Consider the following 57,671-nt stretch of genomic DNA (forward strand, 5'->3'; position numbering starts at 1 on the left):
TTCACCTAATCCTGATACAACGATGGGCGTTTCTACTACAGGTTCATCTGAAGCTTGTATGCTTGGCGGGCTAGCGTTAAAAAGACGCTGGCAAAAACTGCGTAAAAGTAAAGGGCTATCAACAGACCGGCCGAACATTGTATTTAGTTCATCCGTTCAAGTAGTGTGGGAAAAGTTCGCAAACTATTGGGACGTAGAGCCTCGTTATGTGAGCATTAATGCAGATCATCCTTATTTAGATGCAGAAGGCGTCATTAATGCGGTTGACGAAAATACAATTGGTGTTGTACCGATTCTTGGAGTGACGTATACAGGAGTTTACGAACCAATTGCCGCTATCGCAAAAGCATTAGATGAGTTACAAGAAAAAACAGGGTTGGATATTCCTATCCATGTAGATGCCGCTTCTGGAGGTTTTATCGCTCCATTTCTTCAACCAGACCTTATCTGGGATTTCCGCTTGCCGCGAGTAAAGTCCATTAACGTGTCAGGACACAAGTATGGTTTAGTTTATCCTGGTTTAGGTTGGGTGATTTGGAGAGAAAAAGAGGACTTGCCTGAAGATCTTATTTTCCGCGTTTCTTATTTAGGAGGCAACATGCCAACTTTTGCGCTCAACTTTTCTAGACCAGGAGCACAAGTTCTTTTACAGTACTACAATTTCTTACGTTTAGGGAAAGACGGCTATTATGCCGTACAAAAAACTTCACAAGAAAACGCCTTGTTTCTAAGCAAAGAAATTGGAGAAATGGAAGCATTCGAAATTATCGCCGATGGTTCAGACATCCCCGTCCTTGCTTGGAAACTAAAAGAAGGATACACACCAAACTGGACTCTTTATGACTTGTCTAGACAACTGCGTACGTATGGATGGCAAGTGCCTGCTTATCCACTACCAGCAGACATGGAAGAAATAACAATCATGCGTATTGTCGTTAGAAATGGATTTTCAAGAGACCTTGCTCATTTATTTATGGTTAATTTCAAACAAGCCGTTGAATTTCTTAACTCGTTGGATAGACCTGTTCTTAAAGACACGAAGTACGACAATGGATTTCATCATTAACATTTGTTACGAAAACACAAAGCCGTGTTCTGAAAAAGGTATATGGCTTTGTGTTTTTTTATGCATAAAAAGATAATTTTTCAAAAAATTCCATAAATAAAACAAGAAAATATTCTTATATTTTCTTAATTTTGGTATAATAATCCCTAAGGTTTTATAGTCCTTTAGAATTATGTAAAACCTAAAAAAAGATAAAAAAAGGGGATAATAGTCTATGAAAATGTTGAAAGTTGCTTTTGGTGTTCCATTATTAGCTATATTGCTAGCAGCCTGTAGCGATGAGTCCAGTGAAACTGTATCTCAAAAAGAAGAGCCTATAGAGAAATCAACAGCGGTTCATACGAAAGAAAATGGCAATAAAACGGCTGTAAAAAAATCATCGCCGAATACATTACAAACAAAAGCATCAACCATTAAAAAAGCAGTTAATTCCAAAGAAGCTGATCGCGATTACTTATTAAACGTAATGAATGGTTATCAGTATATCCAAGTAGGTGACAATCAGTATATTTACTATGGCATTAATCAAGAGCAAAATGTTTTTTGTATGATGGAAGTTAATTTTGACGCCAGTGGTGATTATGTAGAAAACATCAATTTTGTTGATAATGCTTCAGAAAAACAAATTGCTTTGCTTCAAAACCAAATACAAGAACAACAAAAGCAATTATCAGACCTTGAACAGCAGCAAATGGAAAAGGAATTAGATGATTACTATGCGCAGCTAGAAGAAGACCGACAAAAAGAGGAAGAGGCGCAGGCCAAGGCTGATGCAGAAGCTGAAGCTCAGGCAGAAGCTGATCGTAAAGCGGAAGAAGAACGTTTAGCAGAAGAAGAAAAGAAACAGCAGGAGGAAGAGGAAGCTCGGGCCAAAGCGGATGAGGAAGAAGCTGATGCTGATGCTTCTTTAGAAGATGAGGCGCAAACAGAATCGGAATCAGAGCGAGAAGAAGATACAGAAGCTCTTGAGGAAGAAGAACCAGCCGAACAAACAGTTTCCCAAGAGCAAGCTATCCAGCTAGTTCGTGATCAGCAAGGCATATCTGAAGATTCACCTCTCTTTGTAACATATGATCACGTTGACGATTCAGGAAACTATATTATCCATGTTTATGAAAATGTTGTGGATAATGAAGAAACAGGAGAGGAGCATACAGCTACACAAGGTTGGTATCAAGTAAGTCCTAGTGATGGGTCCATTACTGATGTTACGGTAGATGGTTACTAATAAAATAATCTGTTTATTAAACATAAAAAGATCGATACAAAACCTCAAAAGTAGCTATTATATATACTTTTGGGATTTTAATTCCTGCTGATTATAAATTGTGATAAAATGGATTTTTCAAAAATTAAAACGTAGTAACTAACGTATAGAAAAGTTTTTTCTCTATCTTTCAAAAGAACAAAAAATGTTAGATACTGACACTCTTAAATACAATCGATATATTATTTATCTATGCTTCATTTTATAGTTCATTTCACTTTCGTAAAGAGAAAGTACATTATAAAACTAAACATCTTTTCCTCCACAGATATAAAAATAGTAAAAGATTTAGAGGAAGACAGCCCCATTAAAAATGGCTGTCTTTTTTTGTCGGAATTTGAATATAGAATTATATGGTTATGTTAAAAATTAAGTAGTATCATAGTCGTAGTTATAAAGTAATCACATATGGTTAAGGGAGAGATCAAATGAAGAAAAAGGGTATCATCTCATTATTATCTGTAGGTTTACTAGCTTCCTCATTATCAGTAAGCACAACTCAAGCAGCTGAAAATAACTATGAGTCTTCAAAGAAAACAATTGAAAGCCGATTGAAATCTGATAAGCCGTTAAATCATAATGTTATTAATCCCTATGCGCTAAGAGAAATTAAAGAACAAACTTTAATTACATTAGAAACACCTAAAGGTTTTTCTACGAAAAAATTTAATGCACCAAGTGCAAGTATTAAGGGCAGTAGTGGTCAGCCAATGTATGAAAGTGAGCCTAATGATGATTTCAAAATAGCAGATACACTACTAAACGAGAGAGTAACATTTGGACAATTCGACGATACTCTTGATATAGATTTTTATAAGGTGAACGTATCTGGAAAAGGGACTTTACTAGTAGCGGGTGGAACAGATACTACTTCCAATATCGATTTACTATTTTTAGCAACTGAATATGAATATCAAGATCATGGTTATTTAGAATACTTAGGTTCTGAATATGATGATGGAGTGGAAGTGCAAGGATATAAAGTTAATAAAGCGGGCGCGTATTACATACCTGTTTTAGATCTAAACGGAAATGATTATGATGCTATATATGGAATCTCTACTCAATTTGAAGCTGACAAAGATACTGTTGCGCCAAATAAACCTACTGTTAATAAAGTAGACAATAACGATAAAGTTATAACTGGTAAAGCGGAAGCAGGTTCAACTGTAACTGTTAATGTAGGTAAAAAACGAATTGGGTATGCAAAGGCAAGTTCAAAGGGATCATTCTCTGTTAGTATTCCAGTTCAAAAAGCAGGCACTACGCTGAATGTAACTGCTAAAGATAGTGCGGGAAATGTAAGTAAACTTACCTATATCACAGTTGTAAAGGCTGATGTTACTCCACCAAACAAGCCGGCAGTTAATAAAGTAGATGATAATGATAAGGTTGTGACAGGAAAAGCAGAAGCTAACTCTACCGTAACTGTTAATATAGGGAAGAATAGAATTGGGTATGCAAAAGCAAATTCAAAGGGATCATTCTCTGTTAGTATCCCTATACAGAAAAAAGGAACTAAATTAAACGTAACTGCTAAAGATGCTTTGAATAATGTAAGTAAAGTTACATATGTAACTGTTGTGAAACATTAAAATTGATAAACCGTTTAGATTATCTGCAATGTATTAAGTGGTAAAAAAATCCAATAATAATCACAAAAGCTAAAATCAGACTGTTAGGATAGCAGGATAGCTAGTATTATAAGCAGACCAATTGCGTCTGCTTTTTAATTAGTTTAAAATACATAATTCCGTAGTAGGTACACTTATTTAGACCTAATTAAGGCCTAAAACTTTATTATTAATAATGGAAGATTATAATGATGATTACGTTCCTGAGAGTTTAAGGAATGAACAGGAACAAGGGGATAAGGAAACAGCTAAATTATGTACCAAAGAGAACGGATTTTCATCCTCTCTTTAAAGAAAGCTGGTTTAAAGGGTGTAGAGTGCTCTCATCTAAAATGATAATTTTCGATGAATATTCGAGATGTTCATTATAACAAAGCAACAAATTATGATAAAAATCCAGTAAAAGACCGACATAAAAACTATTTTCCTCTGAAAACATACCAGAGCGATTGATAAGAATATTTTCGTATTTTTTAACGATTCTTTGAGTTCTCTTTATAATTTTTACCGCATCTTTCATTTTATACATTTCATTTAACTCTTCCGCAAATATGTGGAGGTCTTTTTGTATGGTAGTTCTAAGCGCTGCATTCATTTCTTTAATGTTCTGCGGTACTTCTTCCAGAATAAATTGCTTTATCATAATGAAATCAGACTGCACTGGTTCGTTCAAAAAGCTTAGGTATATACGAAGAGTGTTATACGCATCATACATCGGATTGTGCTTTTTACCCTCAAACTGCAAATTATATAAAGCTAACCCATTTTCTACTGATACGTTATTTTTAGAAACACGCTTTGTAAAAATTGCTTGAAAATCAACATAACGCTGTTCTATTTTCTTTATAGTAGCAAGAGAGATTTCGTGCTTCGCCGCATCTATTTTTAAACGTGATAAATCGCTGGTAGACCAGGAGAAAAAACGGGATTTTTTAATTCCACCAATCCAGGTTAAAAAGTCTTCAAAAACATTTTTAAAATTACTTGCACCGACTAAATCAGTATCTTTAATACCGGTTAACTCTTTACAAAAGCGGCTTAAGGACACTCTTTTTGTAGGTTGAATATAACGATCAAAAAACTCAATGTCTTCTGTCTCGATATTGTACTTCACCGCGCCGAGCCGAATTGCTTCCATATCTTCAAACGGCATTCCTTTGTTTGAACACAGCATTTCAAAATCAAAAAAGATAAATTGTTTTACATCTGCCATATTCTATGCTCCTCTCTCTAACAGGTTATTATAAGGGAATAGGTGTGAAAGAGGAAGAACCAATAAATCCCAAATGTCGAGGGTAACAATGGATTATTTCAAAAGGCAAGGGGACGCTTATCAGTTTCTAGTTAGCGGAAAAGTTTTTGAAGCTCTTCGAAGGACATATAAACAGGAAGCTCTTTGTCTGATTTTGGCGCTTGGATATTAGCAGTGAAGTCTGACTTCATATAATTTTCTTTTAAGCAATATTGCCTAAGTGGCTTGATATACGACGTTGTAACGTTTCGATGATTAATTACTTAATTCTATACAAAACGATGTACACTTGAAGATGTAAGGTCATCCAAATCAAGTGAGCGATTATTTTCTTATAGGAATTCTTGATAAAGCCTTAAAGCAAGCAAACGAGTAACCAAGACAAAGCGCAATAGGTGATATGTATTCCAAGGATCTAAGAGCAAGGGAGAACCAAACGATTTTATTTCTTTTTCTAGTTTACATAATATATATTCTAGGAACCAATAAGTAAAATACAAATTTCGTCTCAATATAAAAGTATACTTATGATAGTGAGATGAAATTTAAAAATGAGATAGGATTTATGTTTATCTCAATCGACTCACTAAACTAATTATCCATAAGATTTGTTCTAATTGAACAATTGTAGATATGATTTTATAGAAATACATATGAATTTTGCCAGTTTATTTTTAGGATTGATCAGTTCGGTTTATGTTTAGATTATATTTAGAGATTTTGGGAAATGAATGAGTTTACTTATAGAAAATAAATTTTACACTCATTTATTTTTTCTCATCGTATTCTCAATGAACTCTTTGCAAAACGATGAAATTTGTTTGCGTTTAATATCTTAAGGATTTATTTGCTACCGAACGTATATTTTTCATTTAGTACATATGTTTGCATTAAATGGATTTTTATTCATTTAGAAAAGTTAAAACCTCGTATTTTTTGTAATAAAATACGATTATAGGTATATTTATTCTGTCGGATTCTTTATTAAAATCGCAGTAAACCCCTTTCCTATCAGCTTTTTAGTGATTTTAGTTGTAGTTTCCTTTTTCATCGGGTATAATATTAAACAAATAGATGACGGTATAAATTGGATGTCATTATCCAGTTTTAAAGGAGCGATACTCATGAACATTACAATTTATTATGGAAATCATGAAGATAAAACAATTCACACAATGGATTGTCACGTAGATATCGATTTAGATGATGAAGATATGGTAGCTTTAACAGAAGCTCGTTAATGAATATATAAAAGGCTGTGGATGCTTTTCATCTGCAGCCTTTTATTTTTTTGCTCCCTCTCTCCTCTCCAATATCTAACGACCGCTACGTTTTACAATTATTAGTTACTTTTATTATAAAATTAAAAATTCTCCGTTAACTTCTCTTTACTTTTCGACACATTTTTTGTATCATTAGATAAGAACGTATGTTCGTTTTGTTTTTTATCGTATTGATGATCACAAGGAGTGTTTTTGAATGACGGTACGAAAAAGAAAAAGAAAGAAGCTCCCTCCTACCCTATCCAATACAGGCTTTATTGGAGCAACGTTTGCTGATACAGATGAATTAGCACGCAACGAATATCATTTTCCTCGTAAGCAAATGAAAATTACCCATCATGTCTTAGATGCCTTGCTGCAAGGGGCAACGCACTTATTTCAACAGCATAAAGTTGAAGCCGCTATCTCATGCGTGTATCTGCCTAAGTACAAAAAGATCGGTTTGGTTCTTTCTAAACAATCTTTTGGCCGCGATGAAGGCATTGGGTATTTTATTAATTACTTAAAGGAAATCGGACATATTGAATGGGATGAAAAAACGAAGGATTACGAAATACATAATACGAGTTTTATCGGCGTGGTATTTGCAGATCTAGAAAAAATTGCTAAGTTCACCTTCGACTTTGAGCTAGAATTACTGTCAAAGTTCGTCAAAGATTTAATTATTCCCGCTAAAGAGCTGTTCTTGCAGCATAATGTAAAAGCGTATCTCTCAGGCGTTGAAAATGAAGATCAGCATAAAGTAGGGTTTGTTTTATCGATTAAGCCTTATGATGAACGTAAGGAAGCAGACTTATATTTTGTGGAGTATTTAAAAGAACGTGGTTTATACGAAGAGGACGAGTCTGAAGAAGAGCTAGTACCTATTCATACAAAATGGAGCTTATTTAAATAACATACGTTATACCCGCTGTCGTAATAAGACAAGCGGGTCTTTTTTTGCTTTTTTACTAAAACCCAAAACAAATTAGTAGCAAGTACTAATAGTTAGTAATATAATAATAGTAATGATAAAAATCATTGATATCTATAATATAAGGAGTCGTTTTTATGATTCAACTAAAAGATTTAGTTCCAAGTGAACATTACAACTTAACAGAGGAAATTGAAAAACATGCATCCGATCAGCTTGCGCTAAAGTGGCAGGACACTGACGGTGTGCGTGAGGAAATTACATATAACCAGCTGTTAGCAAAAGCAAACAAAGTAGCAAACGGGTTAACGGATCTAGGCTTAACAAAAGGCGATCATGTGTTGGTTATTGCGCCTCGCCTTATTGAATCGTATGCTATTTACTTAGCATGTTTAAAAGCAGGTATTATTGTAATTCCTTCTTCAGAACTATTACGCGCAAAAGATATCCAATATCGTTTACATCACGCTGAAGCAAAAGCGATTATTTCTTACCATCCTTTCTGCAATGAGATCGATAAGATTGAAAACTTCCCTACTTCTCTACAACATAAAATTACGTTTGGCGCTGATGAGACGTCATGGACTCGTTTAGAAGCACTGACTCAGAATGCATCAGAACAGTTCCAAGCAGCTAAAACAACTAAGGATGATACGGCATTTCTTCCTTATACGTCTGGTACAACAGGACAGCCAAAAGGCGTTGTTCATACTCATGGATGGGCTTATGCTCACCTTCGTATCGCTGCTGCTGAATGGTTAGACATTAAAAAAGGCGATACAGTCTGGGCAACAGCAGGTCCTGGTTGGCAGAAATGGATTTGGACTCCGTTTTTATCTGTACTTGGACAAGGTGCAACAGGCATTATCTATAACGGACGTTTTGAACCTAAAAAGTTTTTAGAAATTTTACAGGATGAAAAAGTAAATGTATTGTGCTGCACGCCAACAGAGTATCGCTTTATGGCTAAAATTGATGAGCTTGAACGTTTTGACCTGTCTCACCTTCATAGCGCTGTATCTGCCGGAGAACCGCTAAACGAAGAAGTAATTAATGTGTTTAAAAAATATTTTAATATCCAAGTACGTGATGGATACGGTCAAACGGAAAATACCCTTTTGATTGGTACCTTAAAAGGTGTAAAAACGAAGATTGGTTCAATGGGTAAACCGATGCTTGAAGGGTTTGTAGAAATCATTAATGAAGATGGCGAACCTTGTAAGCCTGGAGAAGTTGGAGACATTGCCGTTCGTAGGGACCTCCCTTCTCTTTTCAAGCACTACTATAAAGACATGGAACGCACTGAGAAAACGTATAAAGGAAACTACTATTTAACAGGTGACCGAGCTTCTAAAGATGAAGAGAACTATTACTGGTTCCAAGGACGCGGAGATGATATTATTATCAGTTCCGGCTATACAATTGGACCGTTTGAAGTTGAAGATGCGTTAATTAAGCATCCAGCGGTTAAAGAATGTGCCGTTGTAGCTAGCCCAGATGCTGATCGCGGCCATGTTGTAAAAGCGTATGTGGTTCTTGTTGATCATGTAAAAGCAACAGATGCAGGGTTTATTAAAGAGCTGCAAAATCACGTAAAAACTCTTACTGCACCTTATAAGTATCCTCGCGTAATTGAATTTATTGATGAATTACCAAAAACTAATTCAGGTAAAATTCGACGTGTGGAACTTCGTGAACGCGAGCAACAACAAGCATAATAAATGAAAAAAAGACGTATCCTAACAGATACGTCTTTTTTTATTAGATGGAACGCTGTGAAGTACGAACATCTACCGTTAAAACACCGGTATTTACATTTGCGTATGCTTTAATGATGACAGGATAATCTTTGTTGTTTGTGAACTTAAAATCAGGTCCTCCCCACGATACGGTTGCATCTCTTCCTGCCGGTACATAACCTACATGTTTTGAATGGTGGGACCTAGCTGTCACTTGAAGACCAGCGCCGTCAATAGCATTAAATAACGTAGAAGATGTTTGACAAATACCTCCGCCAATTCCCATCACCAGCTGTTTATTGATAATTTCAGGAGCAGGCTGATAGCCTCTTTCTGCTGTGCGCTCCCCAACTGTTTGATTATAAGAAAATGAATCTCCTGGTCCTAACACAACGTTGTTAATTGCTTCTGCTGATAGCTGAACATTTCTGTTTCTGCTTGTATCACTTGGACGAAAACGTGTAGAATACGAAGCTAGCGATACATCAGCGATTCCCTGAGCAGATGCTGCCGTTACATTTGGAGCGGTTTCGTAAATCGGAACCTTTACATTCAGTTGTTTCGTATTTAAGTTCTGCAGATTTTTAACAAGTTCTGCTTCTTTTAAGATGATTTGCTTGGACCCGCCAGTCAACGATCCATTTTCATCTATTTTTATGTTTTGCATAGGTGTATCAATCCCTTTTGCCAGCTCAGAAGCTAACTGTTTAATTTCTTGATCATATACACCTTTATCCTTGTAATGAACCGGCTTGAATTCTTTCATTACTTCTCCTGTACGGGAATCTTTTAACTGATACGTCAGTTCTTCAACTTTAAGGACTGGCTTTTTCTTTTTCTCAACCTTTTTTTCTGGTTTTTTAGCCGCTTGTTTTTGTTCTATCGCAGCTGTTTGCTTTGCAGAATGATTTGTGTACATCCCGTACGCAATAAACGCACTAACAATTGTCGCGCCAAGCAAAAGCGCCCCTAAGACTTTCTTCATGTAATTGAATCCCCCCATATCTCGGCTTTACCTCAATATGTTTTTTCTATAAAAATATGTATACATTCATTTTATACAAACATCGTCTAAAAGACGATACGTCAAAGTGAATAATCACCATTTTTTATATTTTTTTCTTTGTTCAACACATGAGATAAAGCGGATTGATGTTCATAGACCCCATTTTCCAGAAAACATATGTTGTATACGTTTCCTAATATTACTATTCTTATATATAATAGCACGAAAACAAGGATTTTTTAACGAATTATGGTAACTATTTTTAAATTTTTCTGACAATTTTCGCGATGTTGTTCATTTTTCTATGGGCATTATACATGGTATAATGGTAAAAATGGAATTTGTTTTATGAGGAGGATTTACGCTTGACTGAACGTTATAGCAAAGAAGAGATTAGTCATCAGCTAGAAAGTATAGATCATGTAAAAGAAGCTCTTTTAAAATATAAAAACACCGTAATCGGTGAGAAATATGATTTGCTTCCCTACCATTTAACTTCAACAAAAGAGGCAATCTTAAAGACTATTCACGATAAAAAAAGCTGTATTGTTAGCGATATCACAAAAGTACTTGGGCTCTCACCCGGTGCTATCACCATTGTATTAAATCAATTAGAAGATGATGAGCTTGTGAATCGTATTTATAAAAAGCAAAACCGCCGAAGCGTATGGGTAGAGTTGACAGAAAAAGGGGAAAAAGTTGTCGAAATATTGCAAGCTACTCGTGTCGATTTTTGGTCAGATTTACTTTCACACTTATCAGAAGAAGAAAGAGATCAATACTTTCACATTATGAAAAAAATATCTCAAAAATTACAGCAATAAATATAAAAAAAAGCGGCTATAAAGGCCGCTTTTTTTATTATGCGTGTGCTAAGGCTTGTTTTTTTACTTCGTTTTTTAACACTTTTCCTACGCTGTTTTTAGGAAGTGATGAAACAAATACAACAGTTGGTACTTTATAAGGTGCTAATCGTTCTTTACAGAAGTTCACTACATCTTCTTCAGTTAAAGCGGATGCTGCTTGTTTAACAACAAATGCATATGGAACTTCGCCGTACACATCATCAGGCATGCCGACAACTGTCGCTTCTAACACCCCATCTGCTGCTAAGACAACTTCTTCTACTTGATCTGGGTAGATGTTATCTCCTCCATATACAATTACATCTTTATAGCGTCCTTCAATGTAGAGAAATCCGTCTTCATCTAATCGACCTGCATCGCCCATCGCTAACCAGCCATCTTGTAAGACAGCGTTTGTTGCTTCTTCGTTTTGCCAGTAGCCTTTAAACAGATAAGGGCTTCGTACGAGTACTTCACCTTTTTCTCCAGTTGGTACTTCTTGACGTGTCTCTGGGTCTACAATTTTAACTTCTACATGCGGAGCAGGTTTTCCAGCAGAGCTTACTTTCTTCCATCCCATTTGAGGATGCCATGAACTGATAATCCACGCTTCTGTGCTTCCGTATCCTTGAGCTAAAATCATACCGTTGCGATCATATTGTTCGATTAAAGACTCAGATACTTTTGTTCCGCCTGACACAGCAAGTTTTAGAGGGAAATCATAGTGATCTCCTTTTTCAAGCTCTTCTACGATATATTTTAATGCCGGTGGTAGTGCAAACAGCATTTTAATGTTCTCTTTTTCAATTACCTCAATTACTTTAGCTGGATCTGTTTCTTCAGAACATACCATTGTGTTTCCTGTGTTAATGCACATAAATAAGATGCTCATCGAACTCATGTGGAAGAATGGATGAACAAATAAATAACGCATGCTTTTATCAATATTTGCACGTTCTTCCTGTCCGCCAGAGTTTAAAAAGGCACTTACCGATCCATGTGCAATCATACATCCTTTTGATTTGCCTGTTGTACCTGATGTGAACATCATTAATGCTAAATCTTCAGGAAGTACTTCAGGAAGGGCTTCTGGTGTATTTGTATTGTACGCTGAGAATTGAGTTGTAAATTCTTTTGCATCCTCAATTTTTAACGTAAAGCTAAGTCCATTCGTTTGTTCCGCTTTTTCTAATACAGACGTAAATTCATTGTGGTGAATAATCGCTTTTAACTGTCCGCTCGTAATAATGCTATCAAGCTCATAAGGTGTCATGCTCTTACTTAATGGAACAACGACTGCTCCCACTTGTAAAATCCCCATTGTAACGACTGGGTAAGCAATGCTTGTATGAGCTAAAATACCAATACGATCTCCTTTTTGAATTCCTTTCTCTAAGAAGTAATGAGACAATTGATTTACTTTTTCATGAAATTCATTAAATGTATAACGTTCATTATGTTCAACTAGTGCTTCATGTTGAGGAGAAATCTCTGCACGTTCTGCGACTAAGTATTGTAATGTGTTCATTTTATCCTCTCCTTTGTCCGCTCGGACTAAATATTTCGTTCTTAAATATTTTAATGACTAAAACATAATAACAAAAAATTTTTCCGAAGTAAAAGTTTAAAATTATCAAAATGTGTTTATATAGGTTGTATCGGGAAATGTTAAAAGAGATGCTGTTTTTAAGAAGTGCTGTATTACCAAGGGTTTGATAAAATTTTACAAAATTTAAATAGTTCAGACACTGGGTTTAATGAACTATTTTTTTCCTTTTTTTGTTTGTAAATTAGTTTTTATTTCTTGTTTTTCATTTTTTTAATATATTTTCTTACTTTCCCCTTATTCACCTAATTTTGAGCTCATTTGTTGAATGGAAACGGTGAATATGAAACAATAGTGTATAAGTATTTGGATTCGAAAGGAGCAAATTTAGACATGAAAGTTCTCGTAATTGGTGCGAATGGTCAAGTGGGCAAACATATTGTAAACATTTTGAATGAAAGTGATGTGCACACTGTACGTGCGATGGTTCGTAAAGAAGAACAAGCAAAAGAGCTTGAAGCAAGAGGCATCGAAACGGCTTTTGCAAGCTTAGAAGGCACTGTGCATGAAATTAAGGAAGTGATGAAAGGCTGTGACGCCGTTATCTTTAGCGCAGGATCAGGCGGAAGCACAGGTCATGATAAGACACTTTTAATTGATTTAGATGGTGCAGTAAAAGCGATGGAAGCTGCAGAAGATTTAGGTATTAAACGATTTGTGATGGTAAGCGCACTTCAAGCCCATCACCGTGAAAACTGGAATACATCATTAATCCCTTACTATGTAGCCAAACATTATGCAGATAAAATCTTAGAAGCAAGCGGATTAACATATACAATTGTTCGCCCAGGCGGATTGTTAAACGACCCAGGAACAGGACGTGTAGATGCAGGGGAGAACAAAGAGCGCGGATCAATTCCTCGTGAAGATGTAGCGCGTGTTGTAGTAGAAACGTTAAGCGAAGATCATACATTCGGACGTTCTTTTGATTTAGTTTCAGGTGATACGCCTATCACGGAAGCTATTCAATCTATTTAATATAAAAAAAGCAGCGAATGCGTATTCGCTGCTTTTCATTTTTCATTTATTTATCATTTAATACATGTACCAAATGATAAATCACTTTTGCTGTCAGTCCCCATATGACTCGATCTTCATAGTAATAAAAATGTTCTTCCATCTCTCTTGTTTGCCAATTATAATTTTCACCACCAATAATCGCGTCATAAGGAAAATTATGTTCGGGTTCTACTCTGAAATGAATATTGTGTATATCAGGTTCGGTACGCTGAAAAAAAGAAAGAGGCACGGTAAATACTTCTGCTACTTCCGAAGGATTCGGTCGAAGTTCAAGCGACTCATCAATGAAACCTACATAAGGATAAATGATTGTTCCGAATTGAGAAACAATATAATCTAAAGCTTGTACTTGCTGAATAGATTGGGGCGTAATCCCTAACTCTTCAGAGGTTTCGCGGATAGCCGTTTCTTTTTCATCTGCATCCGTCTTTTCAACACGCCCTCCTGGAAAACAAATTTCTCCGGGCTGTCTACGTAAATCGAGCGCTCTTACTTCAAATAAAACATGTAGTTCCCCTTGTTTTTCAATAAGCGGAACAAGAATGCCGAAGCGGGAGAACTGCTCCATCCCAAGGATTGTCGGCATCCGATTTTCTAACTTAGCTATAATGCGGGATGCATCCATACGTCCACTTCCTTTCACAAAATGAATTATCAAAAGAATAGCGAGTTATAAGCTGCGATGTCAACTAACCTGCAAAAGAAAGCTGTTATCTTTATTATATGAAGAGATGTATCGAATTGACACTACAATTGATAAAAATATATAACAAGAATATAAATAAAAACAGATAGCATCGGCTACCTGTCTTTTTGTCTTGTTTTTAACAAACCATAAATAAGTAAAAAGAATGCCACCACACTGATAAGCAATCCTCCTACTTGCTTATCAGTGAGTCCAAAACGAAGCTGAAGCCAAAAGATAACCAGGCAAATCAAAATGACACTGGTAGCTAAATAAAAGTAAATGCTGTAGAAAAACGGATTCGTTCTTTTCCGTTTATATACAAGTAGTGAGATTCCTATATACGTACCTAAAAGTGTTAGTAATACAACAACTTCCGTTAATGTTCTCACCGCATTCTCCCCTCTCCCTTTTTTCTTCTATACCCCTTTTCTTCTTTTATGAAAAGGTAAAAAGATATTCATAAAAAACCGCCCTTACGATATAAGGCGGTTTTCTCGATACGCTTTATCCTGAATTATTTGCTTTTTTACATTGATCGTTTTCATCTTGCTAACTAACATCAGCTGCTTTTTCGACAAAGGCGTTTGTACTATACATCAAGAGCAAAGGTAATGACCGCTTCACAAGCTAACTCGCTATCTACAAATGCTTTTCCTTTTCCTCTTACAATCTTTCCGCGCTGCTTGAGAATTTCAAATTCTAAACGCAGTGTATCTCCTGGCCTTACTTGACGCTTAAAACGACATTCGTCTATCCCTGCTAAAAAAGCAAGTCTTCCTTTTTGTTGGGCATCCGCAGCCATGGCAAATCCACCGAGCTGAGCAAGAGCTTCGACAATAAGTACCCCTGGCATTACAGCATAGTCTGGGAAGTGGCCTTTGAAAAAAGGTTCATTTGCTGTTACTTGTTTGATCCCTACCGCAAGCTTCCCTTCTTCTTGTTCTAAGATGCGATCAACAAGTAAAAAAGGATAGCGGTGTTGAATAGTATGTTTTATTTGTTTAATATCTTTCATATGTATCGCTCCTTTTTCTTATAATAAGGGGTCCTTACCGTCAAATGCAGGAAACATATCTGGATGAAGAAGCGGCGCGAGTTTTTTTAATCCTAACAGCAACCGAGGTGAAGGACGGCAATACAACCATTCTTCTAGTACATATACACGATGTTCTTTTATCGCAGACATGTCAGACCAGTTCGGTCTCTTGTGCAAAATCGTTGGATTTACTTTGTTTGTCTGTACACCTACCCAAGCCAAACACACATGATGTGGATTTCTTTTGAGCACTTCTTCCCAATCACTCTGTACATTTGCTTCTTTATGATCAGCAAATATATTTTCTCCTCCCGCTAACTCACTAATTTCAGTCAGCCAGTTTGCTTTGCCAGGAGTAAAGACAGGCTTTGGCCACCATTCCCAGTATACAGTGGCTTTTTCGTCAATTTGACGTGCAGTACCTTTGTATGTAGAAAGAAACTGATCATAACGCTCTAACAGTTCAGCTGCTTTTGTTTCGATGTTTAATCGCTGACCTAAGTCCTGTAGATTTTGACGAATATCTTCTAATGAATTAGGATTATATACGATATAAGGAAGCTTTCGTTTTTTAAGTTCTTCAATATTTCGTTCCATTCCAGGAACGCTTAGTGAAGCTAGGACTAAATCTGGCTTAGCTGCTTCCACGGCGTCCATATTAATAGATAAATCGGGACCTAAACGCGGCAAATTTCCAATAGACTGCGGCCAATCGGAATAATCATCAATTGCTACGAGCAAGTGCTCACATTTTAAATACGCTATTAATTCTGTATTGCTTGGACAAAGCGAAACAATTCGCATATTTCCCCTCCTGCATCCATTTCTTTTTTTCTATTATACAATAGATCTCCATATAAAAAGCAGAGACTTTCACTGAAGTCTCTGCTTTTGGTGCTCTTTCTTATCCACCCATCGCACGGTAAAAGAAATAAAAAAAACCTAAACAGCCAAGTGAACTAATGCTTGTGGTTAAAATACCGATTGAAAGCAGCACCTGTCCGTCTCTTTTTTGTTTGTATCGCAGCATATAATAAAAAGCTAAAAAGGTGCCAAGAAGTAAATAAATCGCCCATATGTAAGGAAGGTTCTTTAGCTGAAAGATGTAGCCTTGATTAAATAATAAACAGTAAATAAAAAAAAGATTCACGATAAAAAAGATAGGAAGTACACTTCTCTTCATCTATTACACCTTCTATTCTTTATTTTCTGCTATAGTTGCCCTGTTTTGATTTCTCAGTTCATCCCGTATTTCACGTAAATATTGATTTCTCTCTTTCATTCGCTTTAGCACTATAACCACGACAGCTATTATGCCAGCAATAACTCTTATATAAAGAAGTCCAAATACTAAGATAGGTACTACACCCCAAAGCTCCATCCCATTCCTCCTGCTTTTTAGTTATTACCTTATTTTACCGTATTTTGTAAAGATGTCACGTCTTTTGTTCATGAAAAAGGGAGTTTGAATATACATTCAAACTCCCTAAAGAGATAATAAAAAATAATATTTATTATAGCGCTTTGCTTTTGACACTCGCTCCCGTTCCGAAAAACTTATCAAAAATTTGATAAAGAGCAGACAGGCCAACCAACCAATAAATCGTTGTTACTAACCAATCCCAAGAGCCAAATAGCTCTTCTACTACATTCACGCCTAATGCTACAGCTAACCAATTTAAACCGCCTAAAATCACAAGAAGAGTCGTTAAACCTGAAAGAAATTTCACGTTGTCACCTCCTTGCGAACTGCATTAGGAAAAGCAGCTCATGTTACATCTTATGCGCTGTATAGATCAGTATATGCATAGGCGCTATGTAAAATAGTTATAAAGAGTATGTGATTTATTCTTTTTTATTTCCTTATTCTGCTGCTGCAGCTTTCCCAATTTGCTTAATCATTTCTACATGCATCGCTTCGTGGTAGAAGCTGAATAAAAACGTTTCGCCAACTGTTGTAAAGTTAATGCCCGCTTTATTTGTAAAAGGTGTGATTAACTGCTTATCAAACTGCCCGGGCATGAACTCTTTAATACGCTGTGCTTGGTCTTTCAACACATTCGCAATTTCTTCAAGAGAAGGAGCAGCCTCCGTCCAATCGGCAGGTTTTGTTCCTGCGCCAAAAAAGCTTTCATAACTCTCTGGCGTTTGCATCGGTTCACCAGCTAAGCCAAACACAAGCTTTTCTTGGATAAAGGCAATGTGCCCAAGATTCCAGCGGATATTGTTATTGAATCCTTTTGGTGTGATGTCCGCTGCCTCTTCTGTTGTTTTTTCGAGGATACTAGTTGTAATGCCTCTTACAACGTCCATATGTTTTAAAATCATATTTTCCATCGTCTCATCTCTCCTTACGTTGTCGTATTAGATAAACTATTCAATGTCTATTGTGCACAAATTAACCCTTAAATGCCAATCATAACATTTAACCCTTAAAATAAAAGAAAATTCAAAAGAAACATCCCCCTATATAAAAACTAGGGGGATGTTTTAAGCAGAAGACTTCAAGTTTGAGACAGGTCCTTTGTTTGGCTTCGGTTTTAGCTGACCAAGCTTATTTTTCAGATAATCTTTTAATGCGCCGCGTTTTCTCTTACGTCTTTTATCACGATTTTTAATGGGAATCTCCTCCTTTCCTTTTAGTTTTAAGACCTGTGTATTAAATGGATTCTTCTTTTATACATAAAATCCTTTTGAATTCTCAAATTTACCTTCATGTAATTCTTTCCTGTTTACATAAAAAGACCAAAGTATCAAAACTTTGATCAATCAAGCTACATACGTAATCGACCCAATAGTGGAAATAATAGCACTATTTCTGTCGTACCAAACAACAGGTTCGTATCTAACTGCAAAATAACTGAGGTGAGCGGTGTGAAGCCTGACAATTTCATCTGACAAATAAGCTGATTGCTTTGCGTTGTCTTTTCTCTTTAAATTTAACACTTCAATAATTCTTTCCCGCGTCGTAATTCCAATTCCATGACCAAAATATAGAGTTTCATCTAATACAATGGTGTTTTCACCTTTCCACTGGGGAGTATCAGGGTTATAATCAGGGTTTTTAAAATACGCACAGTCTCCGGGCAAGTAGTCAGATCCTTTATAACCATGGAGCTCAAGATCTTCATCGTATTGCCAATCGTGTAAGTAAAGATCAGCAAAAAGCCTGTTAAAGTTTGCTTTTCCAATATTATTTAATACAGCTTTGTAAAAGATGATGATAACAGCCGTCGCGCACTCAAACGCGTATTCATGTCCGTTGTAAAAAATATCATCGATGGCCTGATGAGGAGAAACGGTAGGCAGTAGCTGAAACCCTCCGTTATCGGTTCGTTTCCAATACTTTTCGTTACACCTAGAACGTGCAAATGTAGCAAACCTAGCGCCGCTTTTGCGCAGCAGTACAGACGATTCAATAATTTGTAATTTAACAGATACATCAAAATCAAGCTGGTCAAATGTAGCATACTCATACACTTCCCTATAGGCATCCATCTGTTTTAAAATGTCTGCTTTTTCTTTTGTTAACGAACTATTATTTAGATCACTTATTTTCACAATTTGGTGGTTAACTTTAATCATAGACGTTCTCTCCTTTACAGAAAATGATGTCAATCACTTTCTCTAACAGGATATTGATAAAAAAAATTTTTGTGTATCTTCATTTAGTTAAAATCATGAAGATTAGAAAAAACGATAAAAAAATAAGCTAACCGCTAACCTTTTCATTTGTTCCTTTTTGTCCTTTTGTCACCTTTTTAAATATAAAGCGAGCAACTAACAAGTACAGTGGTAACATAATAATGACGGCAATAACATTTAAAATCCAAGGTATTGTCCCCATAAAAACGTTTGAAGATGCTTTATCATACCAGCTCACAATAAGTATTAAAAAGACCACACTGGATATAAAAGTACATATATATCCCTTCTTATAGTTTGTACTTTTCACAGCAACAACAAAGCCAATCGCCAATGAAATGCCTGCTGCAATTAAAACAAAAATTAAAAATAAGTTTGCTACCTTTTGAACGTCCATTACTTTCCTCTTTCTTATAGAATTTTTACTCCAGAACCTTAAAACAATTAACGCCTTTTTCTAGATACAATTCCTACAGTATTTTGATTAGCCGCTTCATTTTGTTTTTGATTAAAAGTTACTTTTAAATTGTACATAAAAATCAACAAACCACACCCAACCATAACCCAGCGGATACTCCCTTGGAATCTAGAATTAAAAATGTTTGCTAAAGCTATTATGAGTCCTGTTGACATGTTAAGATAATTCTATTACACAATTATATAATTTTTGCATATCTATTTTTTCGTTGCTATTACAAGCTTTTATAACAACTAACGTAATCGTCGTGCAATATATTGATAACTTGCTGTAAGTTTCTTAAAAAGAGCATTACTTCAGAGTTATCCATATTACAGTGAAGTAAATGAAAAACATTATTCTTCCCAATAATTAATTCGTCTTCGGCCAGCATAATAGTCAAATCTCTAAATGCATACCAAGGATAATACAAGGAGACAAAAGGCTCTTTAAAGTAAATTCCGTCCTCCATAACAACTATTCCATTTTGTTTTTTAAAAGGAAGTGTAGATAAGAAGGCAATAATATTATCCTGGGACGATAAATGATAATGCTCCCGTAGTTTTTCGTCTGTATTCTTCGGAATATGTTCTTTTACCACTAAACCATTATTAATTTCGAATGCTTCTTCGTACTTTTCAAATAGTACACAAGTGTTTTTTATTTCATTTGTCTCTGTGTAAAAAGGAAGTAAATGTTCTTCAAAAAGTAATTCAACGGAATAGTTTTTTAAATAATCTCGTATAGAGACTAATAACTCTATAAATAGCGTAGCGGGGTAGTTAGTACCGCCACCTAACAGAAACGTCTTTTTATGATCAAAATAAACTTCTACATTTTTCTGTATAGTTATACTGGTCACTTCATCTAAATCTTCCCATGCTAACTTTTCCGCTTTTCCTCCTAAATTGCGCCACCTAATTCCGTAGTTAGTAAAATAAATTCCGTTTTTTCCAACTCCCAGTATTGTAGTATCTAGGTAAGCTATAACTTTCTCATCTGGAGATATTTTAAATCGCTTTTGTGATTTGGATAATATAGTATGAGGAATCTTTTCTACATAAAATTTATCTTGTTGATACTTGAAACATAACTCACTTAAGTGATTGTAACTCTTGTTTATGGACATAAAAAAACCCCATTCATTTTAAAAATAATAATTTTGTTTCTTATCCTTTCATATCTCCCTTTGCTACGCAACCAAAATATAAGTAGCAATGATTCCCACTACAATTAAACCGCCGCCATCAACTTTCTTCCCTTGTGCCTATATGTATAAAAACCCAAAATTATAAATAACTTACAAACATTTTATCAGAGAATGTAATTTTTGTAATTGTTGAAGGTCTCTAGTTCATAAGAAATGAGTTTTATCTTTAAAAATATAAAACCACTACCTTTTATAACAGGCAGTGGTTTTTGTAATTTGTTTATCTTTCTTTACTTTATTTTTTAAATTAATCTCATTATGGCTGTTTCCATTAACTATGCTTTCTTCCTCAACATCTATGTTTGTAAGAACTTTATCAAGCTATTTTGGTAAATACCACATAGATTTAACCATCAAAGACATTACAGCTGGAATAATAGTAAGTCTAACTACAAATGCGTCAAATTTAGGGGGGGCATCTACATTAAATTCCTTGCTGATTACTTTTCCTGCTTAATCAGCGGGAGCATTAGGGGTTATCATTCCTTCGTTAAATGAGGTACCTAACTGAAAGTAACGCCCTTTGCACGTAAAACCGCAAATTCTTTTCGTTTAGAGTAAATATTATTTACTAAAGAGTTAAACACTCCTACCATTGTTGATACAACTGTTGATACAACTAATGTAGCTATAACTAAGATAAAAATTCCCCAACGCTGATAAAACATTTTATCCGCTTCTTTAGCTGACTGTTCGTAATTACTAATTTTCATTACCATTATAAAAAGCTAAATAAATATATCTTTAATCTTAAAAATGTATTCATCCGGTAATTTGTCAGCTCTCCTTGAAATCTCTGCTCTCTGGCTCTTTCTCCCTTTAATAACAACTGAATCTTTTTTTATATTTATGCTTCCGAAGCTATACGGGCACCAAAATAAATTAATATCATCTATTTTTATAGTTTTAACAACGTTAGAATTAAGGTCCGTAACACGCAGTTTAAATGGAGCATTTGTAAGATGAGATTTGGGCACTGCATAAATGACCTCGGCTAAATACTTATCATTTTGTTTCGAGAAGTATGTGAGCTCAATGTCGGTTCCTTCTTCTTTTATTTTTCTAATAACAGATTCTATTTTATGCTCTTCTAAGTGATCAAACTTCGTAATACTTCTTAATGCTGAAACTATACTACTAAACATCATATTTGATTTAGTTTCGTTGTCACTCGCCATATATTTTTTAGTATCTATTATCGAAAATGCATCTTTTATCCGGTGATTTGGAGCAAATTCTTGTTTTGCTTCCACTAGTGTGTCCGCTAAATGTATAAAGGTGTGACTATAACCCGGCAGCATCACTTCTGCTTTCCTTAGCAGGTTGCTGAAAACTTCGGTGTAGATAAAAGAGTGGTTTGGTTCTGTTTCCTCGATAGGAGCAGAAATACTAATTGTTATTAATGGCTTTGTTAGCGGTTTTGGATTAGACAAAGATCTTTTCATTGAAAGGTCAGCTAGTTTTGCCCAGTTACTTTGAACTGTTTGCTTTTGCTTCTTGAAGTATGCCTTTAGTTCTTCGAGTGTACGTGGTGCATTTTTTATCGACTGTTGAAACTTTAATAGAAGTTTGTCTTCACTAAAGTCAAGTTCTGACTTTAGTTCTATAGTTTTAACCAACATAATAGCCTCTTCAACTCTATGTAGACCTGTTAAGAAATCCTCTACATTAAGAGTTTTGTTATTGATAAAATTTCCGGGCAGCTCAATTTCGGCTATATCTTCATAGAGAACACGTAATTTGTACTTCTTCTTAGAGCTAGGATTATTTATAAAACGGATCAACATGCACTCAAATGTACTTCCATGAAACTCTCCTATTAAATGTTCATTTAAAAAAGTATCTAATAATTGCAAAGAAAAGTTAGTTTCTTCTTTCGTTTTAAAATCCTTATACTCAATCAAAAATCTCATTGGAATCACCTTGGAATATATGGTATATTTTTACTGTACATTATATTTGAAAAAGCAGTCAACGCAAAGCATACAGCCAGTAAAGGGCAGGTTTATACAGGATCAAGCAAACACATTATACAGCTAGGCGTGAAGGTTATCTAGAAGGACGTTAAGAAGGTGAAAAAAGTTAGGAGAAGGACGGTAAGTTCATTTCTAGAGAGAGGTTATTCACCTGCACACATTGAGATAGAATTGGACAATGATTCCGTTCCATATATTAAGAAGTTATACTATAATGTTGGAGAAAAAAAGCAGAGGCTATGTTTAAATTACGACGACAGAGATACAGGCTAGTCACTCGGGAGAATAAGATGTTACGAGCTGCTTTATCGGTTCATAAGCATTATCTTTTCTACTATTCAATTTGAATCATACGTATGGATTTTATTGTAAAATAATCATTTGATATTCACTTTAAGTTTCCTTCTGCCACTTCTTAAAAACAATAAAAGACAGCAGCTCAACTTATAAGCTGCTGCCTCTTATTTAGAGAAACACAGAAATAACCTTTTAACGATACCAAATTGTTTTATCTTGATATGGAATACGTTTTGATGAAGCTTCTTTATTAGGGTGTCCGACGTAAATTAAGCCTAAGAGCTTATCTCCGTCTTCTAGAGATAAAAAGTCATTCAGTTCTGACTGATAGACAATTTCACCGGTTCTCCAAATTGTAGCCAGACCTTGTTCTTCCGCTACTAATAGCATATTTTGTATGCTTGCCGCTACGGCAGAGATTTCTTCAATTTCAGGCACTTTTCCAGAAGGACTTACTGCTACAGCAATAATGACAGGAGCGCGAAGCGGTCCTTTTTTTGCTTTTGTTGTTTTTTTTAGCGATTCTTCTTTGCTTAAGTGAGCAGTTTTTTGCTTCATAATACGTTCCATTTCGTCTCCTAAACGAACGCGTGAATCCCCTGTAAACACTCGGAATTTCCAAGGCTCTGTCTTTTTATGGTTAGGAGCCCAAGTACCGGCTTCTAACATAAGATTAATAGCATCTTCTGATACGTCTTTGTCTTGCATAGCCCCAATCGTTCTTCTAGCTTTAATAATATCTAATACGCTCATATTTTCTGTCTCCTTTTCTGCATTCAATTTATTAGTATAGGTATGTATATATCTTATATATAGAATAATTGAAAATCATTCTCACTGTCAATTGTTTTGCCCTTATTCGGGTCGCGATAAATATGCCAATTTTTTAAGCGTGTTTGCTTTTTTAGCAGGTTTTCTTTTAATTATTTGGCAGTTACGGCAAATAAAAAACGATTTGGACTCTATATTCCAAATCGTTTTTTTTATCTTATACCCAGCCGCGGAAACGAGAAGCTTCAGCCGATTTTTTGATTCCTGCCATGTAAGCAGCAAGTCTCATATCTACGTCATTTTCTTGAGAGATTTGATAGACCGTTTCAAATGAATCCACCATTACCTTGCGTAATTTGTAAGCTACTTCTTCTTCAGACCAGTAGTAGCCTTGATTATTTTGCACCCATTCGAAGTATGAAACCGTTACGCCTCCAGCACTTGCTAAAATATCTGGCACTAAAAGTACGCCTTTTTCATCTAAAATCCGCGTAGCCTCAAGTGTAGTCGGTCCGTTCGCTGCTTCTACTATAATAGAGGCTTTAATGCGGTGAGCATTACGAACAGTAATTTGATTCGAAATGGCTGCGGGCACTAAAATATCACATTCTTTTTCTAATAGCTCTTCGTTTGTCATCACATTTGTAAATAAATTCGTTACGGTTCCAAAACTATCGCGTCGATCAAGCAGATAATCAATATCAAGACCAAGAGGATCATAAAGAGCTCCGTATGCGTCTGAAATGCCAATTACTTTTGCTCCTGCATCATGCATGAACTTAGCGAGAAAACTGCCGGCATTCCCGAAGCCTTGAATAATAATTCGCGCTTCTTGCAAGTTAAGTTTTTTCTTTTTAACAGCTTCTTCAATACAAATAGTTACGCCTTTAGCTGTTGCAGTTTCGCGTCCTTGAGACCCTCCGAGTACGATAGGTTTTCCGGTAATAAAACCTGGAGAATCAAACTCACGGAGTCGACTGTATTCATCCATCATCCACGCCATAATTTGAGAGTTTGTATAGACATCCGGTGCAGGAATATCTTTAGTAGGCCCAACTATTTGACTGATGGCTCTCACATAGCCACGGCTGAGTCGCTCTAGCTCACCGAAAGACATATTTCTTGGGTCACATACAATTCCGCCTTTACCGCCGCCGTAAGGAAGATCAACAATCCCGCATTTTAAGCTCATCCATATGGATAATGCCTTCACTTCTTCTTCATTGACTTCAGGATGAAAGCGTACGCCTCCTTTAGTAGGCCCGACAGCATCATTATGCTGAGAGCGGTAGCCGGTAAAGACTTTTACCGATCCGTTATCCATTTTAACCGGAATACGAACCGTCATCATGCGCAGCGGTTCTTTTAATAAATGGTATACTTCCTCACCATAGCCTAGCTTTTGAAGCGCTTCTTGAATAACCGTTTGAGTAGATAAAAATAAATTAAGTGATTCTTGTTCTTGCTGCTGTTCTTTTTTTAATTCACTAGCTGTTTTCGTCATGGACATTCTGTTCACCCCATATTAATCATTGAATTTTCTCAACGATTTAACATGCAATTCCTATGCCAACTTATGGTGCTTTACAACACTCTTATATTATAAATAATCCGCATTAGCAAGCCTTATATTCCCTGCATAGGCTGATATTAGTATATACTTAAAGAAATAAGACAAACTATTTATACTGCAAAGGAGGAAAGTGCTATGTTAAATGAAAGAAAAGAACAAGAGCGAAGCAATCACTATATAGAATGCTGTTCCATCTGCGGAGAAAGGCTAACATCTTTTCAAGAAAAAGAAATCTTCACATGCGACAGCTGCTTTGAACAAAAAGTCAACGATGTGCTTTCTGAGCTGTAATCAGGGACTCTATTTTTTAGAAACAGGTGTCACAATATTAAAGTTTGGATCGATAGAATCCTGACTAGACAAAAAGAAATCCCATTTTGATTTATCTCCTTGAACAAATATGACCGAGCTATAAGAGTGATCATTTGTAGTTGTTAGCTGGTATAAGGTATCTTGCCACATCGTTACCGTCACCTCAGCATTCTTTCGCGTATCTCCAAGATATCTAAAGATTCCATGCTTAAGTTCTGTGAGAGCTACTTCATTACGATCCGGTATCACAAACAATATACGATAGTTGCATGTGCCTGCCTTTAATCCATCTACGCGAATGCTAAATAGTTCTAAAATATTTTTTAAAGGAAGTGTATCCCATACTTCTTTTGTAATAATGTTGGCCGGCAGCGGTATATTACCTAAACGAAGTTCTTTGGCTCCTGTTAAATATTCATTTCGCCAAGGACCAGATTCAGCTATATAGCCTAATTGTTCAAGCGCATCTGCACATAAAAGTTTTGCCTTCACATGGTGAGGATCAGCGTAAATAACTTGTTTGGTCACTTCAGCTACCCATTGATAGTCGCCTTGTTGAAAACAGCGCTGTGCTTTTTTGACAATGTTGTCCGCTCCCCCCATATACTCTACATACTTCTTAGCTGACTTTTCAGGAAACAGTTTATTTAAATCTACAGGATTGCTGTTGTACCAGCCTATATAGCGCTGATAAACCGCTTTTGCGTTATGGTTAACCGTTCCATAAAAGCCGTTTGTATACCACTCTTGAGATAGGGTTTCCGGTAGCTTCATCATTCGGCCGACGTGGTCGATAGTATAGCCTTGATTCATTAGCCTTAATGTTTGGTCATGAATATATTGATAAACATCTCGTTGATTTTCGATATAGTTAATACACGACTCGTTTCCAAACCTTGGCCAATTATGTACCCCAAATACAGTTGTTAGTTCTTGACCAAATAAATCGATTGCTTGCTGCAAGTATCTTGCCCATGCTGCTGCGTCTCTTACTTTCGCTCCTCTGAGCGTATAGAGGTTGTGCTGAGTGGCCGTACAGTTTTCTGCAATACACAGAGACTTTTCACTAGGAATATAGATGTTCATTTCAGCAGGCGCCTCCGTCCCTGGCGTAAGCTGAAACTGAAATGAGACGCCGTCAATTCTCTTACTTACATAAGGATGATGTTCGGAAGGACAAATTTCTTCTATTCCTTTAATAAGCGTGATTGTTCCAAATGAAATTTCTTTTCCGATGCCGTTGTCAACTAAGCCTTTTTCATCTCGTCGCAGTCGAATACCGTACATATATTGACTTCTTCGTGTCATTGCTGTTGCCGCCGTGACGTTTTCATCGATAACCGCGTCCATAAACCCAGCAGGAGCATAAACTTTACTAGTTTTATTTTGTATTGAGTCAGGTAATACTCCTAGAACTCCACCGTAATGGTCTATATGTGAATGTGAGAAGATAACGGCTCTAACAGGACGCTTCCCACAGTGCTGGTTTACTAGTTTAAGCGCTTCTTCTGCTGTTTCTTTTGACGTCAAGCAATCAATAACAATCCATCCCGTTTTTCCTTTAACAAATGTAATATTAGCCATATCAAAGCCTCTTACTTGAAAGATGTTTTCAGTTACTTGATATAGGCCGGCTTGTACATTTAATTTTCCTTGTTCCCACAGTTTAGGGTGAACGGTAGCAGGTGTAGATTGTTGAAATAAAAAAGCGTACTTTCTTAAATCCCATACAGGCTGCAGCTGATTTTTCTTGAAAATCAGCGGAAAAGGTACGCGTACAAGAGCTTGGTAGTCCGCAAGATTTTGTTCTGATTTCACTTGTTCCCAGTCTATGCTTTTATAAGCCTCAGCATTAGTCGCTGCAGTCTTTTGAGTAGCATCTTTTCGGTGAATTGTTAACTCCTGTTCATAATCAAACAGCATAACCCCCTCCTTTTTATTACTTTATGCGTAAAAATAAGACGAAGTACAAAAAGGGAGGGAAAATAGAGTCAACAAAAAAGAAGATGCGTGCTAAGCGCATCTTCTTTTTTATACTTAATTTTATGTTTAAATAGTCGAGTATTCTGTCTTAATTAGACAGCCTAGCACTTAGTATAACGATTGTTTACCAATGTGCCTTTTGTAATCAAAACAAATCTTCCTTCTAAGGTGCTCAATACGTTTCTTGAAGTCGCTGTAAAACAATGCATGTGTACAGTCTCTCCTTTCCTGTATTGGCCTTACATAGAATGTATACCCCCGGAAAAATAGTTGAAACCTCATTGGGAGATTTTTTAAAAAATAATAACAAACTCTTTATACTTAGTCTCTTTTATCACTCTTTTTTTACCCAGTTGTCATTATCATCTTTTTTGTACTTTGTTTTCACCGCGTTCCAAGCAACTTTGTGAGCGGTAGCTTCTTCTTTGTATTCATCACTTGCTGAATTAAATGCTTCTTTATAAATTTCCTGAGCGTGATGAGGAAGATTATCTCTTACTCTATCCGGCAGTTCTTTCAATGAATTGTAAGGCATGATCGTATTCCTCCTTAAAACATCTTTTACTACTGATTTACCTGTTTTCAAATAGCCTAAACATTTAATAAATATAGTCCCTATACAAGTCGGACTGAGTGACCTTTTTATAAGCGAGCCCGTGTTTTTTAGCAAGGGCTTTTACTTCCTCTACACAGCTTTGAGCGCTTCTTGGTGATACGTAAATTTCATTGATGAGCTGATGTAAATTACATGTAAGGAGGTTGCCATGCTCGTGAGAAAACTCATACGATCTTTTTTCAAGGATATCCATTCGTTTTTGCCATTGATTTGCGGAAATACCTTGAATTTCGAATAGCTTTTGCAGCTTCCAAGCGTGTATACGACTTGCTACAATAATAAGCCTCAATTCATTTTCATGCTGATAGGATTTGCGCTTGTAAAATAATGTGTCATATACAGAATGACTGATCATTTCTTTTTGGAAGTCTATGTACTGCACTTTGCCAGAGAAGATTTTATAGCGTAAATCTTTAATACTGCACAATAAATTTTCATAGGTGGTTTTAATAGCTACGCCATCATTCCCCTTTAAATATAGGTCCCACATTCCAGCAGCTTCATAATCATTGATATGCCAGGATGAAACAGCAGAAAATTCATGGATTTTTCTTATATAGGTTCTAGAGGTACGGTTATGACGTTCGCCTTTTTTTCTTAACTCTTCTATGTTCCACATTGAAGAGCATCCTTCGAGAGGGTCCGAAAATGCATCAGGTTTTGCGAAAAAAAGCGCATTGGTTTCTAGTAAATCTTGAAAATCACACAGCGGCATAAATCGCCACACCGTCGGATTATTGTGCACCTTATAGCGTTCATCATAATCGTCATAGCTAGATTCGAATCTTTTGGCATATTCGTACGCTTTCTCTCTATAAGCTAAATCCATTGGTTTTCCTCCTCTGAATGCATATTCATACTTGAATTATAGCACTTAATTGTTGTAATTTTCAAAATTATCCACCTGCATTAAGAGAGTTCTATTATCAGATAAGAAGACACGCCTCAACATCTAAAGCGTGTCTTCTTATTTAATGAAATGAATGTTCTGCTTAACACTTTCACTGTCTGGCTGATTTAATTCCAATAAATAAATTTCATCCGCTCGAAAATCAGTATTCTTCATTTCTTTTTTTAAGGTACGAATAAAGGCAGATGAACTTTTTCCGTAGACTTCAAAATAATGAAACGTGTGTACAACAAATAGAATGGATGCTCCACTGTAATCTTTTTTGCTCTTTTTTTGGATGTTTTCTAGCACTTTTTCTATATACTCTTCTACAGAACCTTCCGTCTGGATACGGGGTAGAGCAAAATTTCCTGAATTGACTCTCTGTGCATCTTCAAATTCCAGTTTCCCATCTTTATAAGAAGTAATTTCAATTCGTTTTTCAGTACCATCCGGCTGAAGAATTAATCCGTCGTATCCTTGACTTCCAATAATAAGCTTCAATTTTGAATTTCTCGGACAATAGGAAGATTGGCTGAAGCAATAAAGCGGATAAAACTCTTCAAAAAACTTTTTGAAACGCCCTTTTTTAAGCCGGGCTAATTTTATATACTCTTTGTTTTGATGAATCATTTGCTGCGTGTGTTCAAAATACTGCTTCATTTCTTCTTGCGTTCTGTACACATCAAGATCTTTAAATAATTCATCCATCTTTTTCACCTTCAATCCCACCAACTAAAAAAGTCTTCTTACTTAGTAGATACATATTCATAAATGTGTGTGACAATTTTCTTTTTTTAGAGATATAGCCTTTTTTTAAACAAAACGTGCACACTTTTCATTTTTTTGCATATCCTGTTATTCGTGCGTTCAATCATGAGCGTACGTTTCAGCCTTTAGTTGTAAAAGATGAACTGTAAAGTTACAGCTGATGGCGGATGATATGCGTCTGATTATTTCATAAACTATAAAGAACAGGAAACTTAACAATAATTGAGGTGTTGGAAATGTTTGATAATGATTACGTAGTTAAAACCATTCACGACTTATATGTAAAACGTACAGAAAGTAAATTAAAAGTCTTCTTAACTTATTTTTGCCATAAAAAATAACGCGTATTTATAGACGGTAATATATACTCAGTTGTTACTTGGAGTTTTTTATAAGAAGAAGAGTTTGATACAAATAAAAAGGAATAGTGGTAATCCGCTACTCCTTTTTTTACTATACTTGCAATTCCCGAATCAGTTCAGCAAGAATTTTAATGCTTCTATCGATATCTGGTAAAGAGGCATAGGCGTAAGAAAGCCGAAGATAACTGCCGGTTTCTTGTGCATAGATACTTCCAGAATTAAGCAATATCCCTCTTTTTAAAGCACGAGAGTATAAAGATTTCATTGAGATAGAAGGTTGAATATGCACCCATATAAAAAAGCCTCCTTCAGGATTCGTCCATGTTGCTACATCTCCTGCGTATGTTTCCAAAGCATTCAGCATCACTTTTCTTCTTGTTCCCAAGTCGGTTCGTACAGTTTCCATATGCTGTTGATATAAGCCATTTTCAAACCATTCCGCTGCTACTCTTTGAGACAATGAGCTCGATCCATAATCTGTTTGCATTTTAATATCCGCCAAACGCTCAATGACTGGTTCTGGGCCGACTATCCATCCGATACGTAATCCCGGGCTTAATGTTTTAGAAAGACTGCTAACATATAACACGTGTCCATTTTTATCTAAAGCCTTTAATGGCAACGGAGGAAGTTCATTTAGCCATAATTCACGATATAAATCATCTTCAATAATAGGAAGCTGATGTTCCTCACACTCTTTCAACAAATCGTGACGCCTATTTTGTGACATTAATGTTCCCGTTGGGTTATGGAAACACGGATTTGTATATAAAATAGCTTGTCCTTCTTGAGGATCGGCACGTTTTATAGCTGTTACTTTTATTCCTTCCTCATCCATAGCAAGACCTTTGAGTTTCATTCCGGCTGATTGAAATACATGTAAGGAGTATAGATAAGAAGGTTTTTCTAACAAAACGGAAGAGTTCTTTTGCAGCAGTCCAATTGAAATAAGCTGAAGAGCTTGAAGAGCGCCGGAAACAATTAAAATAGAATCTGGAGAAGATTCAATCCCTATTGTTTTCATATACGCACTTAACTCTTTTCTTAAAGGAAAATAACCCTTTGGCTCTTCGTATCCCAGAACCTCCATGTTTTCTGCTACTTTTTCTACGGCGTATTTCATTTTGTTTTTAGGAAATATGTCAGGTGAAAGCTCTCCTTTGCTTAATTGAATAAGGTTTGAGTTAAATTCGGATTTATTAATATCTTGTACCATGGCTTGACTGGGCCGATGCATACCTGATTTCACATGAACATTCCAATCGGGCGGATTCGTAGCCAAAAGTGTCCACGTATTATTTACAACGATTGTTCCCTTTCCTATCTTACCTTCAATTAAACCGTCCGCTGTTAATTCCTCTAATGCCGTAATGACCGTACTTCGATTAACGTCAAACAAAGCTGCAAGCTTTCGCTGGCTGGGAATTTTACTTCCAATCGGCCATTCTCCACGGGCAATTTTTCCTTTCATAAAATCAATAATTTGCTTGTATTTTGGATAAATAGAACTGTTGTCTTGATTCATACGTCTACTCCTATTTTTAAAGTGGTTGGGTTAATTGCTTTTAAACTGGTTGAAGACATTTTATCAAATGTTTATTAATATGGGAACAACGATGGAAACTGGTTGGGTTCAAAATAAAAAATGGAGATGAATAAGCATGAAATTAACGTTTAGCCTTGTATTTTTACATATACTGATGATTAGCTTATGGGCTTCAGCATTTCCAGTTATTCAAATAGGATTGGAATCGTTTTCTCCTCAGCACCTCGCTTTTGTTCGATTAAGTATTGCTTCTATAGTGTTGTTAGTTATTGCAATAGCCACACGCATGCGATTGCCTGATATAAAAGATATTCCACTTCTTTTAGCGCTCGGTTTTTTAGGCTTTACTGTCTATCACACAGCATTAAACATTGGAGAAAAAACGGTAAGTGCGGGTATTGCGAGTTTACTGGTCTCGACGACTCCTATTTTTTCCGCGTTTTTAGCTATTTTCTTTTTTCATGAAGCGTTCGGAAAAAGAAAATGGATTGGATCTGCAGTAAGCTTTGCAGGTATTGCACTTTTAACTTTCAGCAAAGAGAATTTTGTACACTCGGTTAATGGAATCTTACTAATTCTACTAGCTGCCCTTGCAGAAAGCATCTATATGGTATGTCAAAAAAATTATTAAAAAAGTATGGTTTTCTTTCTTTTGTAACGTACAGTATCTGGGGAGCTGCCATTTCTATGCTTGTTTTTTTACCAGGGTTAGAAATAGAGCTTGCTCATATCTCTGTCAGATCAGCGATAAGCGTGATATATTTAGGATTATTCCCAACCGTTATTCCGTATATGATACTCGCTTATCTGACATCGCGTATAGGTTCTGCTGAAGCTGCCATTTCTCTTTACTTAACTCCTGCGCTGTCCTTTTTTTTAGCGTGGCTGCTTTTAAAAGATATCCCCAGCACAGCTTCCATTGTTGGAGGCATCATTACGTTATGCGGCGTGTTGCTTACACATAGTAAAAGACGAGTAGCAGTAGTAAAAAAGCCAAGGTTCACAATACAAAGATAATGTGTAGGGTTTAAGGAATTCTCTTAGATGCTATGTTTTTTATTTATATATTTTATTTAGAACATATTTTAATTTCTTCTTTTTGCAGTTTGATTAATAATTAATAAAAAACGCCTTTCTTTAATCTTGGTTTGAGATTTAAAGAAAGGCGTTTTTTTACGAAGTTTCTAATTCTGCTTTTATTTTCCCAGCCACTGCGTGAGTCAGCTGCTGGAGATCGTAAATCTCTTCTCCTGAAAGTACTACATGTCCGTTTAAAACGTGGTTATGTTTATATGCTCGATACGTCACTTCAATACTTTTTATCGCACGCTCTACTTCATCATTCACCATAATGTTTTCGTAGTGATAGGATAGTGTTTCAATTCGAATCTGCGTATTTTTCATATTCATTTACCCTCCATGAGCTGTTGACTAAAAATATGACTGTTAGAGGTGAACTATACATAGAACCTTTTTTGTTATTACATACTTTGTTATTTAGAACATATTTTAATTACTTAATTGATCTCTGCTATTCTTTTTTTACAAAATACCAAAATAACCCCCCGCTCTTCGGAGCGGGAGTTTATTGCTTGTAGTACCAGCCTTTTTTATCTAAAAACTGTTTAACTTTTACAAAATCCAGTCCAGCTGCGGTAAGTTCAGCGGACGGATTACCTATTGCATGTACGTGTAATTCACTGTCAATTCCTTCATTTTTTAAGAAAGCACGAAACTCTGTTTCCATGTCTTTACTTAATCCGCCTGTTTTAATTGTAATTGGGATAGGTTCTACGTCTTTCATTTGCACAAATCCGCCTGGAACAGCCCATGCTGCATTCGTATAGCCATATACGCTAAATACCGTGCCTTTTTTTATCGTTCTAAAATTCTCTGTTACATTTGCATATTTGTAGACTCCAATATCCTTCTTCGCTTTTACTTGAAAAGCATATTTATCTCCGAGTGAAGTAACCTTTGGTAATGATTCTTCGACAGGATTACTTACACCCTTAAGCAATTCCATCATTTTAGCTAATGTTTTCTCATCAGCTTTTCCAGTTGACGTTAATCCATACTTTTCTTGAAGAGCTTTAACAGCTGCAATAGTTTCGCTGCCGTATTGACCATCGGTTCCTTGCTGGGAAAGTTCAAATCCTAATCTAATTAAGTTTTGCTGCAATTCTTTTACAGCTAGTCCGCTATCACCTTGCTGCAATTGCGCTGAGGGTTTATTATTTTCCACTACTGTAATGCCTGTATTGATACTATTAAAAAAATCTAAATCCATTTCATTAATATCAACATTTCCGTTAATTCCTTTTACCTTTCCTTGATCTGTATATTGAAACATAGCCCATCTATTCCAAATGGCTGTATTCCCTGGATTAGCAAATCCCTTAGAACGGTTACTTCCACTGTAACGGGCTACCCATAACGGATATTTTGCTACAGCGCTTGTAAAATTGGATTTAATAAAACTATAACCCGTATAAAGAATAGGCGTAATGCTTGTTTTCCTTTCAATATACTCCATCCATCTAACTGCAAAGGCTGTGACCTGCGCTTTTGTTTTCCCTTTATTTTCTTCCAAATCTAAGCAATGAGGCAAATCAACCTTCATGCTGCCTAATTTATTTAAAAAGAAATTAACTTCTGCAATGGGATCATTATCAACATGAGCAAAGTGATAAAAGCCTACACGTAGACCTGCATTTTTTGCACCTATATAATTATCATATGATTTTTTATCTAAGAAGGTTGTGCCTTCTGTTAATTTAATATACGCGCCTTTTACACCATCCGACGCCACTTTTGCCCAATCAATTGTTCCGTTGTGATGAGAAACATCAATGACCTTAATATTTTGATTATTACGGTTTTGCATTGCTATCACTCCTTCATACAAACTATGAATAAAAAAGGAAATGGCAACTGATACAGGCCTATTAAATAGATATTAGGCTTTATAAAAAAACTACAATAAGAAGGGATTTTGGTAGCCTTCCCTTATTATAAGAAATGAATTTGTGCAATTTTATAAAGTGAGGAAAGCTATATTCGTTTATACTAATAATATGAAGATATACTGGATAAAAAGTGGAGGAATATGATGTCTTTAATAAAAGAAGCACGTAGATATGCAGAACACGCTCATAGCGGCCAAATGCGCAAGCTGTCCGATACACCTTATATTGTTCATCCTATTAACGTAGGTAATATTTTAGAAAAAGCAGGTTTTAGTGAAGAAGTAATTGCAGCAGCTTATCTGCATGATGCTGTAGAAGATACAAGTGTAACACTTGAAGAAATTGTACAAAGATTTGGCTTAGAGGTAGCAGAGATTGTTGAAGCTCATACAGAAGACAAATCAAAAAGCTGGGAAGAACGTAAAGAGCATACAATTCAAATCGTTAAAACTGGTTCTCTTGAAGTGAAATCTTTAATTGTAGCAGATAAATTAGACAATTTACGATCTTTAAAAGAAAGCTACGATCAGCAAGGAGATACGATTTGGAATAGCTTTAAAAGAGGATTCGAGAAGCAGAAATGGTACTACGAATCCATCAGCAAATACGCTGCACAAGGATTGGAACCAAGCCAAATTCCAAGTTTTTTTTATACGTATAAACAAGAAGTAAATGATTTTTTTAGAAGTTAATATTCATATGAAGAAATTAGAAAACACTGAAAATAACTATTGCGAACGCGCGGCATACGTATTAAAATATAGTAGAGTCAACACGCAATAAAGGCTCTACATAATCGGGACTGTAGTTCAGTGGGAGAATACTTGTCTGGCAGACAAGGGGTCGTGGGTTCGAATCCCATCAGTTCCATAAAACCAGTCGTATCAAGAGTTTAAAACACTTTAAAACTCTGCGGGATGGAATGGTTGCAATACTATTTCATCTAACCTCTTCATGATTTCCATGAAGAGGTTTTTTATTTTCTTTTTACGATTGATCCTCATGATTTTTATGATTATTCTTTTCACTGCTCCTGCTGACAATTTCTCTAAGTTCGCCCTCGTCGCCTTTTGCATTGATGATTTCAAAAAGCTGATTCAGCCCTTCACTTGTTTCATCATTTGGTTCTTTGCCCATTCTATCCCCTCCTTTTACTTCTAGGATGCCCATTTTTTTCACATTGTTTCATGTGAAAAGCAATTTATCAATATTAATCGGCCGTAAAAGTATACCTTTACGACCCTTGTGCAATTACTGGTTATACGGATATACTCAATCAATTCTTTAAATTTCGCAGCATTTTATAGGGTTTCTAATACTCATCTATAATGAAATGATCATCACAAACTTCGTTAAAATCGTTCTCTTCGTGGAGATCTACTTCTTTATCTTTAGATATCTCGGTTTCTTGTGTAAGTAGTTTAAAAAGCTTTTTTAACATTGTTCCACCTCATATCTTTCATTAATACATTCAGTATGATTAATTTATATGAAGCCAGTATGAATTGAAACTTAAGATAATGTGAATGTAGACATTAACGTGAGATGTTAAGCATGCTTAACCCTGGACAAAAAAGTTATTTCATTCTACAAAGAAGTGATTAGTATATCAGCTGTATGTGGCATTCGTTCTATAACAGTCGTCTTTGTTATTCGTTTTGCTATTGTACTAGGTAGCTTAGTTTTATGTATTATCCCTTTAATCCCTTGGTTATCAACATCCTTAAATACCATTCAAGTGGCTTGTGTAGTTGGAATTACCCTTTTGCTTGCTTTGTTTTTCTTTAGTTATATCCACAATTGAACGAAAAAAAGAACTTTGTATGCTGCTGCAAAGTTCTTTTCATAAACACTTACTGTTTGTTAAGAACTGTATTAAATATGAAATAGCTCATACACTTCTCATACAATCGTTAAGACCGATGCTTTTTTAATACTTCTACTATCACTTCTTAAAGTAGTAATCACCTATTCTTTTGTAGTCATAAAATGAAGAATCCTTACCTTTTTTTCGCAATATTCAACAATTTCATAACAGGCTGTGAGAATATCTTGTCTAGACAGTTCTATTTCATCAAATACAAACTTTGAAAGCTGCTTCTGCAGAACCTCCAGCTTTTTGCTGTCTTCTTCATCGATCCATAGCCCTTCCGTAATACACACATCTGCTAGTTTGTTAATAGATTGAGCCGTCCAATTTAAGCCAGCTGAAGAAACAGTTTTTGTAAGTAAATCGTTTTTTATAGCTAGAATAACTTGACACACATGGGTATAGGCATCAACTTTCTTTTGGATAAATGCTTTGCGAAGCTCTTGTTTGTATTGCTCTTTCGACATCACTATAGCTACGACAGACGTAATGAATGTTCCTGCCAGCGCGATGAGCGACCCTATCAAAATTCCTATCAGTTCTCCTGACAAAACGTTCACCTCTTTAAAGGTATTTCTATATGCTATGGGAATGAAGGAAACGATATGAAGATAAACACCATGTAAAAACGGCCCTAACTTTTCTAAGTTAGGGCTGTAACACTAAAATATGACGGGAACCAAATTAGATAATACGACTTGTAATAATTCCTTCAATTTGACCGATTTTTTCTTCTAGCTCAGGCACAATCTCGTCACTTACTTGATTGTCAATATCGATCATTGTATACGCATATTCACCGCGGCTTCTGTTCACCATATCTGCGATGTTTAAATTATAGTTTGAGAATACTTGCGTAAGTTGTCCTACCATATTCGGCACGTTGTGATGGAAAGCAGCTACGCGTTTTTTCCCAGTGTAAGGAAGAGATGCATTCGGGAAGTTTACTGAATTTTTAACGTTTCCTGTTTCTAAGAAATTTTTCACTTGACGTGCTGCCATTACCGCACAGTTTTCTTCTGATTCTTGAGTTGATGCCCCTAAGTGAGGAATTGGCACAACATTTTTCATGTTTAAGACATTTTGATTTGGGAAATCTGTAATGTATCGACCAACTTTTCCACTTTCAAGAGCAGCTTTCATATCTTCTTCGTTTACAAGCTCACCGCGTGAGAAGTTCAAGATATGAACATCCGGTTTCATGATGCTAAACGTTTCTTTATTGAAAACACCTTTTGTATCGTCCGTTAATGGAACGTGAACCGTAATATAGTCAGATGCTGCAAATAGTTCTTCTAGAGACATGGCACGCTGTACGTTGCGAGACAAATTCCAAGCTGTATTAACAGAAATGAATGGATCAAAACCAATTACGTCCATATCTAAATCAAGCGCATCGTTTGCTACAAGAGCACCAATCGCACCTAAACCAATAACGCCTAATGTTTTGCCTTTGATTTCTTTTCCAACAAACTGTTTTTTACCTGCTTCAACTAGCTTAGGAATTTGATCACCTTGGCCATCTAATCCTTTTGTCCATTCAACTCCAGCAAATAAGTTACGAGAAGAAGCCATAATTGTAGTTAAAACCATTTCTTTTACTGCGTTTGCATTAGCTCCCGGCGTATTAAATACAACGATACCTTGCTCCGTGCAAGCGTCCACTGGTATATTATTAACCCCTGCTCCAGCTCGTGCAATAGCTTTTAAATTTTGGTCAAATGTCATGCTGTGCATGTTAAAGCTACGCACGACAATAGCATCTGGATTTTCGCTGTCGTTGTCAATTTGATAACCTTCTTGATTAAAAACATTTAGACCTTTTTGTGCAATGTTGTTTAATGTTTTGATTGTTTGTACTTTTTCCAATGTTAATGTGCTCATTTTGTACTCTCCTCTGATTATCATCGTAGTTTTACATGTTTTTACCTTTGGATAAAGGAACTTCATTTTTAATTTTTTTAAAAGTCTGGTTTTTTAGCCTACATGTCTGATAACTTCTATATCCTCTCCCCCTAAACAGAAAGAGGTAAGAGATATGTATTAATCCCTTACCTCTGCCCAGGCGAACGGCTACGTCACTATATGCTTCCTCACGGTTATCCGCGTTTCGCCAGTCACATATAGTCTTTGAAATTAAGTATATTCTAGCAAACTCTTTCAGAACGTTCAACCTTTTTTTAAAAGTTTGCTTTTTTCAGTCTAATTTTTAATCTCTTTGGTAAATCTCCTAATATATTGACAAACACCCCAATACATGTTAAATAAGAAGAGTGATTAGCACTCTATCAACTCAAGTGCTAATTATTTTATAAGCCCTATTTGGAAAGGAGAACTTCTTATGTCAAAAAAAGAATTCAAAGCTGAATCAAAGCGATTATTAGAGATGATGATTAATTCCATCTATTCTCAAAAAGAAGTATTTTTGAGAGAACTTCTATCAAATTCAAGTGATGCAATCGATAAAATTTATTACAAAGCCTTAACAGACGACTCCTTGCATTTTAACAAAGAAAGCTACTACATAAAAGTAACACCAGATAAAGCTAACCGTACCTTAACCATTACGGATACTGGAATTGGCATGACGCAAGAAGAGCTTGAAAGCAGCTTGGGCACAATTGCGAGAAGCGGTTCTCTTGCGTTTAAAAACGAAAATGAAACAAAGGACGGGCACACGATTATCGGCCAATTCGGCGTTGGGTTTTACGCAGCGTTTATGGTAGCAGATGTCGTAACGGTGATTAGTAAAGCTTTAGGCAGCGATAAAGCCTATAAATGGGAATCTACTGGTGCTGATGGCTATACAATTGAACCTTGCGAAAAAGAAACGGTCGGAACTCAAATCATTTTAAAAATTAAAGAAAATACAGAAGATGAAACATATGATGAGTATCTAGAAGAGTATCGTTTAAAAGAGATCATTAAAAAGTATTCAGACTTTATTCGCTACCCGATTAAAATGGACATAACGGAAAAACGTCCTAAAGAAGACGCGGATAACGAGCTAGAAGATTATACCGAAGAACAAGTTATCAACAGTATGGTACCGATCTGGAAGAAAAACAAAAATGAATTGACTTCAGAAGACTATGAGCAGTTTTATTCAGAAAAGCGCTACGGATTTGATAAACCGCTCACTCACCTTCACATTAATGTGGATGGAACGATTCGCTACAATGCCATTTTATTTATTCCAGAAAATAGTCCGTTTGACTACTACTCAAAAGAATTTGAAAAAGGACTTGAACTGTATTCAAACGGTGTCTTAATTATGAATAAATGTGCAGATCTTCTTCCAGATTACTTTAGCTTTGTAAAAGGTATGGTAGATTCTGAAGATTTATCTCTTAATATTTCACGTGAAATTTTGCAGCAAGACCGCCAGCTTCAGCTGATTGCCAAAAACATCGGCAAGAAAATCAAAAATGAATTAAAAAGCTTGCTTAAAAACGAACGTGAAAAGTACGAGAAGTTTTATGAATCATTTGGCCGTCAGCTGAAGTACGGCGTTTACAGTGACTTTGGCAGCAACAAAGACGTGTTAAAAGACCTGCTTTTATTCTATTCTTCTACAGAGAAAAAGCTAGTGACATTAGGCGAGTACGTATCGCGCATGCCTGAGGATCAAAAGTATATTTATTATGCATCAGGCGAATCGTACGAACGAATTGAAAAGCTTCCTCAAGCAGAATTGGTTGCAGATAAAGGGTACGAAATTCTGTATTTTACAGAAGATATCGATGAATTTGCGATTAAAATGTTAATGACGTACGAAGAAAAAGAATTTAAATCTGTTTCAAGCAGTGACTTAGGGATTGAAGCAGAGGAAGAACAGCTCAATGAGTCTGAGGAAAGAGAAAACAAAGAGCTATTTGACTATATGAAAAAAGCTTTGGCGGGAAAAGTAGGAGATGTCCGCGCGTCTAAACGTTTAAAAACACATCCCGTTTGCTTATCAGCTGATGGTGAAGTAACGATTGAAATGGAGAAAATTTTAAGTACTATGCCTGACAATCAGCATGTAAAAGCAGAAAAAGTGCTAGAAATTAACGTAAATCACGATGTGTTCGCTTCTTTAAAAGATGCACTTGAAAATGATAAAGCGAAATTAGACCTTTATACAAATCTATTATATAACCAGGCTCTTTTAATTGAAGGCTTATCTATTAGTGATCCCGTTGAATTCACAAATGATATTTGTAAAATCATGATATAAAAATCAGGCGCAGAATCACTCTGCGCCTGATTATATGTATGACATAATAAAAGTAGTTATATAGTAAGAAGCGATAAAAATGGGTACCGGCAGTTCTTCTATTACTCTTATTGAGTGTTTGCCTTCTTTAAAATGAAAAAGGTCTGATTTAAACTCTGCGACTTTTTCTCTTTTTTGATTAAAAATACACGCCTCCTCTATGGCTTCATTACTGCTTAACATGTAGACGTTATTTCCCCATCTAATTTCTTGTTTCCCTTCGTTTTTAATTATTCCTTTACCTAATAGATACCCCACTGTTTTTCCATTTTCTTTTATCACCCACCGGTGTTTTTCCACATGATCAATAAGCACCGTTCTTCCTTCCCATTGAACTTGTAAATGTACCTTTAAGCCGCAGGAGAAGATAGGAAACCAAGAAATAGAATCTAAAACTGGAAGTCCATCACGAGTTAAAAAATCAATACTTTTAGTCCACATATTTTTATGCGCTCTCTTAATTTGTCCGACATTTTCTCCATTTTCATTTTTAACTGCTACGGTCTTCCCCGCTGATTTAAAATGGGGAAGATGAAAAATATATTCTTGCATATAAGCCTCCAAAAATTATTAACAGCGTGTACATAGTTATGTTTCTATCTTTCATATATTTCGTTTGTTTCTTTTGATTTCTTCCTTTGTTTAAATTGGCTTTGATTTTCTTTTAAATGCTTTAGTAAAGCAACAATCAAGAAACTAACAATCACAAGAAGAAGCCAAGAGCTAATTTTACTTATATGAACCATTGTCCACTGCTGCTGTTGATCTGGATACTGCCATGCTCCGAAAAATGTTGCGATATTTTCAGCGATCCAAATGAAAAAGCCAATCAGTACAAAAGACAATACTAAAGGCATGCGATATGTACGTTTGTTAACCGTAAAATACACAAAAGTTCGATAAAAAATAACTAAAGTAAAAAGTTTTAAAAACCAGCGGAAGTCGTAAATGAAATGATGCGTGAAAAAGTTAAGGTAAATAGCCGCACTTAGTATACTGACAATCCATGTAGAAGGCCAGTTCGTAAGCTTTAATTCAAGCCTTCTCCACACTTGGCACATGTAGCTGGCTACACTAGCATACATAAATCCGCTGTACAGCGGAACTCCCCAGACTTTAGTGAAAGCTTTTTCCGGATAGCTCCATGAGCCCATATGAACTTTGTAGAGTTCTAACGCTAGTCCAATTAAATGAAATACTGCGATGACTTTTACTTCATCAAGCGTTTCTCGTTTAAACATCACCATTAAAATTTGAGTTCCTAGACAGACTAATAAAATAAGGTCATATCTAGAAATAGACGGTACTTCAATTATTTTTGTCATAGCCAATGTAAGAAAAATAATAACAGGAAAAACACAAGATTTTCCTTGTTCTAAACCAAAATAGATTAATTGTTTCATTGTAACATCCTATCTTTATAGTATTCCTTCGTATTTTCACGGAAATGATTACCTGAAAATTATTGCAGATTTTTCAAATTTATTCAATAAGCATCTCCGCTATTTTTGTAACTAAACTATCGTATCCAGCGGAGATCAGTTTTCACCGTTAACTTTTCAAAAAATCGGTGACTCTCTGTACATAGCGCTCTTTATCGTAAGATAGGTACAGATAACTAGTTAATTGTACAGGCTCCCCAAAGAAAAAACGTTCATATAATGTTTCTCTAGTGCCAAACGGACTCATGATTAAATCCCAGGCTAGTCGAAAAAGCTTAATTCGATCTTCTGCTCCTCTTGATTTAGCTTGCAAATAACGCGTAATATCTTCTTTAAGCAATGAGCGGCACGTATTTTCTGTCGGTATTGCCATTAGTCCGCCTGCACCTAAAAGCTGGATAATCTCTGTAAAGGTAGGATATGTTTTTGAAAATAAATTTGCGGCAATACGAAGTGTAGTTTCATTCGGACGCATGTAGCCCCATGAATCAATTTCCGCTTCTTCTTCTGCTTTCATCACGAGAGCTTTCATCGTTTCTAACGCAATAATAAGCTCCGTGGCTTTTTCTCGCACATGCGGATAGTCCGTAATGTTAATGGTTTCAATCAGAGATTGTACAATTCCTAATACAAATTCTGTTTTGACAATTCTCCTTGAAGTTACTTGATGAAGAGCGAAGGCTGAGAAGGAACTAGAAGCAAGGAATGTATTTGATACGTCTACATTCTCATAGAAAAACACGCGGTTCCACGGTACCAATACATGGTCAAAGACAACAATTGTATCCATTTCTTCAAATCTAGAACTTAATGGATAATCAAACGTCGAATCTTTTCCTGCAAATGATTCTCTACAAATAAATTTAATTCCTTTTGTATTACTTGGAATCGAAAAAGCAAATCCTTTTTCTTTTCCTTGAATGCCGGCTGAAGACAGTACGAGTAGCTCATCCGTCATTCCACCCTGTGTAGCAAGCAATTTCGCTCCTTGGATAACGATTCCCTCATTGTTTTTATCAACTATTTTTGCTGCTATCGGTTCGTCGTTTTGCTCGTAATAAAATTGGATTCGATTGACTTGAGGATCGATGAATGTATGAGTGAGCGATAAGTCGTGTTCTCTCACATATTCATAATAAGAAATGATGTTTTCAGGAAAGCAGTTTTCTGTTCCTCTCAGGAGTTCTGCAGAGGATGCAAAAGCCATCAATACGGTATTCATATAATCTGGACTTCTTCCCATCATACCATGGGTTAATTGCGCCCATTGCTGAGTCATCTCTCGTCTTTTTTTTAACTCTTCTTTTGTTTTAGGTTGTAAATAAGATGTACCAACAAATTCCTTAGAAGTCGGAGATTGGTATGTCATGATAGCTTTAATTTTTTTATCATGCTGAAGATCATAAAGCTTAGCTTGACTGTTAATGGCTCCTTTAAAAGCCGGATGTTCTGATATATTGCCTGTTACGAGCTTGCCATCAACCCATACATTTGCTTTTAATTGATTAATTCTCTCTACGTATTGCTTTCCATTAATTGCTGACATACTCCCACTCCCAGACTTTCAACAAATATTTTCACCTATTGCATTTTTATCATATTACGATGTCTTTTCCATGTTTCCTTCATACATCACAGCTTTGAGCATAAAAAAAGAAGGTTACAATAACCTTCTTTTTTTATGCTTTATTTATATTGAATATCATTTCTTAAGGATTCAACTTTACTTAATGCTTGGTCAATATCCGGCTCTTCAACATTAAAGTGAGCAAGTGCATCGTGAAGATGCTTAGCAATTGCATTAAAATGTTCGGGTTGAATATTCATATTTGCATGTGCTTTGGCCATCGACTTTCCTGAATATTGATTCGGTCCACCTAAGGCAAAGCTTATAAACTTGGCTTGATGTCGACGCTGTTTATCCATATCCGTATGCTCAAAAAAGTGACTGACCGTTTCATCTTTTAACACGAGCTCAGAATAAAAATAATCAACTACTTTTTCAATAGCTTCTTGTCCGCCCACTTTTTCATACAATGTTTGTTCCAAAACAATTCCTCCTTTTGTACCTTTACCCATTATTACCCAATAGAAGTGTTCATATTCTTTAAAAGGCTTCTTTATGGAAATTCGTTATCGTCATATTTTATTCCTCTTCCTCCTAAAGAATAGAATGTAAAGGGAATGAACGCAGTGCACAGGAGTTGTAGAAGCTGCATTTACTATCTATCGTTAACAGACTTTAAGCATGGCGACATTAGATACGCGCTTCTCTAATACACGTAAGTATAAGCAGGCACGCCTTTTACTCCTACTCGGCATGAAAAAAGAGAGCCGGCGGCTTCTTCGTATTTTTCTTCTTCCTTAGCTGTGGTGATAAATAATGTTTCTAAATCATCTCCTCCAAATGTACAGCAGGTTACATTGGAAACAGGAAGATGAATAGATTCTATAATTTCTCCTTTATCTGGATCTACACAAATGACTTTCGAACCTCCCCAAAGCGCTACCCATAATCGGTCGTGTTCATCAATTGTCATTCCATCAGGAAACCCATCCATATCTGAAAGGTCAATCACCACTTTTTCATCTTCGAGCCTTGTTGTTTCTTTAGAAAATGAATAAGACATAATTTTATTTTTCGGTGAATCAACCAGAAAGAATTTGTCTCCTGTTCGATTCCAAGCTAGCCCGTTTGACACGCTTAATCCTTCTTTAGCGCTCTTAATTACACCTTTTTCATCTACTACGTACAGCTGGGCTTTTCCTTCTTCATCTTCTTCACTCATCGTGCCGATCCAAAAGCGATTATACGGATCACATTTTCCATCATTAAAACGCATGGTTTGTTCCAGAGTATCTAAACGGATATACTCTTCATGGTTCTTTTTGTTTTTATCAACTAAAAGCAGCTGATTACGGGTGGAGACAATCAATTTTGAATGATTGGTTTTAGAAACGCTTGTAACGACTGAAGGAAGAGCAATATCCTCTAAGGTTGTCGTTTTTGGATCGTACGTCAGAAGCTTTTTATCTAAGATGTCTACTAGTACTAATTTTTGATTTTCTTCATCCCATAGGGGTCCTTCAAGCAAACGTCCATCGTACTTTTTTTCAATTTTCGCTTCCATTTTCAAGCTCCTTTGTCGTTTTTATGTACAACTGTTTTTTATAATCGCTTTTAAAAAAAATACTTCTTTAACTAAATAAAAAAACAGGAATATCTTCCCTTTTTTTATAACTACCCGTTATATGATCTTCTCTAAACACTAGGTTCTGAGAGAATCTTTTCATAAAAAAACAGCACGCTGTGTATAGCGTGCTGTTTTTTTATTATAAAGTTACGTGTTCTTTTTCAAGCTCTTTAACACGTGCTGCAAACTCTTCTTCTGTTAAACCATGTTCTTTTACATAGCGGTTACGAGGACTTACTCGGCATTCATGCGAGCAAGCGCGTAAATATTTGTGTTCGTTTTCTTCAGAAGCTAAGATTTTCTTATTGCATTCTGGGTTTGCACAGTTAACATAGCGTTCACAAGGCTCGCCGGTAAAATGATCCTTCCCGACAATCACATGTTCTTTTTGATTAACTGGTACGCTGATGCGCTCATCAAATACATAGCACTGGCCGTCCCATAGTTCACCTTGTACTTCCGGATCTTTTCCGTATGTTACGATACCTCCGTGAAGCTGGCTTACATCCTCAAAACCTTCTTCAAGAAGCCATCCAGAGAATTTTTCACAGCGAATACCGCCTGTACAGTACGTTAAGATTTTTTTATCTTCAAACTGATCTTTGTTGTCGCGAATCCATTCAGGAAGCTCACGGAAGTTTCGAATATCCGGACGAACAGCTCCTCGGAAGTGACCTAGATCGTATTCATAATCGTTTCGTGCATCGATTACGACCGTATTCTCATCTTGCATCGCTTGATAAAATTCTTTTGGGCTTAAGTAATTACCCGTTACGCGAAGAGGATTCACGTCTTCTTCTAAACGAAGAGTGACTAATTCTTTGCGATGACGTACGTGCATTTTTTTGAACGCATGTTCATCTGCTTCGTCTATTTTAAATACAATACCTTCAAAACGAGGATCATTTTTCATCGTTTCCATGTATTTATCTGTTTGTTCAACTGTTCCTGATACCGTTCCATTGATCCCTTCAGCCGCAATTAAAATGCGTCCTTTTAATTCAAGCTCGTTACAAAATGCCAAGTGCTGAGCTGTAAACTCTTCAGGATTTTCAATTGGAGTGTACAAATAATATAGTAGTACTTGATATGGTTTTCTTTCAGTCATGTTGCTTCTTCCACCTATCTGTTTATATTTGCAAGATATAATGCATGTAGGTCGGTTATTGTGAACCGAATTGATGGTAACAATTCATTACTTAAAGGTACATTACGACAAAAACAACATCCTTTCTATAAGGATGCTTCTATCTAAAAAGTAGTATAGTGAATGATTGTTTCAAAAACATACAGTATTTAAGCCTGTAATAGTATAACATATCAAAGCGTTCACTTCTAGGATTTGTTCTTCAATAAAAATTTTATTGACGCGATACGTTCTACATCAATGTTCCCCCGCATACATGATGAGATATGAACCTTTGAGATTGGGGGCGAAAATGATGCCTTTTTATACATTAAAAGACGGTGCAACTTTATACTATGAACAACAAGGAGAAGGAACACCTGTTATTTTTATTCACGGAGTTTGGATGAGCAGTCGTTTTTTTCATAACCAGCTTTCTTTTTTTTCGAAACAGTATCAGACTGTTCTTTTGGATTTAAGAGGACATGGAAATTCAAGTCATACTCCATACGGTCACACAATTTCTACTTATGCTCGTGATGTGCACGAGTTTATAAACTCTCATCGATTAAAAGACGTCATATTAGTAGGCTGGTCGATGGGTGCTTTTGTTGTGTGGGAATATTTAAAACAATTTGGTGAAGAAAATGTAAAAGGTAATGTTATTGTAGATGAAATGGCTTCAGACTTTAAGTGGCCAGACTTCCCAATCGGTGCATTTGATTTACCTGCGCTTATTTCGCTCATGCAAGGTATTCAACTTGATCGAACAAGTACATTAGAAAGTTTTATTCCGCTTATGTTTAAGGATGAGTTAACCGAAGAAAATAAACATTGGATCATGAAAGAAGTAACGAAAATGCCCGAGTCGATAGCCAGTGCTATTTTATTTGATCAATCCATTGTGGACTATCGAGAATTTCTCCCGTTTATTACAATTCCTACTTTACTGTGCTTTGGAAAAGAAGAAAAACTCATTCCTGTAGCGGCTGGAAGACATATTCAAAAGCTGGTTTCAGGTTCTGTGCTTGAAGTTTTTGAAAACAGCTGCCACTGCCCTTTTCTTGAAGAAAGCGATAGGTTTAACAAAGTTGTGAGTGATTTTATCGAGCATATCTAATTAACAAACTTAAAGAAGCAGCGCTTTACCTCCGCTGCTTCTTTAAATGAAACCTTCTATGCGTTTATGTATCACTATGCTTAAGGTAAAAAAATCTCGCGTCCGTCATAGGCAAAGCTTACGTTTTTATCTGAGAGCATCTCAGCGTGCTTTCGGATATCAATATCATGTGATAAATGAGTAAACACCATGGTTTTTGCCTGTAGCTTCGCTTTGACCTCCATTGCCTCTGTCACGTCATATACGGATCTTTTTTCTTTTTGAAGATATTCTTTCCAGAAAGATGTACCAAATATCAGTAAATCTAAGTGGTAAAAGGGCTGCCACTGCTCTATTGTCACATTAAAAGAATCGGATACATACGCCCAGCGTTCGCCTTGTTTTTGATGAACCACAATGCCGTAGGAATGACCGTTAAATCCGTGATTTATTTTATGAAACGTAATCGTTGTTTCTCCACTATCCCATTTTAACGTTCCTTTAAAGGTAAACCCTTTTCTTTTTGCGAGATAAGGAAATCTTTTGGTTAACTCGCTGATGACTTCAGACGCTCCTATGACTTCTGTATTTACATTATTCCAATAGCATAAGTCAGCTAAATCTCCTAAACCAGCAACATGGTCGTTGTGAGGGTGAGTAATAAAGACGGTAGAAGGGATTTTTTTGTTATTGTATAAATGAAATTGATATTTAAAATCAGGTGAGACATCAATCAGAAACACGTTACCGTCCAGTGTAAACTGTGCACTAGGTCTTGTGCGTTGATTTAATGGATCTTTTTCCGTGCATACTTTACAGTCATATAATAATCGAGGCACCCCTTGAGCATCGCTCGTCCCGTAAAATAAAAGCTTGTTCATTGCTCTGTTTCCTCCTTTTTTCTTTTATTTCAAGAAATGCCCTATGTTGTTCTGCATCTTTCTTTTATTTGTCCTTCTAGAATAAAACCAGCTTTTATGTAAAACAGCCAGTCTTTTTAATGACTGGCTGTTTTACATTCCCTATAAAAAACGTTTTTATGCTTTTTCTATTGATTTCTTTCTTCATCTCTTTCAACAATATGCTGAAGAATAGATAATTTATTTGTCCAAAATTGTTCGTAGTAAGAAAGCCAATCTTTTATTTCTTTCAAAGGCTCTGGCTGAAGATGATACACTTTTTCTCTGCCTTTTTTGTGTCCATGGACTAAGTCTGCTTCTGAAAGTATATGAAGATGCTTGACAATAGCGGTACGGCTTATTGAAAAATGAGACGTTATTTCTGAAATAGGCAATTCTTTTTCAGAAAGCAGCTCAAGTACTTTTCTTCGAGTAGGATCAGCAATGGCTTGAAAGATATCATGCTTGACAGCTGATGAAGTCATTTAGTTTTCAACAACCTTTCGAAGTTTTTCATTCATGAGACTAGTCCACCCGTAGCTCATTCTATCTCGTACCACTGAACTCTTTTCGTTTGCTTTTTCAAGAAGTGTTTCAGCTTCTTTCCATCCGCTATGAATAAGCGTAAATTCAGTTTGATTACCCATTTCTTTTAAGGTAAACGAAACGACCCATCCATCCGTATCCCAAGAGAAAGAAAGATAGTTTGGTGCATCTATTTCTAATACTTTACACGGAGATGGTCCAAAATGCGATTGCAAGTGAAATTCATATCCTACCTGAGGCTGAAAATCATTAGGCATGAACCATTGTTGGAGTCCTTCTGCAGTTGCTACTTTATCCCAAACTTTTTGAATCGGCGCGTTAAATATTATCGTCTGTTTTACATCTTCTACTACACTTTTATCATTCATCGTTATCTTCATTCTCCTTTTTGAAAAATAACACCAAAAGGTTTTATATGAAAATAATATAACACCTTTTAGTTTCGTGTCAATTCTTCTTTTAAAAAATGAAATCCTTCAATGCATTTCCGTTCTTTGATAAAGAGATTTGTTATGATGCTGAATAAGTGCATTTTGTTATATTTCAAATATATCTTTTAAATGATGCTTCGTCCGCTTTGTGCCAATGCATAATGAATGCCGTGCTGCAATGTTTGAAAACAATCATATTTTGATAAATCAATATGAGTCTCTGATATAACTAAACCTAAGTCAGCAGAAATTCCTACTAAAATTGTTTTCGTACCAATCAAGGACGCTGCTGCACCTAATTTTTCAATGAGACTTGCCGTATATTCAGTAAGTTCTTTATCCAATCCGGTTAAATCCAGCACAAGATAATTAGCCTGATGTTTTGGGAGGTTATTTAATGTATTGACAATCAAATCTTCCGTTCGATCCTCGTCGTATTTGCCAATCAAAGGAACGACGACTATGCCTTCCAAAACCGGAATAATAGGAGAAGAAAGCTTTTTAATAAGATCTTTTAACTCTGCTGTTTTTTCTGCTACAGTTTTTTCCAAGTGTTCTATTTTCTGCGCTTCTTTTCTTCTGGCTAATTGATGAATATTTTGAGTGATATCAATGTTGGAAGGGAAGTATTCTACTGTGGTGCATTCATGCCCTTCTATTTGATGTTGAATCACCTTGTACCAAATATTTGTTCCGAATAGTCCTGTAAAAATCCCTGCGTAATGGGCTGGAAGAAAATTCCCTCCCTTTGTTTTCTTTTGCGCCACGTTAATTTTATGTTCCCAACTGTCTTTTAATTCAGCAGATAGAGTTTTGCTTTCAGGATTTAAATATTTAATAGTGGTTTTCCCCCATCCAGCCGAAGCGTATGTATTTGTAATTAACTCAGCCGCTTCAAAAACCGTTACGCCTTTCATATTTTGAAAGTACTCTCCTACTACTAATCCTTGTCGGAAACCAGTGGTTTCCAGTACTACAGAAGCTGCCTCTTCTCCAGATATTTCTTCGATGGTGTCAAACAATGTTTTCATCGCCGAAGAAATCCAAAAAAGGATTGCATCTTCCCCTTCAAAGCTAAATTGTCCTTTTTCCAAATCCCAAGCAAAACTAAGACCACCTATATCAATATTCTTTTTTTCACCCATGGCGGAATCTCCTTTTTATAAAGTACTTACCTTCTTTGTATTTTATCTTATGTTGAAGAAGCTGGTAGTAAAAATTGTTGCATATTTTCTATTGCTTGTCTAACCATTACATTACCCATGTTTTCAATTAATAAAAAAGAAAGGTGAATGCTATAGAACTTTGAATTCGCCAACCTTTTTTTCCTTTGTATCAAACATACATGATAAAAAGGAAGAAAAGCAAATTGTAATATAACATCACATTACGTTATAATATAATTATATTCAAAAGCAAGTCTTTAGGAAAGAGGAGGAAAAAGATGAAGCTAAATACTCATAGCTCTACGCCTTTATATATGCAGTTAAAACAGGCTATTACAGAAGATATTAATAAAGGAGTTTATACTCTGGGTGAAAAACTTCCAATTGAAACGGATTTGTGCGATATATACGGAGTAAGTCGAATTACGGTAAGAAAAGCCGTATTAGATTTAGTAGAAGAAGGCCTTCTGATACGTCAGCAAGGAAAAGGAACCTTTGTTCAATATCCAAAAGCTAAGAGAGAGCTGTTTGCCGTTAATGGGCATACAGAATATATGTCGGAATTAGGGAAAGTACCGCAGACTAAAATTTTGTCTTTTGGTATAAAACCTGTAAAAGCTCCTGTGGCAAAGATGTTATCAATCCCTCCAGAAAGTGAAGTCCTTGAACTGCAGCGCATCCTGTATTATGACGACCAGCCTCTTACCTTAGAAATTTCTCACTACTCCTTAGAATTGTTACCACATTTAGATCAGCACGTCCATAATTCAGTTTCAATGTACGATATTATAAAAAATAAGTACAATATTGCTCCGGTTCATAATAAAAAATTATTGAACATGGTATTTGCAAATGTGGATGAAGCAAAACATTTAGAATGTGAAGTCGGAGAGCCTCTGTTTAAAGTGGAAAAAGTAGCGTATGATTCACAAAAAAGACCAATTCATTCATCTTTTCTACACTACCCTGCGAATCGCGTTACGTTCACTATAGACAGTTCTAATGCTTAATAAAATAGCGCCTTGCTTTAGAAGCAAAGGCGCTATTTTATTCACTTTAAAACCATCGCACAGTCTGTATGATATTCTTTTCCATATCCAAAAGCTCCGTAATTTTGACAAGTTTGCGATGCCACTAATGCTCCATTATGGAGGGCTTTGGCTATGTTTTTTTCTGGTAGATAAGAAGAAAGAAAACCAGCGATAAAAGAATCTCCAGCCCCAAGCGTATCCACTACGTTTGTAGGAATTATAGGCTGTTTAAATAACTGATTTTCGATTGATAATAAAGCTCCCTCTTCTCCTCTTGTCACGCATACGACACTGGTTCCTAACAGGTGTACTCGCTTTATTAAATTTATACACTCTTCTTCTGGCAGGCTGCTTCCCGAGAAAAATGCATAGCTGATATATGGACATACTTGCTGTAAATATTCCTCATCGTATCTTGTAGAAAAATCAAAGGAAATATCAATGATTTTATGTAGCAACGGAAGGTCAGATTCTAAATGACTAAAAACGCTCGTATGAAGAAGATTGTGCTGGCGAATATAGGTTAAATCCGATTCATTCAGCATTAGTTTTAATCTAGATTGAACGCCCCCTTTATTTGATCCTACAAAAACTCGATCACCTTGTTCATCAAGTGTTACAACCGCCATTCCATTCTCTCCTACAGCTCTTCTTATTCTGCTAATATCCATCTTTTCTTGCTGCAGAGTATTTACTACATGCTCTGCCGATTCATCATTCCCCACGATTCCCATATAGGAAGACTGATGATTGCTCAATCTATTATAAAATACGGCCACATTTAGCGCGTTGCCGCCTGGATATATCTTTCCTTGATCTTTATAGTAATCTACTACATTATCCCCTACTCCAATTAGTTTCATCTGCTTGTCCTCCTATTATTTAACACTTCCGTTAGCAATGCCACGGATAAAATATTTTTGCATAAATAAAAACAACATAACAATCGGTGCTGCTGAAATGGTCAGTCCAGCTAGTAATACCCCCCAATCTGTTTGCAAAGCGTCTCTAAATTGCATTAATCCTGCTGGGATTGTACGTAAACTGTCATCGTCGATAAAGATAATGGCAAACATAAATTCATTCCATGTGTAGTAAGCTGTCAAAATTGTCGTTGTTAATAAAATGGGCGTGCTCATTGGAATAAAAATTCGAAATAAAATCCCCAAGCTTGTACATCCATCTAACCGAGCTGCTTCCTCCAGTTCTTTTGGAATCGAAAGAAAATAAGCTCGAATTAACAAGATGGTTAAAGGAATTCGATAAGCAACATAAGGGAGAATCAGTGCCAAGTGTGTATTATAGATTCCAAGTTTTTGAATAATGCTATACAAAGGAATTAAACTTACCTGAGGAGAAAGCATAAGCCCTCCGAGACATATAATGAGGACAAAAGCTTTTCCTTGAAACTCAAAGCGTGATAGTCCATAAGCTCCTAACGCACTGACCAGAACCGTCAAAAAACAAGAGGCGCCCGTGACGATCACACTGTTTAAAAAGTAAGAAGATATTCCACTTTTCCACGCTGTCACATAATTTTCAATTAGCCAAGTATGCGGCATAGACCAGCTGTGAGTAAAGATTTCCTCCGTGCTTTTAAAAGAACTTATAATCATCCAAAGCAAGGGATACGCAATGACGATAAAATAGACAATCAATCCGACATATACTATCGTTACACCTGTGTACCTCTTCTTTTTTCTTTCTTTAGTGGCTGTATTGACAACATTAGGTAAGGTGACATTTGTTTTAGGCATCTGCATCAAGCGTCTTCCTTTCCTGTTTTAAATGCTTTCATTTGAACAAGAGAAATCAACAGCGTAATAATTAAAATGACAGTAGCAATTGAGGAAGCATAGCCCATCATATCTTTCGAAAAGGCTGTTTTGTATAAATACGTACTTAGCACTTCAGATGATGTACCCGGTCCGCCTCCAGTTAAAATATAAGGTTCATTAAATACTGTAAAAGCACCCGTGAGCGTTAAAATAACAGCCACAAATGTCATTTCTTTTGTTTGCGGTACAGTAATATGAAAGAACATTTTAAATTTATTAGCGCCGTCTATTTCAGCTGCTTCATACAATTCAGGTGAGATTTTTTGTATCGCTACAATATACAGCATGGCAATATAGCCGATAGACTGCCACTGAGATACAGCAATAACTGCATAAATAGCCGTATTACTATCTCCTAGCCAAGGTTTTGCCAATGAGTCTAATCCGATCATTTTGAGCATTTGATTTAAAAGCCCTACTTCAGGATTGTAAAAAAAAGTAAACAATAAGGCAATAACGGTCATCGAAACGACTACTGGTAAAAAATAAACCGTTCGAAAAAAAGGAGAAAACCTTCGAATAAGTTTATCTTCTAAAACAGCAGCCACAATTAGACCGCCACCCACTTGAAACATAATTGAAATGACCGCATAAAGAATATTATTTTTGAGTGCCTGATAAAAGACAGGGTCTTTAAATAAGTGCACATAATTATCTATTCCTACAAAAACTTTGTCTGGTGAAAATGTGCTCCACTCATAAAGACTATCCCAAATATTCTGAAAGATAGGGATGTACACAAGTAGTAAAAAAGCAAAAGCAGGAAGAAGATATAAATAAGGGGTTAGCTTATTGCGTTTTAACATCGCTTTTTCACTTCCTTACTTTTTAGATTCAGCACGAACACTCGCTGCAGCTTTTTGCACATCTTTCATTACTTCTTTAGGTGTTTTATCACCATTTAGCATAAGCTGAGCCCCTGTTAAATAAGCATCTGCAATTCGAGCATCGATTGCCATATCAAACCATGGAGCCATCTCGTTGGCTTGTAAAATATTATCTACTGCTTCTAATTGCTCCGGTGTTGAATTACTGCTGTTAGCTGTATCATTTACTGCACTGTATTTCCCTACTTCTTTTACTAGCTTTTCACCCATTTGTTTTGATGTTAAAAATTCAAGAAATTCCATCGCTTCTTTTGGATGCTTTGTTTTAGAAGAAATCATAAACCCTTCAGGTGATCCAGTTAAATTAGTAGCATTTCCTTTTCCATCCTCTAATTTAGGAAAATTAAACATGCCAATCTTAAATTTCGTTGGACCAAAAAGCTTAATTTCAGCGGTTTCAGCATAAAACATAGCTGCTTTTCCATTTGAAAATTGTTGTCTTGCATATTCATGATCAATCGAATTTGTATTTTTATTAAAGTAAGGAACTAATTCTTCTAATTTTTCTAGAGCTTTTACATAGCCTTTATCCGTGAATGTCCCAGTTTTTGAATTATAGTCTTTTAAAAGAACGTCAGGCTTTACCATGCGCTGATTTAAGGTTCCTACGTAGTGAGAAATGGTCCACGTATCCTGGCTTCCAAATTCTAAAGCTGTATAATGCTTCTTTTTTAACACGCTTAAAACATTTAGTAGCTCGTTCCAGTTTGTAGGTGCTTTTAATCCTAATTTATCGAAGATATCTTTGTTGTAAAAAAACATTTTCCCGTCCATTGTGACAGGAACACCGTAAATTTTCTTATTAACGGTATATGGTTTAATTTGAGACTGAACAAGCTTGGAAGACCACGCTGAATCCTTCTTATAATAAGAGGTTAAATCTAAGGCTTTGTTTCCTCTGACAAATTGTCTAGCAAACTCATCGCTCCAAGAAAAGTACACATCAGGAGGGGTATTAGTGCCTGTCATAACTTTAATTTTGTCTTTATACGAATCGTTTAACACCGCTTCTGTTTTAATATCAACATCAGGGTGCTGTTTTTTAAATTCTTTTACAACTTCTTCAAAGTAGCTTTTTTCAGGTTCTTTTGGCCATCTGTGAAAGAATGTTAACGTTATCTTTCCTGTGTCTGAGTCTGAAGACGTTTGTTTTCCAGCACACCCCCCGAGCATTAAAGAACAACTTAAAAGTGAGGCTAAGATTAAATTTGTCTTTTTCATATAGAAACCCCCTTATTGTAAGTGCTTTCATATTCAAGTTATACTATAATGTTTTATAACATTATAGTATAACTTGTAAGGAAAATATACAGATTTCTATCTTTATTAGGTGATTATTAATATTCTACTTTCCACATATAGCGTCTTTTACTTAAAGGATGATTGCGTGCTTCAGCTAATTCTTCGGCATATTGACGCAGTACACGGTTTAATACAAGAGGAGCAATATACCCTTGCACGTCTTTATCAATTCCTTCAAAGTCATATGCTTTTGCATCTAGAACAGTTAACTTCTTGCCGTATCTTTTAGAGAATGATAAAGCACGTTCTTCCAAAGGTCTTGTTTCATCTAGTCCAGCTAGGATGATAAATGGTACATTTTCATCAATAATTTCAAATGGACCGTGGAAATACTCTCCGGCGTGAATAGCGTGAGAATGAATCCACTGCATTTCCATCAAGATACAGATGCTGAATGAATAGGCTGCTCCATAGTTCGAACCGCTGGCCATTGTATAAATAACCGGTTCAGACTTATGTGATTCAGCAAATTTTCTCGCGTTGCTCGCTTCGTATTCTAGAGCTTTTTCATAAACAGACTGTAGATTTTCTAAGCTAGTAACTAACTTTGCAAATTTATCATTTTTTTCTGCTACGTATAAAAGACCAAATACAAGCTGATATAAAACGCCTAAGTTTGTTTCAAAAGCATCGATGTCATTGCCCCACTCATACTTAATAAAAATATCTGCGCTGTGTGCTAAAGGTGAAGTAGGTTCATTTGTTAAGGCTACAGCATAAGCGCCTTTGCTTTTAGCGAACTTAGCTGCTTCTGTAGTCTCAGGAGTTGTTCCTGACATGGAACATAAAATAACTAAGGAGTCTTTTCCCAGCTGCTGCGGATTGCGGTGGATAAATTCGTTCGAGCTATACAAATCGGATGTAATATGTTGAGCTTCTCGATCTAGTACATACTTAGCTGGATACATGATCGCAGAAGATCCTCCACATGCGACGAAAAACACATTACGAATTTGCTTGCTTTTTAATTCGTTTAATACGGCTTGCACATCACTTTTTACATTCACTGCTGTTTTGCTCATTTTCCCCACTCCTTAAATAAAATATGATATACAACATCATGTAATGTTATATATTGTTATATTAAACTGCAAACGTTAACTAGTCAATACATTTATCAGAATATTTAACTTTTTTATCTATATTTGTAGAAATGCGCTCTTCTGTTTCTCCATTAAAGAAATGCACGTAGGTTAAATTCAACGAAAAAGCGCCTTTGTCCCCTGCTTCAAACTCACATAAAAGAGGCAATCGAGCCACAAACGTTTGCTTTTCTAAACTAGCATATAAAATTGTTTCAGCACCTAGTACCTCTATCATATCTAACGTCGTAGTGAAGCAAAACTCATTGTTCAACTCTCTCTTACTATCCTCTTTATGATATACAATGTGTTCAGGACGCACACCCATTATGACCTCTTTCTCATTATGACCTTGGGAATGTAAAGAGGATATTAAAAAATCAGGAAGCTGTATTTTAGTTTCTCCCATTATAAAATAAGTGCCTTGGAGATACCCCCGAAAAAAATTCATTGCAGGCGATCCAATAAAACTGCCTACAAATACATTCCTAGGATGTCTATAAATATCTTGAGGAGTTCCGATTTGTTGAATAATCCCGTTTTTCATAACAACTAGGCGAGTAGCCATTGTCATAGCTTCCACTTGATCATGCGTCACATAGATTGTTGTTGTTTGCAGCCTTTGATGCAGTTTAATAATCTCAGCACGCATCTGTACTCGCAGCTTCGCATCCAAATTAGATAATGGTTCATCCATTAAGAAAACTTTTGCTTCCCGAACAATAGCACGACCTAAAGCAACTCGCTGACGCTGCCCTCCGGATAAAG

Annotated in this window: 57 protein-coding genes, 1 tRNA gene, 2 pseudogenes and 1 riboswitch (2 of these 61 only partly in view); of the genes and pseudogenes, 14 read left to right on the forward strand and 46 right to left on the reverse strand. The window is 36.0% G+C overall.

Annotated elements, in window-relative coordinates; genetic code table 11:
* The 3 genes from gad to SB717_RS11050 form a co-directional block, all read left to right on the forward strand.
* On the forward strand, positions 1-1,066 hold the 3' portion of the coding sequence (gene gad / locus SB717_RS11040; RefSeq protein WP_410903709.1) for a glutamate decarboxylase. The gene continues 338 nt to the left of window position 1, outside the view; the window shows 1,066 of its 1,404 coding nt (coding positions 339-1,404); its start codon lies beyond the left edge, outside the window; its stop codon occupies positions 1,064-1,066.
* Between the two features lie 214 nt (positions 1,067-1,280).
* Entirely contained in the window at positions 1,281-2,294 is a 1,014-nt protein-coding gene (locus tag SB717_RS11045) for a hypothetical protein (RefSeq protein WP_410903710.1), read from the forward strand.
* Positions 2,295-2,761: 467 nt separating this feature from the next.
* Entirely contained in the window at positions 2,762-3,928 is a 1,167-nt protein-coding gene (locus SB717_RS11050) for an Ig-like domain-containing protein (RefSeq protein ID WP_410903711.1), read from the forward strand.
* A 316-nt stretch (positions 3,929-4,244) separates the two neighbouring features.
* Here the strand turns inward: SB717_RS11050 and SB717_RS11055 are convergent, their stop codons facing one another.
* Positions 4,245-5,180, reverse strand: coding sequence for a 3'-5' exonuclease (locus tag SB717_RS11055; RefSeq protein WP_410903712.1), 936 nt, complete (start codon positions 5,178-5,180; stop codon positions 4,245-4,247).
* A gap of 1,518 nt (positions 5,181-6,698) precedes the next feature.
* Between SB717_RS11055 and SB717_RS11060 the strand changes: the two genes are divergently transcribed.
* On the forward strand, positions 6,699-7,397 hold the full coding sequence (locus SB717_RS11060) for a hypothetical protein (protein WP_410903713.1): 699 nt from the start codon (positions 6,699-6,701) through the stop codon (positions 7,395-7,397).
* A 155-nt stretch (positions 7,398-7,552) separates the two neighbouring features.
* Entirely contained in the window at positions 7,553-9,133 is a 1,581-nt protein-coding gene (gene mbcS, locus SB717_RS11065) for an acyl-CoA synthetase MbcS (RefSeq protein ID WP_410903714.1), read from the forward strand.
* Between the two features lie 43 nt (positions 9,134-9,176).
* Here mbcS and SB717_RS11070 read toward each other — a convergent pair whose 3' ends face one another.
* Complete coding sequence (locus SB717_RS11070) at positions 9,177-10,139, reverse strand: VanW family protein (RefSeq protein ID WP_144644979.1); 963 nt, start codon at positions 10,137-10,139, stop codon at positions 9,177-9,179.
* A 386-nt stretch (positions 10,140-10,525) separates the two neighbouring features.
* On the opposite strand from SB717_RS11070, the gene SB717_RS11075 reads away from it, so the two are divergent.
* The gene (locus tag SB717_RS11075) at positions 10,526-10,984 is read left to right on the forward strand and encodes a MarR family winged helix-turn-helix transcriptional regulator (RefSeq protein ID WP_013057155.1); all 459 of its coding nucleotides are present in this window, start codon (positions 10,526-10,528) and stop codon (positions 10,982-10,984) included.
* A gap of 37 nt (positions 10,985-11,021) precedes the next feature.
* Here the strand turns inward: SB717_RS11075 and SB717_RS11080 are convergent, their stop codons facing one another.
* Positions 11,022-12,533, reverse strand: coding sequence for a class I adenylate-forming enzyme family protein (locus SB717_RS11080; protein ID WP_410903715.1), 1,512 nt, complete (start codon positions 12,531-12,533; stop codon positions 11,022-11,024).
* 411 nt (positions 12,534-12,944) lie between these two features.
* Here SB717_RS11080 and SB717_RS11085 point away from each other — a divergent pair, with 411 nt between their 5' ends.
* A complete protein-coding gene (locus tag SB717_RS11085; protein ID WP_410903716.1) occupies positions 12,945-13,589 on the forward strand; it encodes an SDR family oxidoreductase in 645 nt (214 codons plus the stop codon).
* Positions 13,590-13,635: 46 nt separating this feature from the next.
* On the opposite strand, the gene SB717_RS11090 is transcribed toward SB717_RS11085, so the two are convergent.
* The 17 genes and pseudogenes from SB717_RS11090 to SB717_RS11170 form a co-directional block, all read right to left on the reverse strand.
* Positions 13,636-14,256, reverse strand: coding sequence for an NUDIX hydrolase (locus SB717_RS11090; RefSeq protein WP_045294754.1), 621 nt, complete (start codon positions 14,254-14,256; stop codon positions 13,636-13,638).
* Positions 14,257-14,432: 176 nt separating this feature from the next.
* Positions 14,433-14,708, reverse strand: coding sequence for a hypothetical protein (locus SB717_RS11095; RefSeq protein WP_014459988.1), 276 nt, complete (start codon positions 14,706-14,708; stop codon positions 14,433-14,435).
* Between the two features lie 200 nt (positions 14,709-14,908).
* The gene (fabZ, locus tag SB717_RS11100) at positions 14,909-15,334 is read right to left on the reverse strand and encodes a 3-hydroxyacyl-ACP dehydratase FabZ (protein ID WP_410903717.1); all 426 of its coding nucleotides are present in this window, start codon (positions 15,332-15,334) and stop codon (positions 14,909-14,911) included.
* 18 nt (positions 15,335-15,352) lie between these two features.
* The gene (locus tag SB717_RS11105; RefSeq protein ID WP_074681170.1) at positions 15,353-16,159 is read right to left on the reverse strand and encodes a cobalamin-binding protein; all 807 of its coding nucleotides are present in this window, start codon (positions 16,157-16,159) and stop codon (positions 15,353-15,355) included.
* A gap of 100 nt (positions 16,160-16,259) precedes the next feature.
* Positions 16,260-16,538, reverse strand: coding sequence for a hypothetical protein (locus tag SB717_RS11110; RefSeq protein WP_071274330.1), 279 nt, complete (start codon positions 16,536-16,538; stop codon positions 16,260-16,262).
* Between the two features lie 12 nt (positions 16,539-16,550).
* Positions 16,551-16,736 carry a hypothetical protein gene (locus SB717_RS11115; RefSeq protein WP_410903718.1) on the reverse strand — a complete coding sequence of 62 codons (186 nt, stop codon included), beginning with the start codon at positions 16,734-16,736 and terminating at the stop codon, positions 16,551-16,553.
* A gap of 133 nt (positions 16,737-16,869) precedes the next feature.
* Entirely contained in the window at positions 16,870-17,085 is a 216-nt protein-coding gene (locus tag SB717_RS11120; protein ID WP_013057146.1) for a DUF378 domain-containing protein, read from the reverse strand.
* 133 nt (positions 17,086-17,218) lie between these two features.
* Positions 17,219-17,692, reverse strand: a complete 474-nt coding sequence (locus SB717_RS11125) for a DinB family protein (RefSeq protein WP_410903719.1) — start codon at positions 17,690-17,692, stop codon at positions 17,219-17,221.
* A gap of 432 nt (positions 17,693-18,124) precedes the next feature.
* Positions 18,125-18,940: a protein-glutamine gamma-glutamyltransferase gene (locus SB717_RS11130; RefSeq protein ID WP_410903720.1), complete on the reverse strand. Its 816-nt coding sequence runs from the start codon at positions 18,938-18,940 to the stop codon at positions 18,125-18,127.
* Between the two features lie 127 nt (positions 18,941-19,067).
* Positions 19,068-19,397, reverse strand: coding sequence for a hypothetical protein (locus SB717_RS11135; protein WP_410903721.1), 330 nt, complete (start codon positions 19,395-19,397; stop codon positions 19,068-19,070).
* Positions 19,398-19,444: 47 nt separating this feature from the next.
* Positions 19,445-19,633, reverse strand: a complete 189-nt coding sequence (locus SB717_RS11140) for a hypothetical protein (RefSeq protein WP_410903722.1) — start codon at positions 19,631-19,633, stop codon at positions 19,445-19,447.
* A 59-nt stretch (positions 19,634-19,692) separates the two neighbouring features.
* Entirely contained in the window at positions 19,693-20,586 is an 894-nt protein-coding gene (locus tag SB717_RS11145) for a hypothetical protein (protein WP_410903723.1), read from the reverse strand.
* A gap of 264 nt (positions 20,587-20,850) precedes the next feature.
* Positions 20,851-21,072: pseudogene (locus tag SB717_RS11150) on the reverse strand (hypothetical protein); the annotation flags it as partial.
* Between the two features lie 98 nt (positions 21,073-21,170).
* The gene (locus tag SB717_RS11155) at positions 21,171-21,380 is read right to left on the reverse strand and encodes a hypothetical protein (RefSeq protein WP_410903724.1); all 210 of its coding nucleotides are present in this window, start codon (positions 21,378-21,380) and stop codon (positions 21,171-21,173) included.
* A 15-nt stretch (positions 21,381-21,395) separates the two neighbouring features.
* Entirely contained in the window at positions 21,396-22,580 is a 1,185-nt protein-coding gene (locus tag SB717_RS11160) for a hypothetical protein (protein ID WP_410903725.1), read from the reverse strand.
* 552 nt (positions 22,581-23,132) lie between these two features.
* Positions 23,133-23,693, reverse strand: coding sequence for a nitroreductase family protein (locus tag SB717_RS11165; RefSeq protein WP_410903726.1), 561 nt, complete (start codon positions 23,691-23,693; stop codon positions 23,133-23,135).
* Positions 23,694-23,928: 235 nt separating this feature from the next.
* Positions 23,929-25,215, reverse strand: coding sequence for a Glu/Leu/Phe/Val family dehydrogenase (locus SB717_RS11170; protein WP_376738438.1), 1,287 nt, complete (start codon positions 25,213-25,215; stop codon positions 23,929-23,931).
* Positions 25,216-25,419: 204 nt separating this feature from the next.
* On the opposite strand from SB717_RS11170, the gene SB717_RS11175 reads away from it, so the two are divergent.
* Complete coding sequence (locus SB717_RS11175; protein WP_014460007.1) at positions 25,420-25,575, forward strand: hypothetical protein; 156 nt, start codon at positions 25,420-25,422, stop codon at positions 25,573-25,575.
* 9 nt (positions 25,576-25,584) lie between these two features.
* Here the strand turns inward: SB717_RS11175 and SB717_RS11180 are convergent, their stop codons facing one another.
* The 5 genes from SB717_RS11180 to pdxR all read right to left on the reverse strand — a co-directional run bounded on the left by SB717_RS11180 (position 25,585) and on the right by pdxR (position 31,742).
* On the reverse strand, positions 25,585-27,519 hold the full coding sequence (locus SB717_RS11180; RefSeq protein ID WP_410903727.1) for an alkyl/aryl-sulfatase: 1,935 nt from the start codon (positions 27,517-27,519) through the stop codon (positions 25,585-25,587).
* Between the two features lie 394 nt (positions 27,520-27,913).
* Positions 27,914-28,114 (reverse strand): ChaB family protein, encoded by a 201-nt coding sequence (locus tag SB717_RS11185; RefSeq protein ID WP_410903728.1) that lies wholly within the window; start codon positions 28,112-28,114, stop codon positions 27,914-27,916.
* Between the two features lie 64 nt (positions 28,115-28,178).
* Positions 28,179-29,024 carry a DUF2971 domain-containing protein gene (locus tag SB717_RS11190; protein WP_410903729.1) on the reverse strand — a complete coding sequence of 282 codons (846 nt, stop codon included), beginning with the start codon at positions 29,022-29,024 and terminating at the stop codon, positions 28,179-28,181.
* Positions 29,025-29,162: 138 nt separating this feature from the next.
* Positions 29,163-29,795 (reverse strand): hypothetical protein, encoded by a 633-nt coding sequence (locus SB717_RS11195; protein ID WP_074681193.1) that lies wholly within the window; start codon positions 29,793-29,795, stop codon positions 29,163-29,165.
* 513 nt (positions 29,796-30,308) lie between these two features.
* On the reverse strand, positions 30,309-31,742 hold the full coding sequence (gene pdxR, locus SB717_RS11200; protein WP_410903730.1) for a MocR-like pyridoxine biosynthesis transcription factor PdxR: 1,434 nt from the start codon (positions 31,740-31,742) through the stop codon (positions 30,309-30,311).
* Between the two features lie 136 nt (positions 31,743-31,878).
* Here pdxR and SB717_RS11205 point away from each other — a divergent pair.
* Positions 31,879-32,780 (forward strand): annotated as a pseudogene (locus SB717_RS11205) (DMT family transporter).
* A gap of 156 nt (positions 32,781-32,936) precedes the next feature.
* On the opposite strand, the gene SB717_RS11210 reads toward SB717_RS11205, so the two are convergent.
* Complete coding sequence (locus SB717_RS11210; protein ID WP_237758608.1) at positions 32,937-33,167, reverse strand: hypothetical protein; 231 nt, start codon at positions 33,165-33,167, stop codon at positions 32,937-32,939.
* A 181-nt stretch (positions 33,168-33,348) separates the two neighbouring features.
* Positions 33,349-34,650 carry a GH25 family lysozyme gene (locus tag SB717_RS11215; protein WP_410903731.1) on the reverse strand — a complete coding sequence of 434 codons (1,302 nt, stop codon included), beginning with the start codon at positions 34,648-34,650 and terminating at the stop codon, positions 33,349-33,351.
* A 225-nt stretch (positions 34,651-34,875) separates the two neighbouring features.
* On the opposite strand from SB717_RS11215, the gene SB717_RS11220 reads away from it, so the two are divergent.
* Positions 34,876-35,424 (forward strand): HD domain-containing protein, encoded by a 549-nt coding sequence (locus SB717_RS11220; RefSeq protein ID WP_074681201.1) that lies wholly within the window; start codon positions 34,876-34,878, stop codon positions 35,422-35,424.
* Positions 35,425-35,530: 106 nt separating this feature from the next.
* Positions 35,531-35,602: transfer RNA gene (locus SB717_RS11225), tRNA-Ala, on the forward strand.
* 117 nt (positions 35,603-35,719) lie between these two features.
* Here SB717_RS11225 and SB717_RS11230 read toward each other — a convergent pair.
* From SB717_RS11230 to SB717_RS11240, 3 genes are all read right to left on the reverse strand, one after another.
* A complete protein-coding gene (locus tag SB717_RS11230) occupies positions 35,720-35,869 on the reverse strand; it encodes a hypothetical protein (protein ID WP_013057122.1) in 150 nt (49 codons plus the stop codon).
* 831 nt (positions 35,870-36,700) lie between these two features.
* On the reverse strand, positions 36,701-37,153 hold the full coding sequence (locus tag SB717_RS11235) for a hypothetical protein (protein ID WP_074681203.1): 453 nt from the start codon (positions 37,151-37,153) through the stop codon (positions 36,701-36,703).
* A gap of 133 nt (positions 37,154-37,286) precedes the next feature.
* Entirely contained in the window at positions 37,287-38,486 is a 1,200-nt protein-coding gene (locus SB717_RS11240; RefSeq protein WP_057243561.1) for a phosphoglycerate dehydrogenase, read from the reverse strand.
* A 168-nt stretch (positions 38,487-38,654) separates the two neighbouring features.
* A riboswitch (ZMP/ZTP riboswitch) is annotated at positions 38,655-38,733 on the reverse strand.
* Positions 38,734-38,943: 210 nt separating this feature from the next.
* Between SB717_RS11240 and htpG the strand changes: the two genes are divergently transcribed.
* Entirely contained in the window at positions 38,944-40,821 is a 1,878-nt protein-coding gene (gene htpG, locus SB717_RS11245; protein WP_098623148.1) for a molecular chaperone HtpG, read from the forward strand.
* Positions 40,822-40,851: 30 nt separating this feature from the next.
* On the opposite strand, the gene SB717_RS11250 is transcribed toward htpG, so the two are convergent.
* The 6 genes from SB717_RS11250 to trhO all read right to left on the reverse strand — a co-directional run bounded on the left by SB717_RS11250 (position 40,852) and on the right by trhO (position 46,604).
* Positions 40,852-41,412, reverse strand: a complete 561-nt coding sequence (locus tag SB717_RS11250; protein ID WP_410903732.1) for a tubby C-terminal domain-like protein — start codon at positions 41,410-41,412, stop codon at positions 40,852-40,854.
* A gap of 44 nt (positions 41,413-41,456) precedes the next feature.
* A complete protein-coding gene (locus SB717_RS11255) occupies positions 41,457-42,263 on the reverse strand; it encodes a DUF817 domain-containing protein (RefSeq protein ID WP_410903733.1) in 807 nt (268 codons plus the stop codon).
* Positions 42,264-42,411: 148 nt separating this feature from the next.
* Positions 42,412-43,848 carry a 4-hydroxyphenylacetate 3-monooxygenase, oxygenase component gene (hpaB, locus tag SB717_RS11260; protein WP_410903734.1) on the reverse strand — a complete coding sequence of 479 codons (1,437 nt, stop codon included), beginning with the start codon at positions 43,846-43,848 and terminating at the stop codon, positions 42,412-42,414.
* A gap of 140 nt (positions 43,849-43,988) precedes the next feature.
* Positions 43,989-44,351 carry a group I truncated hemoglobin gene (locus SB717_RS11265; protein ID WP_025751868.1) on the reverse strand — a complete coding sequence of 121 codons (363 nt, stop codon included), beginning with the start codon at positions 44,349-44,351 and terminating at the stop codon, positions 43,989-43,991.
* 224 nt (positions 44,352-44,575) lie between these two features.
* Positions 44,576-45,433: an SMP-30/gluconolactonase/LRE family protein gene (locus SB717_RS11270; protein WP_410903735.1), complete on the reverse strand. Its 858-nt coding sequence runs from the start codon at positions 45,431-45,433 to the stop codon at positions 44,576-44,578.
* A 202-nt stretch (positions 45,434-45,635) separates the two neighbouring features.
* A complete protein-coding gene (gene trhO / locus SB717_RS11275) occupies positions 45,636-46,604 on the reverse strand; it encodes an oxygen-dependent tRNA uridine(34) hydroxylase TrhO (RefSeq protein WP_025751870.1) in 969 nt (322 codons plus the stop codon).
* 334 nt (positions 46,605-46,938) lie between these two features.
* Here trhO and SB717_RS11280 point away from each other — a divergent pair, with 334 nt between their 5' ends.
* Positions 46,939-47,742 carry an alpha/beta fold hydrolase gene (locus tag SB717_RS11280; RefSeq protein WP_410903972.1) on the forward strand — a complete coding sequence of 268 codons (804 nt, stop codon included), beginning with the start codon at positions 46,939-46,941 and terminating at the stop codon, positions 47,740-47,742.
* An 80-nt stretch (positions 47,743-47,822) separates the two neighbouring features.
* Here the strand turns inward: SB717_RS11280 and SB717_RS11285 are convergent, their stop codons facing one another.
* From SB717_RS11285 to SB717_RS11300, 4 genes are all read right to left on the reverse strand, one after another.
* Positions 47,823-48,602 carry an MBL fold metallo-hydrolase gene (locus SB717_RS11285; protein ID WP_410903736.1) on the reverse strand — a complete coding sequence of 260 codons (780 nt, stop codon included), beginning with the start codon at positions 48,600-48,602 and terminating at the stop codon, positions 47,823-47,825.
* 167 nt (positions 48,603-48,769) lie between these two features.
* Positions 48,770-49,105, reverse strand: a complete 336-nt coding sequence (locus tag SB717_RS11290; protein WP_410903737.1) for an ArsR/SmtB family transcription factor — start codon at positions 49,103-49,105, stop codon at positions 48,770-48,772.
* Entirely contained in the window at positions 49,106-49,534 is a 429-nt protein-coding gene (locus SB717_RS11295; RefSeq protein ID WP_074681225.1) for an SRPBCC family protein, read from the reverse strand. It abuts the gene before it with no gap.
* A gap of 188 nt (positions 49,535-49,722) precedes the next feature.
* Positions 49,723-50,742 (reverse strand): STAS domain-containing protein, encoded by a 1,020-nt coding sequence (locus tag SB717_RS11300; protein WP_200507946.1) that lies wholly within the window; start codon positions 50,740-50,742, stop codon positions 49,723-49,725.
* A 299-nt stretch (positions 50,743-51,041) separates the two neighbouring features.
* Between SB717_RS11300 and SB717_RS11305 the strand changes: the two genes are divergently transcribed.
* The gene (locus SB717_RS11305; RefSeq protein WP_074681229.1) at positions 51,042-51,773 is read left to right on the forward strand and encodes a GntR family transcriptional regulator; all 732 of its coding nucleotides are present in this window, start codon (positions 51,042-51,044) and stop codon (positions 51,771-51,773) included.
* A 41-nt stretch (positions 51,774-51,814) separates the two neighbouring features.
* Here SB717_RS11305 and SB717_RS11310 read toward each other — a convergent pair whose 3' ends face one another.
* The 6 genes from SB717_RS11310 to SB717_RS11335 form a co-directional block, all read right to left on the reverse strand.
* Positions 51,815-52,657 carry a fructoselysine 6-kinase gene (locus tag SB717_RS11310; RefSeq protein WP_410903738.1) on the reverse strand — a complete coding sequence of 281 codons (843 nt, stop codon included), beginning with the start codon at positions 52,655-52,657 and terminating at the stop codon, positions 51,815-51,817.
* A gap of 15 nt (positions 52,658-52,672) precedes the next feature.
* Positions 52,673-53,557, reverse strand: a complete 885-nt coding sequence (locus SB717_RS11315) for a carbohydrate ABC transporter permease (RefSeq protein ID WP_016764158.1) — start codon at positions 53,555-53,557, stop codon at positions 52,673-52,675.
* The gene (locus tag SB717_RS11320) at positions 53,557-54,438 is read right to left on the reverse strand and encodes a carbohydrate ABC transporter permease (RefSeq protein WP_182007051.1); all 882 of its coding nucleotides are present in this window, start codon (positions 54,436-54,438) and stop codon (positions 53,557-53,559) included. The genes SB717_RS11315 and SB717_RS11320 overlap by 1 nt, the downstream gene beginning before the upstream one ends.
* Positions 54,439-54,453: 15 nt before the next feature.
* On the reverse strand, positions 54,454-55,740 hold the full coding sequence (locus SB717_RS11325) for an ABC transporter substrate-binding protein (protein WP_410903739.1): 1,287 nt from the start codon (positions 55,738-55,740) through the stop codon (positions 54,454-54,456).
* 116 nt (positions 55,741-55,856) lie between these two features.
* Complete coding sequence (locus SB717_RS11330; RefSeq protein WP_075419883.1) at positions 55,857-56,843, reverse strand: SIS domain-containing protein; 987 nt, start codon at positions 56,841-56,843, stop codon at positions 55,857-55,859.
* 79 nt (positions 56,844-56,922) lie between these two features.
* On the reverse strand, positions 56,923-57,671 hold the 3' portion of the coding sequence (locus tag SB717_RS11335) for an ABC transporter ATP-binding protein (protein ID WP_074681237.1). The gene runs 400 nt beyond the window's last position; only the last 749 of its 1,149 coding nucleotides appear in the window; its start codon lies beyond the right edge, outside the window; it ends in the stop codon at positions 56,923-56,925.

The sequence above is a fragment of the Priestia sp. SIMBA_032 genome (assembly GCF_046535215.1).
Classification (GTDB): Bacteria; Bacillota; Bacilli; order Bacillales; family Bacillaceae_H; genus Priestia; species Priestia aryabhattai.

Excerpts from the sequence above, each read along its gene's own strand:
- trhO (WP_025751870.1), bottom strand. The coding sequence starts at position 46,604 with ATGACTGAAAGAAAACCATATCAAGTACTACTATATTATTTGTACACT.
- SB717_RS11145 (WP_410903723.1), bottom strand. The coding sequence starts at position 20,586 with ATGTCCATAAACAAGAGTTACAATCACTTAAGTGAGTTATGTTTCAAG.
- SB717_RS11055 (WP_410903712.1), bottom strand. The coding sequence starts at position 5,180 with ATGGCAGATGTAAAACAATTTATCTTTTTTGATTTTGAAATGCTGTGT.
- SB717_RS11305 (WP_074681229.1), top strand. The coding sequence starts at position 51,042 with ATGAAGCTAAATACTCATAGCTCTACGCCTTTATATATGCAGTTAAAA.
- mbcS (WP_410903714.1), top strand. The coding sequence starts at position 7,553 with ATGATTCAACTAAAAGATTTAGTTCCAAGTGAACATTACAACTTAACA.
- SB717_RS11045 (WP_410903710.1), top strand. The coding sequence starts at position 1,281 with ATGAAAATGTTGAAAGTTGCTTTTGGTGTTCCATTATTAGCTATATTG.
- hpaB (WP_410903734.1), bottom strand. The coding sequence starts at position 43,848 with ATGTCAGCAATTAATGGAAAGCAATACGTAGAGAGAATTAATCAATTA.
- SB717_RS11330 (WP_075419883.1), bottom strand. The coding sequence starts at position 56,843 with ATGAGCAAAACAGCAGTGAATGTAAAAAGTGATGTGCAAGCCGTATTA.
- SB717_RS11280 (WP_410903972.1), top strand. The coding sequence starts at position 46,939 with ATGCCTTTTTATACATTAAAAGACGGTGCAACTTTATACTATGAACAA.
- SB717_RS11085 (WP_410903716.1), top strand. The coding sequence starts at position 12,945 with ATGAAAGTTCTCGTAATTGGTGCGAATGGTCAAGTGGGCAAACATATT.
- SB717_RS11220 (WP_074681201.1), top strand. The coding sequence starts at position 34,876 with ATGTCTTTAATAAAAGAAGCACGTAGATATGCAGAACACGCTCATAGC.
- SB717_RS11050 (WP_410903711.1), top strand. The coding sequence starts at position 2,762 with ATGAAGAAAAAGGGTATCATCTCATTATTATCTGTAGGTTTACTAGCT.
- SB717_RS11125 (WP_410903719.1), bottom strand. The coding sequence starts at position 17,692 with ATGGAAAATATGATTTTAAAACATATGGACGTTGTAAGAGGCATTACA.
- SB717_RS11190 (WP_410903729.1), bottom strand. The coding sequence starts at position 29,024 with ATGGATTTAGCTTATAGAGAGAAAGCGTACGAATATGCCAAAAGATTC.
- SB717_RS11135 (WP_410903721.1), bottom strand. The coding sequence starts at position 19,397 with ATGGACGTTCAAAAGGTAGCAAACTTATTTTTAATTTTTGTTTTAATT.
- SB717_RS11325 (WP_410903739.1), bottom strand. The coding sequence starts at position 55,740 with ATGAAAAAGACAAATTTAATCTTAGCCTCACTTTTAAGTTGTTCTTTA.
- SB717_RS11255 (WP_410903733.1), bottom strand. The coding sequence starts at position 42,263 with ATGAAACAATTAATCTATTTTGGTTTAGAACAAGGAAAATCTTGTGTT.
- SB717_RS11155 (WP_410903724.1), bottom strand. The coding sequence starts at position 21,380 with ATGAAAATTAGTAATTACGAACAGTCAGCTAAAGAAGCGGATAAAATG.
- SB717_RS11300 (WP_200507946.1), bottom strand. The coding sequence starts at position 50,742 with ATGGGTGAAAAAAAGAATATTGATATAGGTGGTCTTAGTTTTGCTTGG.
- SB717_RS11310 (WP_410903738.1), bottom strand. The coding sequence starts at position 52,657 with ATGAAACTAATTGGAGTAGGGGATAATGTAGTAGATTACTATAAAGAT.
- SB717_RS11060 (WP_410903713.1), top strand. The coding sequence starts at position 6,699 with ATGACGGTACGAAAAAGAAAAAGAAAGAAGCTCCCTCCTACCCTATCC.
- SB717_RS11270 (WP_410903735.1), bottom strand. The coding sequence starts at position 45,433 with ATGGAAGCGAAAATTGAAAAAAAGTACGATGGACGTTTGCTTGAAGGA.
- SB717_RS11230 (WP_013057122.1), bottom strand. The coding sequence starts at position 35,869 with ATGGGCAAAGAACCAAATGATGAAACAAGTGAAGGGCTGAATCAGCTT.
- SB717_RS11170 (WP_376738438.1), bottom strand. The coding sequence starts at position 25,215 with ATGACGAAAACAGCTAGTGAATTAAAAAAAGAACAGCAGCAAGAACAA.
- SB717_RS11110 (WP_071274330.1), bottom strand. The coding sequence starts at position 16,538 with ATGAAGAGAAGTGTACTTCCTATCTTTTTTATCGTGAATCTTTTTTTT.
- SB717_RS11215 (WP_410903731.1), bottom strand. The coding sequence starts at position 34,650 with ATGCAAAACCGTAATAATCAAAATATTAAGGTCATTGATGTTTCTCAT.
- SB717_RS11210 (WP_237758608.1), bottom strand. The coding sequence starts at position 33,167 with ATGAAAAATACGCAGATTCGAATTGAAACACTATCCTATCACTACGAA.
- SB717_RS11185 (WP_410903728.1), bottom strand. The coding sequence starts at position 28,114 with ATGCCTTACAATTCATTGAAAGAACTGCCGGATAGAGTAAGAGATAAT.
- SB717_RS11290 (WP_410903737.1), bottom strand. The coding sequence starts at position 49,105 with ATGACTTCATCAGCTGTCAAGCATGATATCTTTCAAGCCATTGCTGAT.
- SB717_RS11195 (WP_074681193.1), bottom strand. The coding sequence starts at position 29,795 with ATGGATGAATTATTTAAAGATCTTGATGTGTACAGAACGCAAGAAGAA.
- SB717_RS11180 (WP_410903727.1), bottom strand. The coding sequence starts at position 27,519 with ATGCTGTTTGATTATGAACAGGAGTTAACAATTCACCGAAAAGATGCT.
- SB717_RS11130 (WP_410903720.1), bottom strand. The coding sequence starts at position 18,940 with ATGATTAAAGTTAACCACCAAATTGTGAAAATAAGTGATCTAAATAAT.
- fabZ (WP_410903717.1), bottom strand. The coding sequence starts at position 15,334 with ATGAAAGATATTAAACAAATAAAACATACTATTCAACACCGCTATCCT.
- SB717_RS11105 (WP_074681170.1), bottom strand. The coding sequence starts at position 16,159 with ATGCGAATTGTTTCGCTTTGTCCAAGCAATACAGAATTAATAGCGTAT.
- SB717_RS11285 (WP_410903736.1), bottom strand. The coding sequence starts at position 48,602 with ATGAACAAGCTTTTATTTTACGGGACGAGCGATGCTCAAGGGGTGCCT.
- SB717_RS11250 (WP_410903732.1), bottom strand. The coding sequence starts at position 41,412 with ATGCAAGAATATATTTTTCATCTTCCCCATTTTAAATCAGCGGGGAAG.
- SB717_RS11175 (WP_014460007.1), top strand. The coding sequence starts at position 25,420 with ATGTTAAATGAAAGAAAAGAACAAGAGCGAAGCAATCACTATATAGAA.
- SB717_RS11080 (WP_410903715.1), bottom strand. The coding sequence starts at position 12,533 with ATGAACACATTACAATACTTAGTCGCAGAACGTGCAGAGATTTCTCCT.
- SB717_RS11165 (WP_410903726.1), bottom strand. The coding sequence starts at position 23,693 with ATGAGCGTATTAGATATTATTAAAGCTAGAAGAACGATTGGGGCTATG.
- SB717_RS11160 (WP_410903725.1), bottom strand. The coding sequence starts at position 22,580 with ATGAGATTTTTGATTGAGTATAAGGATTTTAAAACGAAAGAAGAAACT.
- SB717_RS11115 (WP_410903718.1), bottom strand. The coding sequence starts at position 16,736 with ATGGAGCTTTGGGGTGTAGTACCTATCTTAGTATTTGGACTTCTTTAT.
- SB717_RS11090 (WP_045294754.1), bottom strand. The coding sequence starts at position 14,256 with ATGGATGCATCCCGCATTATAGCTAAGTTAGAAAATCGGATGCCGACA.
- SB717_RS11240 (WP_057243561.1), bottom strand. The coding sequence starts at position 38,486 with ATGAGCACATTAACATTGGAAAAAGTACAAACAATCAAAACATTAAAC.
- SB717_RS11315 (WP_016764158.1), bottom strand. The coding sequence starts at position 53,557 with ATGCAGATGCCTAAAACAAATGTCACCTTACCTAATGTTGTCAATACA.
- SB717_RS11320 (WP_182007051.1), bottom strand. The coding sequence starts at position 54,438 with ATGTTAAAACGCAATAAGCTAACCCCTTATTTATATCTTCTTCCTGCT.
- SB717_RS11070 (WP_144644979.1), bottom strand. The coding sequence starts at position 10,139 with ATGAAGAAAGTCTTAGGGGCGCTTTTGCTTGGCGCGACAATTGTTAGT.
- pdxR (WP_410903730.1), bottom strand. The coding sequence starts at position 31,742 with ATGAATCAAGACAACAGTTCTATTTATCCAAAATACAAGCAAATTATT.
- SB717_RS11295 (WP_074681225.1), bottom strand. The coding sequence starts at position 49,534 with ATGAATGATAAAAGTGTAGTAGAAGATGTAAAACAGACGATAATATTT.
- htpG (WP_098623148.1), top strand. The coding sequence starts at position 38,944 with ATGTCAAAAAAAGAATTCAAAGCTGAATCAAAGCGATTATTAGAGATG.
- SB717_RS11140 (WP_410903722.1), bottom strand. The coding sequence starts at position 19,633 with ATGTCAACAGGACTCATAATAGCTTTAGCAAACATTTTTAATTCTAGA.